Origin of the sequence: Aeromonas popoffii (genome assembly GCF_037818705.1) — a bacterium.
In the GTDB taxonomy this organism is placed as follows: domain Bacteria; phylum Pseudomonadota; class Gammaproteobacteria; order Enterobacterales; family Aeromonadaceae; genus Aeromonas; species Aeromonas popoffii.
Map to the genome: position 1 here is coordinate 480,001 of NZ_CP149129.1, position 57,411 is coordinate 537,411.

Here is a 57,411-nt window from a genome sequence, read left to right on the forward strand (position 1 = left end):
TGAAAGGCCAATCAAACTCGGAGATAGCTGGTTCTCCCCGAAAGCTATTTAGGTAGCGCCTCGGACGAATACTACTGGGGGTAGAGCACTGTTTGGACTAGGGGGTCATCCCGACTTACCAACTCCATGCAAACTCCGAATACCAGTAAGTAATATCCGGGAGACACACGGCGGGTGCTAACGTCCGTCGTGAAGAGGGAAACAACCCAGACCGCCGGCTAAGGTCCCAAAGTTCTGGTTAAGTGGGAAACGATGTGGGAAGGCTCAGACAGCTAGGATGTTGGCTTAGAAGCAGCCATCATTTAAAGAAAGCGTAATAGCTCACTAGTCGAGTCGGCCTGCGCGGAAGATGTAACGGGGCTCAAACCAGGCACCGAAGCCGCGGATTCACACTTATGTGTGAGTGGTAGGGGAGCGTTCTGTAAGTCTGCGAAGGTGTATCGAGAGGTATGCTGGAGATATCAGAAGTGCGAATGCTGACGTAAGTAACGATAAAGGGGGTGAAAAGCCTCCTCGCCGGAAGACCAAGGGTTCCTGTCCAACGTTAATCGGGGCAGGGTGAGTCGACCCCTAAGGTGAGGCCGAAAGGCGTAATCGATGGGAAGCAGGTTAATATTCCTGCACGACTTGTAATTGCGATGGGGGGACGGAGAAGGCTAGGTGGGCCAGGCGACGGTTGTCCTGGTGAAAGTGCGTAGGTGGTGTTTCTAGGCAAATCCGGAGACACAACACTGAGACACGAGACGAAGCCACTACGGTGGTGAAGCCATTGATGCCCTGCTTCCAGGAAAAGCCTCTAAGCTTCAGATTACAAGTCATCGTACCCCAAACCGACACAGGTGGTCGGGTAGAGAATACCAAGGCGCTTGAGAGAACTCGGGTGAAGGAACTAGGCAAAATAGAACCGTAACTTCGGGAGAAGGTTCGCTCCTGACAGTGAAGTCCCTTGCGGATGGAGCAGTTGGGAGTCGCAGTGACCAGATGGCTGGGACTGTTTATCAAAAACACAGCACTCTGCAAACACGAAAGTGGACGTATAGGGTGTGACACCTGCCCGGTGCCGGAAGGTTAATTGATGGGGTTAGCGCAAGCGAAGCTCTTGATCGAAGCCCCGGTAAACGGCGGCCGTAACTATAACGGTCCTAAGGTAGCGAAATTCCTTGTCGGGTAAGTTCCGACCTGCACGAATGGTGTAACCATGGCCATGCTGTCTCCACCCGAGACTCAGTGAAATCGAATTCGCCGTGAAGATGCGGTGTACCCGCGGCTAGACGGAAAGACCCCGTGAACCTTTACTACAGCTTGGCACTGAACATTGAACCTACATGTGTAGGATAGGTGGGAGGCTTTGAAGGCGTGACGCCAGTTGCGCTGGAGCCGTCCTTGAAATACCACCCTTGTATGTTTGATGTTCTAACGCAGGGCCCTGAATCGGGCTCGCGGACAGTGCCTGGTGGGTAGTTTGACTGGGGCGGTCTCCTCCCAAAGAGTAACGGAGGAGCACGAAGGTTGGCTAATCCTGGTCGGACATCAGGAGGTTAGTGCAATGGCATAAGCCAGCTTAACTGCGAGACGGACAGGTCGAGCAGGTACGAAAGTAGGTCATAGTGATCCGGTGGTTCTGAATGGAAGGGCCATCGCTCAACGGATAAAAGGTACTCCGGGGATAACAGGCTGATACCGCCCAAGAGTTCATATCGACGGCGGTGTTTGGCACCTCGATGTCGGCTCATCACATCCTGGGGCTGAAGTCGGTCCCAAGGGTATGGCTGTTCGCCATTTAAAGTGGTACGCGAGCTGGGTTCAGAACGTCGTGAGACAGTTCGGTCCCTATCTGCCGTGGGCGTTGGATGATTGAAGGGAGTTGCTCCTAGTACGAGAGGACCGGAGTGAACGAACCTCTGGTGTTCGGGTTGTCACGCCAGTGGCACTGCCCGGTAGCTAAGTTCGGAATCGATAACCGCTGAAAGCATCTAAGCGGGAAGCGAGCCCTGAGATGAGTCATCCCTGACCCCTTGAGGGTCCTAAAGGGCCGTTGGAGACCACAACGTTGATAGGTGGGGTGTGTAAGCGCAGTGATGTGTTGAGCTAACCCATACTAATTACCCGTGAGGCTTAACCATACAACACCCAAGAAGTGTTTCTGGCCTTGTAGCGAATGAACGAACTACTTACCTAATTCAGTGATAGTGATAAGCCAAGCGCAACATCATTACTCACGTCAGCTTTCTGGATTAAGAATTTGCCTGGCGGCCATAGCGCCGTGGAACCACCTGATCCCATGCCGAACTCAGAAGTGAAACGCGGTAGCGCCGATGGTAGTGTGGCATTCGCCATGCGAGAGTAGGACACTGCCAGGCACCCAATTAAACAGTGATGTGAAGAATCACGTCATTGGCCGAGAGGATGACACCTCTGATAATCGGCAGAAGATTTAGCGAAAAGCTAACCAAATAGCGGAGCGGTAGTTCAGTTGGTTAGAATACCGGCCTGTCACGCCGGGGGTCGCGGGTTCGAGTCCCGTCCGCTCCGCCAATAAATTGAAAGGCCTTCCTGAATGGGAAGGCCTTTTTGCTTTTCCGATGCCTCAAGTTCATCTGCTTCAACCGCCTCCACTTTTCTTTTTGGTATCAACTCAAAATCATTCAAGGTCTAAAGCCTACCCTTTCAGTCTCCTTATCCATCTCAGTAGAACACGCAGAGCCAGACTGTGGTCATGTCGGGGTGAGTCCACTCCACCCTATGTTTCTGGCGGGCGGGAATATTGATGTGATCGCCCGGGCCCAGTTGTACCGATTGTTGTTCCTGGGTCTGCGGATCGATGAATAGCAGGCTGGCCTCTCCTTGCACGACCAGGATCCATTCATGTTCATCCTGATCGTACCACTCTCCCGGCGCCGTCTGATGGCCGTGGGAGAGAATGCGCTCGATTCGCAGGTGGTTGGTACTGACAAGACCCTGAAAGAGTTCGGTAGGCAGTGGCGAGGGAATATCGTTCAGCAGATTGCGCGTGTGCATGGGTCATCTCCCGTCTTGCAGTGCGAATAGTTCTCTGCAGTATAGAGGCGTTCCTCGTGGATGAAGGTGAGGGCTGCAGCAAGCGCGTATGCAAATTTGTGTCCGAACGAGAACAATTTCTGCCATTTTGATGAAAAATTCAGGGAATTCGCTGCAATTTCGACAAATTCTTGCTATTTTGCGCGCCACAAAAGCAAACGATTTCCTTCACACTTTCAGGATAAGTTATGGCAAAGCAAGATATGGCCGCCAACGGAGCAAAAGGCGGCTTTTTGGACTCTTATTTTTCCATTTCTGCGCGCGGCAGTAGCGTGCGCCAGGAGTTGCTGGCCGGTTTGACCACCTTCCTGGCCATGGTCTACAGCATCATAGTGGTGCCGAACATGCTGGGCGCTGCCGGCTTCGAGCAGGGGCCCGTCTTCGTGGCGACCTGTTTGATCGCTGCCTTCGGCTCCCTGCTGATGGGGCTGTGGGCCAAGCTGCCGATGGCCATCGGTTGCGCCATCTCCCTCACCGCCTTTACCGCGTTCAGTCTGGTACTGGGTCAGGGACTGAGCATTCCGGTTGCCCTTGGCGCCATCTTCCTGATGGGGGTGGTGTTTACCCTCATCAGTATCACAGGCGTGCGCCAGTGGATCCTGGACAACCTTCCCTCCGGCATTGCCCACGGCACCGGCATCGGCATCGGTCTGTTCCTGCTGCTGATCGCCACCAACGGTGTCGGTATGGTGATCAAGAACGAAGGGGCCGGTCTGCCGGTTCAACTGGGTGAGGTGACCTCCTTTCCTGTCGTCATGACGGTGCTGGGTCTGGCCGCCATCTTCGGTCTGGAGCGTCGCAAGGTGCCGGGCGGTATCCTGATGGTGATCATCGCCATCTCCATCCTCGGCCTCATCTTCGATCCGAACGTAACCTGGCAGGGCTTCTTCGCCATGCCGAGCCTGACCGGTGAAAAAGGTTCGCTGGTTGGCAGCATGGATCTGCTGGGCGCCCTCAATCCGGTGGTCATCCCCACTGTGCTGGCACTGGTGATGACGGCCGTGTTCGACGCCACCGGCACCATACGTGCCGTGGCGGGTCAGGCGGGGCTCATCAATGAGCGTGGCCACATCATCAGCGGCGGTAAGGCCCTGACTGCCGACTCCGTCAGCAGCATGGTGGCTGGCGTGGTGGGTGGGGCTCCGGCCGCCGTCTACATCGAATCTGCCGCAGGCACAGCAGCCGGTGGCAAGACCGGTCTGACTGCTGCGCTGGTCGGCGTGCTGTTCCTGCTGATGATCTTCCTCTCCCCGCTCAGCTATCTGGTGCCGGCTTATGCCACCGCACCGGCGCTGATGTACGTCGGCCTGCTGATGCTGGGCAACGTCACCAAGCTGGACTTCAACGACTCGGTCGATGCGCTGGCTGGCATGCTGTGCGCCGTCTTCATCGTGCTGACCTGCAACATAGTGACCGGCATCATGCTGGGCTTTGTGGCGCTGGTCGTGGGTCGTCTGTTTGCCGCCGAGTGGAAGAAACTCAACGTCGGCACCGTCATCATCGCCGTAGCTTTGGTGGTCTTCTATGCCGGGGGTTGGGCCATCTAACCCAACCGGTTATAGCGAAGGGCCCTGCGGGGCCCTTTTTCATGGCTGTGAGGCCGCTAGCAGTTTCCCGCCCGTTTGTTCCGCGTTGTTTCAGATTGAAACGCCAACATCCCCTCTGCTGTTTCAAATCCGAACCGAACCGGCCATCATTTTTCTCCCGATTTATCCCGTTAGACTGGCTCCATCAACCATTTGCCCACCCGAGCGGTGGCAAGCCAAGGAGTGAGCCATGAAGAAACTGATCAATGCCGTCGATGCCGTGGTCCGTGAACAACTGATGGGGATGGCTGCCGCCCACCCCGAGCTCAAGGTCCGTATCGAACCCCACTACATCACCCGCGCCGACTCCCCCGTGATGGGCAAGGTGGCACTGGTCTCCGGCGGTGGCAGCGGCCACGAACCGATGCACGGCGGTCTGGTGGGCAAAGGGATGCTGGATGGCGCCTGCCCCGGTGAGATTTTTACCTCCCCGACCCCGGATCAGATGTACGAGTGCGGTCAGGCCGTTGATGGCGGCGCGGGCGTGCTGTTTCTGGTGAAGAACTACACCGGCGACGTGCTCAACTTCGAGACCGCGGTCGAGCTGCTGCACGGCGATGGGGTCAAGGTCGGCTTCTCTCTGATCGATGACGACGTGGCGGTCAAAGACAGCCTCTATACCGCCGGTCGCCGTGGCGTTGCCACCACTGTGCTGTGCGAAAAGCTGGTGGGCGCCGCTGCCGAAGCAGGCTATGACCTGACCCGCTGTGAAGCGCTGGCCCGCCGCATCAACAACCAGAGCCGCACCATTGGCGTTGCCATGCATGCCTGCACCGTGCCTGCCGCTGGCAAGCCCTCCTTCACCCTGGCCGACAACGAGATGGAGTTCGGCGTCGGTATCCACGGCGAACCCGGCATAGCGCGCCGCCCCTTCACCGACCTCAATACTCTGGTGGATGACATGTTCAGCGAGCTGGCGGACAACACCCCCTATGGCCGCACCCTGCGCCACTGGGACAGAGCCTCCGGCAGCTGGCAGGAAGAGCATAGCTTTATCGAGCCGCTGAATGCGGGCGATCGGGTCATCGCGCTGGTCAACAGCCTCGGCGGCACCCCGATTTCAGAGCTGTATGGTGTCTATGGTCGCCTCGCCACCCTGTGCGAAGCGGCAGGCATCCATCTGGTACGGAACCTGATCGGCCCCTACTGCACCGCCCTCGACATGACCGGCATCTCCATCACCCTGCTCAAGGTGGATGATGAGCTGATGACCCTGTGGGATGCCCCCGTTCACACCCCCGCCCTGCGTCGCGGTTGCTAAGGAGCCTTTACTCTCATGCTAAGCAAACATCACATCGTCAACTGGCTGCTGGACTGCGAACACATCTTTACCGAGCAGCGTGACTACCTCACCGCGCTGGATACCGATATCGGCGACGGCGACCACGGCCTCAACATGCAACGCGGCTTTACCAAGGTGGCCGAGAAGCTGCCTGCGGTGGCAGACAAAGACATCGGCCAGGTGCTGAAAACCACCGGCATGACGTTGCTCTCCTCGGTCGGCGGCGCCAGTGGCCCGCTCTACGGCACCTTCTTTATACGGGCCGCGGCCAGCACGGATGCCTGTCAGAGCCTGAGTCTCAGTCAGTTGTGCAAGATGCTGAGCGATGGCGTCGAGGGGATTGTCTCCCGCGGCCGCGCCGAGCCGGGTGACAAGACCATGTGCGACGCCTGGTGGCCCGCACTGGCCGCCCTGCAACAGGCGCAGCAGCAAGCGCTGTCCCTCAATGATGCGCTGGACAAGGCGGTGACCGCTGCCGCAGCCGGCACCGAGGCCACCATCCAGATGCAGGCTCGCAAAGGGCGCGCCAGCTATCTTGGCGAGCGCAGCATAGGCCATCAGGATGCCGGGGCCACCTCGACCCTGCTGTTGCTGACCGCCCTGCGTGACAGAGCGAGGTTGTGACATGATCGGAATCGTAGTTGTCTCTCACAGCGCCATGCTGGCGGCCGGACTGAAAGCGCTGGCCGATCAGCTGGGCAGCCCGGCCCGCCTGCTGCTGGCGGCCGGGGTCGATGACCCCGACCACCCCATAGGCACAGATGCCATCGCGGTGATGAGTGCGATTGAAGAGGCAGATGACGGCAGCGGTGTGCTGGTACTGATGGACTTGGGCAGCGCCCTCTTGAGCGCCGAGACCGCCCTCGAACTGCTGCCCCCCGAGTTAAGCGCCCGGGTGCGGCTCTGCCCCGCCCCGCTGGTCGAGGGCACCCTGGCCGCCGTGGTGGCGGCCGGTTCCGGGATGACGCTGGATGAGGTCGCCGCCGAGGCGCTCGGCGCGCTGGGCCCGAAACAGGCGATGCTGCCTGCCACCACTGTGCAGGCCGCTACTGACACAGCCCCCGTTACCGACGATGGCTGGCTGCGCTGCGAGGTGGTGGTGGATAACCCCCACGGCCTGCATGTGCGCCCCGCCGCCCGACTGGTAGCCGCCCTCAAGCCCTTTGCCGCTGAACTCAAGCTGCAAAAGGGGGATAAAGAGGCCAACCCCCGCAGCCTGACCCGGCTCACCATGCTCAACGTGCGTCAGGGCGACACCCTCGCCCTGCTGGCGCGCGGGGAGGATGCCACCGCCGCATTGGCCTGCTTCCAGCAGCTGGCCGCCGAGCGTTTCGGCGACTGACGCCGCACACCAACCCGTTTCCAAGCGCGGCACCGACCGAATGGGCCAGCTGCCGCGCCACTGTAATGTAAGTAAAGACGAAGGACTCCCCGGCACTGCCGCCCCTTCGCCCCTGTTAGTTTCAAAAGAAGTCTTATGAACTAGAGAGAGGGATAAAAAATGGATCGCATCATCATCAGCCCCAGCAAATACGTGCAAGGCAACGGGGCACTCGCCAATATCGGCAACTACGTCAAGGCGCTCGGCACCAAACCGCTCATTCTGGCCGATGCCTTGGTCACCAAGCTGGTTGGCGACACGGTTGCTACCAGCTTCCACAGTGTGGGCATCAAACCGGAGTTCGACTGCTTCAACGGCGAGTGCTCCCGCCCGGAGATCGACCGCCTGCTGGTCCGCTGCAACCAGACCCCGTTTGACGTCATCATCGGCATCGGCGGCGGCAAGACGCTGGATACCGCCAAGTCGGTCGCCTTCTACCAGAAGGTGCCTGTGGTCATAGTGCCGACCATCGCCTCCACCGATGCCCCCACCAGCGCGCTGGCGGTCATCTACACCCCGGAGGGGCAGTTCAGCGAATACCTGATGATCCCGACCAACCCCAACATGGTCATCATGGATACCGGCGTGGTCTCCCGCGCGCCGGTGCGGCTGCTGGTCTCCGGCATGGGGGATGCGCTCTCCACCTACTTCGAGGCGCGCGCTAACAAGGTCTCCGGTTGCCAAACCATGGCCGGTGGCGCCTCTACGCTGGCGGCGCAAGCCATCGCCGAGCTCTGCTACAAGACCCTGCTGGCCGACGGCTACAAGGCCAAGCTGGCAGTGGAACAGGGGCTCTGCACCAAGGCGGTGGAGAACATCATCGAGGCCAACACCTATTTGAGCGGTATCGGCTTCGAGAGCAGCGGACTGGCCGCCGCCCACGCCATCCACAACGGCCTGACCCAGCTCACCGAGTGTCACCACCTCTACCACGGTGAAAAAGTGGCGTTCGGTACCCTGGTGCAGCTGGTGCTGGAGAACGCCCCGATGGCGGAGATCGAAACCGTGTTGGGTTTCTGCCGCTCGATCGGCCTGCCGACCAACCTGCATATGATGGGGGTCAAGGAGCTGGATATGGCGCGCCTGATGGCGGTGGCCAAAGCCTCTACCGCGGAAGGGGAGACCATCCACAACATGCCGTTCAAGGTTACCGCCGAGGATGTGCTGGCGGCCATCGTCACCGCCCACCAGCTGGGGCTGTAACCGCGCTACCGCTGACCCTGCCATATAACACGGCCCCGCATCTGCGGGGCCGTTTCATTTTCTACGGGCCGGTTCGCAACGACCTTAATAACCATCAGCCGTGATAGTCAGCGGGATCGATCTCGAGCAGCTTGAGCCGCCGCCAGAGGGTGGTGCGGCTGATGCCAAGATGCTGGGCCATCTGGCTCACCTGTCCCTTGCAGGCGTGGGCGCAGCGCAAAATGGCTTGGCGCTCCAGCTCCGTCAGGGTGAGCAGCGGTTGTCCCACCACCTCATCCGCCACCAACTGATAGCCGTGGCGAATGGCAGCGGGCAGCGCCTCCGGCGGGATCAGCCCCTGACCGGCATGAAGCAGGGCATGCTCGACCGCGCTGCGCAGCTCCCCCAGATTGCCGGGCCAGGGATAGGCGAGCAGACAATCGAGGGCCGCCGGACTGAACTGGCGCACCGGCTCGCGCCCCTGCGCCGCCAACTGCTGGCTGATCAGGCCCGGCAGATCCGCCGCGCGCTCGCGCAGCCCCGGCAGCCACAGCTCGCACGCCTGCAGCGCATAGAGCAGCTGGCGGCCAAACAGCCCCTCCTGCACCAGTTGCTCTAGCGGGGCGCTACTGGTAGCGACGATCCGCACCTTGAGCGGCAAGATGCGGGCCGAATCGAAGCGCTGGATGCGGCCGGTCTTGAGCAGTTGCAGCAGCGCCGCCTGCATGGGGGCAGAGAGGCACTCCACCTGCTCCAGCACCAGCGTGCCGCCGTGGGCCAGCTCGAACTTGCCCGCCCGCTCCTGCCCCGCCTCGTCGGATCCCATCAGCTCCAGCGCCATCCGCTCACTCGGCAACGCCTGACAGTTGAGGGTTATGAGCGGCCCGGCGGCCCGTTCACTGCCAAAGTGGATCGCCTCCGCCAGCTGGGCCTTGCCCACCTCCTCCTCGCCGCGCAGCAGGATCGGCCCCTGACTCTGGGCCGCCTGCCGGGCATAGCGCAGCAGCTTGCGCATAGCGCTCGATTCCCCCACCAGCGCCGAGAGCTCGGGCACCGTCTGGCGCAGCTGATGAATGGCCCGCAGCCGATCGACCGGGTGCAGCAGGGCGATAAAGCTGACCCCCTCCGGCCCCGGCAGCGGCTTGAGGCTCACCAGTGCATTGATGAACTCCCCCTCCTGCGCACCGAGCCGCTCCAGCGTCACCTCCACATGACTCAGTGGTGTCTGCCCTTTGATGGCCAGCTGCAACCGCTGGGGCAGCAGCAGGTGCTGATCCAGCGGCTGACCGAGACAGAGCGCAGGATCGAGCCGCAGCCGGTTGGCCGCCAGCGCGTTGAGATAGCGCAGTCTACCCTGCGGATCCCAGGCCAGCACGCCGTCATCCATGCCGTCGAGCAGGGCGTAGAGCTCGCTCAGGTGGTGCTGGGACTCCTGCATCAGGGTCTCCATCTGCAGCAGATGGGCCAGCTCGCGACCGGCGCTGACTGTGAGCGCCAGATCCCCGGCACTCGCCGCCTCTACCTTGCAGATCAGAGCGATGATGGCGACCTGACGGCCATTGCTGTTGTAGACCGGGCTGGCGCAGCTGTGCCAGGGGTGGAGGGTCTGGTTGAAGTGCTGGGGGCCGCTGACGCAGAGCGGTAGCCCCTCCAGCGCCGCCAGATTGATGGCATTGGTGCCGATGCGCCCCTCGCTGAAAAAGGCGCCGGGGCCAAACCCGAGCGCTGCCAGCTCCGCCAGCGTATCGGGGTGGCCGGTGTGGGCCAGCAGACAGCCGCTCTCGTCGGTGAGCAGCAGGGCGCAGGGGCGCCCCTCCATAAATTCGTAGAGATCTTCGAGGGCCATCTCGCCGGTGGTGAGCAAGTCCCGCTTGCGCTGACGCAGGCTCTGCAAGGTCTGCCCCTTGGCGCTGTGGGGTGGGTGCCAGAGGGTGGCGCTGGTCTGGTGGGCGCAGCGCAGCCAGGAGGCCTGCAGATAGTCAGGCCAGGGCTGCAGTGGCTGAAGGTCAGATGGCATGGTCACGGCAGTATCCAGTAAGCACGCAGCCAGAAGGCATCCCCATAGTCAGGAGCGGCTGAAGGTCAGATGGCATGGTCACAGCAATATCCGGCAAAAAGATAAGCCGTCATTTAACCATGCCAGCGCGCCCGATTCAGTGACCTGCCTCAGAGGGTGGCAACCCCGCCCTCAGCACTGTCGGGTTCGCCCCCGGCCAACTGCTGGCACAGCCAATGGCAGAAGGCGCGGCACGCCGGCATTGCCCCGCACGTCTGATATGTCACCTCGCTCACACTCCTGACTTGTTCATGAAGAGGAGGCCGGATGGCGCTTTCCATTGCCGCCCCTTACGTGTATTTTGCTCAGTAGCAAAAAACAGAGCCAAAAGAGGATGGTTGGCGAATGCGTTCAGCACCGTAGGCTGGTCGGTAATGTTGTGATGTAAAATGTATTTTCCGTGGCGGCAATCAGGGCGAACCGGAGTTATATGGAAGGCTTTATTAACGGATTGGAACCACCTTCCATCTAATCACTGTTATGTGCAATAAGAAAAAGGAGATGTCGTGCAAGGCACTGTAAAATGGTTCAGCTCAGAGAAGGGTTACGGCTTCATTACGTCTGAAGCCGGAGAAGATCATTACTTCAATGTTCAGAGCATCAATGGCGCATCGCTGCCATCAAGTGGCGATTCGGTTCAGTTTGAGTCAAAGTCCGGTAATAAAGGCCCGAGAGCAATCAATATCACAATTACTGCGAAAGCATCCTCGCAAAACACTCGGCCTGCTGATGACAGAATCAACTGCCCAAGTTGTGATAAAAAAATTGTTCCTAGACTCATTACCTATGGAGGCAGCCCAAAAAAGTCGGTTTGCCCCTATTGTGCGGCAACAGTAAAAACTTTCAGTAAGTGCTTCATTGCTACTGCTGTTTATGGCGATCCTTCGTGTTACCAAGTAAGAGAGTTGTGCAAATATAGAGATGAAACGTTACTAAGAAGTGTCTTGGGTAGGGCCTTTGTGAAGACCTATTACAAAGTATCTCCAGCAATAGCCGACTGGTTAATAACTAAACCTGCTTTATCAGGCCAAGTACGGGCTATCCTAAATTTTGTAGTAAAGCACATAACAAATACCACTAGCCCGTAGGTTCGATTAGCCGTAAGGCGTAATCGGACGTTCGCGTAAATCAATTCTCCCGCGATAACGGCCACCCGTATTTCCCCTCTGGCAGGCATCGCTAATTCACGGAAACTCAGGGACAGCGGCATCTCGATCGTCCGATTACGCTTCGCTAATCGAACCTACACGGGACGGTAATATGTGGTGGATGCAGGTTGGCGCGGATCAGCCAATCTGACACCATCGCCATCAATCACGATCGTCAAAAACCAAAGAGCCGCCCGATGGGCGGCTCTTGGCATCAGCGATGGATGGCTGACTCGTCTTATTACTGAATCGTCACTCAACCTTGGGCGGTTCAACTACGGTGGCCGCCGGTTGGTCATTTTCCTTGATCCAGGCATCCAGCAGGGTGTAGCCCACCGCCAGCACCACGGGGCCGATAAACAGACCTATGATCCCCATCGCCAGCAGGCCGCCGATAACCCCCACCAGAATAAGGATCAGCGGCAGGTTGGCACCGCGCTTGATCAGGAAGGGGCGCAGGAAGTTGTCCATGGTGCCCGCAATCAGTGACCACACCAGCAGGAAGGTGCCCCAGGTGGTGTCGCCGCTCCAGTAGAGATAACCGACACAGGAGATCAGCACCGGGAAGGGGCCGATCTGGGCGACGATCAGCAGGAACATCACCACCACCAGCACCATGGCATAGGGGATGCCGGCAATCAGCAGGCCGATCCCGGCTACCGAAGATTGCACCAGGGCGGTGACCACCACCCCCATGGCCACGGCGCGGATCGCCTGGGAAGCGAGCACTGTGGCATTGTCACCGCGCTCCCCTGCCAGCCGGTGGGCGAAGCGGCGGATCCCGTCGGCTGCCTTCTCACCCGAGTGGTAGAGCACACCGCAGATACCGACCGTCAGCAGGAAATGGACGAACAGCAGGCCCAGATTGCCGGCCTGAGAGGCGAACCAGCGGGCGGTCTGGCCAAAATAGGGGGCCAGCTTGGCAAACAGCACCTGACCACCACTCGCCAGAATTTGCTGCCAGAACTCATAGAGCTTGTCGCCCACCAGCGGGATCTGTTGCAGCCAGAGCAGCTCCGGCGGCGGTGAGTGACTGATACTGGTGCCCAGCTCGATCAGCATGGGTGCCTTCTCTGTCACATTGGCCAGCGTCATAAAGAGCGGGATGACAAACATCAGCAGCAGCACCAGCGTCATGAACATGGCCGCCAGCGTCCGTTTGCCCCACAGCAGCCGCTGCATCATCAACATCAACGGCCAGGTGGCTATGGTGATCATGGTGGCCCACACCAGTGCGGGCAGGAAGGGGCGCAGCACCAAGAAGCACGAGATGATGAGGATGCTGAGAAACAGCACCCCCAGGGTTATCTTGGCCAAATCCACTTTTTTCATATTCATAACAATCCCTTGTCGGGGCCTGAGCCCTTGGGTAGCGAGTCGGAGTTCATGAGTGAGAGTATCCACCAGAGGCCGGCGCTCAACCAGAGCCCCAGGCAACAATAGAGTAGCCACTGGCCTAGCAGGATGAGCCAGGAGCTGGTCAGCCAGAATGGCAGTGCCCACAGCAAGGCCCCAAGGGGCAGGCTGCCGAGCAGGGTGATCGCCAGGGTGTGCCAGGGTTTTCGCCGCTCTCGCGGCAAGGGTAGTCGCATGCCCAGGGTCAGACCCAGGCTGAACATGGCCAGGCCTGCCAGTGCCGAGGATTGGCTCCACCAGGTGGCCAGTGCGCAGATGAGGGTGAGCCCGCCCCAGATCCATGGCCGGGCAGCCATACCGGACAAACCGGGACTGATCGTCAGCATCAGGGCGCCCAGCACCAATCCCGCCGCCACATCCGACAGGAAGTGGACGCCGAGCCAGACCCGGGCCAACCCGGTCAGGGTTGCCAGCAGCAGGGCCAGCCCGGCGCCGCGCCAGGGGTTGGCGGGCCAGTACCACCTGAGCAGCAGGCCCCAGAACAGTAGCGCCGAGGCGGCGTGACCGCTCGGCATGCCAAAGCCCTGGGCGCTCCCTTGTGTCAGTGCGGGATCGAGATGGAAGGGTCTGGGCCAGCCGAGGCCCTCTTTGGCGACCTGGATCAGCAGGGTAAGGCTCAGCATGGCCAGCAACAGCTGACGCAGACGGGACCAGCCCAGCCACGGCAGCAGCAAAGGTAGCAGGGCAAGCTGAAAGGCGGCTGAACCAAACAGATTGCTGGCATCAAGCCAGGGCGCCCTTGCCCCGATCCACTCCTGCAAGCGTTGTATCAGCGGGAGTTCCGCCCGGTGCAGTGCATTGCCTTCGCCGCTGAAATCTGGCAGCCACAGAACAGGGCTGTCGGGGATGTCAGCCAGTTGGGGGGCCAGCCAGTCGAGCTGCGTCGGAAAGCGGCGCTGCCCATCAGGCAGCCGGGATGGCTCTATCAGCCTGGCGTTGAGGATTTCGCCACCCAGGTTGGGGGCTTGCAGCAGGGAGACGAAGCCCGAGCCTGTCTGCGCCCGGATGGGTTCCAGCGTCTGGCAGGCAAACAGGACGGCGCGCTGCCATGGTCCCAGCTCGGCGATGATCCGGCCTCGCAGACCTGTCTCTTCAAACAATTCGCGCAGCGCCGCCTGCCGGGGCGTCTCCCCTGCATCTATGTAACCGCCGGTCAGGCTGTAGCGGGAAGAGATCCTGTCCTGCACCAGCAGCAGCTGTTGCTGATGTTTGACCACGCAGACGGCAGCCGTGGGAGTGGCCGAGACCGGCAGTGTCAGCAGCAGGGCGCAGAGCAGTAAAAAACAGGAGCGGAGCATGGTGCCTGAGCGTTGGGGGGACTATGAGCGCAAGGGTCACAGAAATCAGATAGTGGGGCAATGGTTTCCTGCGTGGGTCCACCGGATGGCGGGTTGGGCACTGGCCTTGCCTGCGCACAAGGATTGCCCTGTGGTGAGGCAGTCCCTAGTATTGGCAGCTATGTTATTTTCATGCAGCAAACCTTGGGACCTTCCATGAAACAGTTTGGTTTTTTTCTGGGCATCGCCATCGGTGTCATTCTGATACTGTTCGGCAGCATCGTCATCTTCCAGGCCCTGCCCGCAGCCCTGGACGTGCTGGAGATGCCGAGCCGCATCCCGTTCGTGCGCGAGGTCTACACCTGGCTGATGACCAGCGCGAGCGGCCTCACCAGCCAGCTGGAGCAGAATTTCCTGGAGGCGTTCCAGACGGTACTCAAGCTGATACTGCTGATCACCTTCATGTGGGTCTGCGTCAAGCTGGTCAACATGGGTGTGCTGATCATCCGCGCCGGGGTGGATCTCATCCGCACCGCCATAGAGCACAGCGAAGGCGCCCAGACCAAGAAGTCCGATCACGACAGCGACTTCCAGTAAGCAGACGATGTGATGAAGCAGGCCACCCCGGGGTGGCCTGCTTGCATTGTGCCTTTACTCGATCCGCGGCAGGTTATCTGCTGGCAGGGTCTGCACCACATCCTGATAGCGGGCGAGCAGCTGTTTGAACGCCTCCCCCTTTCTGACCTTGTCGAGCGCCTCTTGCAGGCGGGCGACCTGTTGTTTGTCGGCCGCCGGGTTGAAGGCAAAGCAGTTGTCCTGCTCCGCCAGAATCGCGACGGTGACAAAATTTTCGCTGGGAAAACCCATTTCTTTTGCCTGATGGCGCAACATCACCTCGTTGCCCGCCACCAGATCGGTACGGGCCATGATGAGCTGGCGTACCACCTGATCCATCCGCTCCACCGCCATCAGGTTGGCGGGGTTGATACCCCGGTTGAGCAGCAGTTGCTCTCCTACATCTGCTTGCATGACGCCGATCTGCAACTTGGCGAGATCGGCTTTGCTGCTGACGCTGGGCGCATCTGTCTTGCGGCCAACCAGCGCTACCCGCGAGTGGCTGATGGGGCAGACCCAGAGGAAGTGGGGGGCCCGCTCTTTGGTGTGGGCCGTGGTAAACAGCACGGCCTCTTTCTGCTGGGTCAGCAGATACCAGCCACGGGCCCAGGGCAGAAAGTGGATCGGTTGCTCCGGCTCACCCATTTCCAGCCACATCAGGCGCAGCAGCTCGACTGCCAGGCCAGTGGGCTGGCCGTTTTTATCCTGACCATTGATCGGCATGTTCTGCTCCGAATAGTAGATAAGTGCCGGAGCCGGGAGTGCGATAAACAGAACGAGAGAGGCGAGGACAGAGAGCAGATGGCGCATGATGCACTCCTTGTGCAGGTTGGTTACCTAACAGTCTATGTGGCCTTTGTCACAAGTTCATGGCCCGGTGGCGGGATAAAACAACAGGCCACCTTGCGGTGGCCTGTTGTTTTATTTGAGCAGGGCTTCCATCTCGGCTTCTGCCTTGGCCCGGGCTTTGGCTTCCGCCGCTCTGGCCGCATCGGCGATACTTTCGCCTGCCATATGGGATGCCGCGCTGGCGCTGCTGACGGCCTGCTTGGCGGGAGCGGCCTTGGTCGCTTCTTGCGTCACGGTAGTGGCGGCGCTGCTGACGGCCTGTTTGGCGGGAGCGGCAACGGCCTTGGTGACGTCTTGCGTCGCCGTTGTGACAGCGCTGCTGACGGTCTGCTTGGCAGGCGTGGTAACGGCGGCTGTGGCACTCTTGGCTGCGTTGTTGACACCATTGGTCGCGGCCTGAGTGGCCTCCTCGGCAAGCTTGCTGGTGGTGCCACTGATCACTGTGCTCAGGGCGTTGCCAAGGGAGAAGGGGGACGCGCCGTTCTGGTTGGTCGCCGCGCCGGTCAGGGCATTGGCCGTCGGGATGACCTGACTGTCCGGGTTCTGCCAGCCCTGCATGGCCGTTGGCCAAAGCGGGGCTGTGCCCGCCAGGTTTTCGCCAAAGGCCTGGGTGGTGCCATCCCCTTTTTGCAGCAACACAGACAGCTGGTTAGTTTGCGAGTTCCACACCATGCCCGCCTGCTTGGCAACGTCAGGTACGGGGGCGTAGCGGGAGACCACGTAGAACAGCGGGCCCTCCTGCTGCAGCTCGTTGGCTGTCTTGAGCAACTGCATGGTGCTGTCGTAATTGGGGCCCAGAATGCTGGTCATCCGATCCTTGATCAGGGGTTGTTCAAACAGATTGACCTCGTTCGGGTCAAAACCGACCAGCGGCTTGAGCAGGGCCCACATCAGTTGACTGGTAGGGCTCATCATCAAGAGGGGGGCGACGCAGGCGGACAGCGTCAGGCTCAGGCAGGCAGCCTGAAGCAATGGCATGATACGCATTGGGATAATATCCAAATAACGATTTGATAGATAAGGTTATATTTTGTCTGGAAACGACAAATTCACCGGAAGTTTGCGCGTGGCAGCGAGAGCCTGCCCGCAGGCGCTGGCAGGCTACCATATTGGCTCCACAATGCCAGCAGGCAGTATGATGGCCAGTCAAGTAAACCCCGGGAGTGGTCGATCCATCGAGAGTGCCCCACAACAAAACAGGATCTACCCATGAGAAAAATATTGCTCTGCCTGCTGGCCTCCTGCTGGTGGGTGCCGGCTTTGGCCGCCACCCACACCACTATCGCAGGGGAGCGAGCGAGCCCCAAGCTGGTGCTGCCGCTGGGGTCGTTGCCGGAGCGGGTCTGTTGGTATCAGGATCAGAAATATTCCCTGGGTGCCCGGATTAAACAGGGCGATAGCTGGCGAGAGTACAGCCCGCAGAATGCGCAGGAGAGCAACGGGCCGCTGGCCTGGCGGGAACCTGAAAGGGCGTCGAATGTTGCCGATAACGCGGCCAGGAGCAGCACCATTACCGTGGGCCAGTGAGGCTTTTCTTGATCCAGCTAAAGACATGGACGTGACCTCTATCGCATAATGCGGCTCTTTTCCTCTCTTGGCTGGAACCTAAGAAATGGCTCGTCGCTCTTCCAATGCACAACGTCGTCGCAGTAGCTGGTGGTACAAACGCTTGTTGGCAAGGGAGCGGGAAGAGCGCGAAGCACGTTCCGTCCGGGATTGATACTGCATTGAAAAACGGAGCCTCGGGCTCCGTTTCTGCGTTTATTACCCTTAGCTGCATCACAACGGGGGCCGAAAGGCCCCCGTTTTGCTTTTGCAGATGTTGCCTGCTTGCGACTTAGCGTTGCAGGGCGGCCAGTGCCAGCTCGACCCGCTTGGCGTACTCGGGGTCGGCCTGCTCGAAGTGCTTGAGCTGGGCCGCGATGATGGCGTCATCCTCCACATTGATGAGGGAGCGCGCCAGGTTGGCGGCGAGCCGTGAACGCTGCCCCTCGTCCATGATGCGGAACAGCTTGCCCGGCTGGCTGTAATAGTCGCTGTCGTAGTCGCGGAAGTCGTAGTGCAGGGCGGCCCCTTCCAGACTCAGCGCCGGTTCGTGCTGCTCGCTCGGCTGCTGGGTACCGAAGCGGTTCGGCTGATAGTTGGGGCTGGCGCCGCCATTACTGTCCGCCCGCATGGCGCCATCACGGTGGGCGCCGTAATGGAACGGGCAGCGCGGGGCGTTGACCGGCAGCAGACCATGGTTGACGCCGAGGCGATAGCGCTGGGTGTCACCGTAAGAGAAGAGCCGCCCTTGCAGCATGCGATCCGGCGAGAAGCCGATGCCGGGCACCACGTTGGCCGGGGTGAACGCCGCCTGCTCCACGTGGGCGAAGTAGTTGTCCGGGTTCTGGTTAAGCTCCAGCACGCCGACCGGGATCAGCGGGTAGTCGCTGTGCGGCCACACCTTGGTGAGGTCGAACGGGTGGATCTGGTAAGTCTGGGCGTCGGCCTCCGGCATCACCTGCACATAGACCTTCCAGCGCGGGAAGTCGCCCTGCTCGATGGCATTGAACAGATCCGCCTGGCTGGTCTCCCGATCCTGGCCGACGACATTGGCCGCCTCTTCATCGGTGTAGAAGCTGTGGCCCTGCTCGGTCTTGAAGTGGAACTTGACCCAGAAGCGTTCGTTCGCGTCGTTGATAAAGCTGAAGGTGTGGCTGCCGTAGCCGTTCATCTCCCGCAGGCTCTTGGGGATGCCGCGATCGCTGAAGAGGATGGTGACCTGATGCAGGGATTCCGGATGGCGGGACCAGAAGTCCCAGGCGGCGGTGGCGCTGCGCAGGTTGGTGCGCGGATCCCGCTTTTGGGTGTGGATGAAGTCGGGGAATTTCAGCGGATCGCGGATGAAGAAGACCGGGGTGTTGTTGCCCACCAGATCCCAGTTGCCCTGCTCGGTGTAGAACTTGAGGGCGAAGCCGCGCACGTCGCGCTCGGCATCGGCGGCACCCTTCTCACCGGCTACGGTAGAGAAGCGCAGGAAGACCGGGGTCTGCTTGCCGATGGTATTGAACAGGTCGGCCTTGCTGAACTGGCTTATGTCATGGGTCAGGGTAAAGGTGCCATAAGCGCCCGAGCCCTTGGCGTGAACCACCCGCTCCGGGATCCGTTCCCGATCGAAATGAGCCAACTTTTCCATCAACCAGATATCTTGCATCAATACGGGGCCGCGCGGGCCGGCGGTGAGGCTGTTGTTGTTGTCGACGACGGGGGCGCCGTTGGCGCTGTGCAGGGTCTTGTCAGTCATGGCTTCTCTCCTTGTTGATATGGGGCCAGCCTACGGATCTGCGCAGTGATGGGCCAATGGGCTTTTCCTAGCCCTTTGATAGGCAAGACAAATGGGTGCGGGGGATGTGTAACCGCGCCGGATATTGCATGATGGGGGTTTCGAGAAGGAGCCTCATATGCAGATTACTATCCGTCATGCCGAACCCACCGATGCCCCCGCTTTGCGGGATCTTTACGCCATGCCCAATGCTCAGGCGGGCACTCTGCACCTGCCCACGCCTCCCCTTAGCCAGTGGCAGAAGCGGTTGGAGAGCAGTGATGTGGTCGCCTTGGTGGCGGAGGTAGAGGGGCTGCTGGTGGGCCAGATAGCATTGCATGTGGAACCCAATCCCAGACGCAAGCATGTGGCCGGGATCGGCATGGGGGTGCGGGATGACTGGGCGGGCAAGGGGGTTGGCTCCGCACTGATGGCTGCGGCACTGGATCTGGCCGACAACTGGCTCAACCTGCACCGGATTGAGCTGACCGTCTATCCCGATAATGAAGCCGCGCAGGCGCTCTATCGCAAGTTCGGCTTTGTGGAAGAGGGGCGGGCCCGCGATTTCGCTTTCCGGCAGGGGCGCTATGTGGATGCGATCTACATGGCGAGGATCCGCCCGTGATCGACTACCGCCGCCGTCTCATCCCTGTACTGCGGGCGCTGGAGCGGGATCCGGATCTCTCCATCGAGGCGCTGGCGAGCCGCGCCTGCCTCTCCCTCTACCATTTTCACCGGGTGTTTACGGCCGTGGCAGGGGAGACGCCTGGGGAGATGTGCCGGCGGCTGCGCATGCAGCGAGCGGCCTGGCAGCTTTGCTACACAGACGCCAGCGTCACGGCCATTGCGTTGGGGGCGGGCTTTGCCAGCTCACAGGCGTTTGCCAAGGCGTTTCGCCGCCATTACGGTTGCCCCCCTGGCGAGTTTCGTCGCGACAAGCGCAAGAATGGACACCTGGAGAGCAAGGATGGACACGCATGGGAGGGCTCGTCCCCTTATGCTGAAAGTCATTCATCAGCAAGGAGCAATACCATGAAAACTGTCGAGATGGACGCCCGCACCCTGGCTTATATTCGTGTCACCGGCCCCTATGGCGAGGGATATGAACCGGTCTGCGGTCAACTGCATCAGTGGGCCAGTGCCCGAGGAGTGGAAGGGGGCGAGTGGATTTTCATCTATCACGATAACCCCGAGGTGACCCCGCCAGCCCAGTGTCGTACTGACATAGGTGTGACGGTGCCAGCGGGTACGGTGGGGATGGGGGCGGTCGAGATCCAGCTTATTCCCGCTGGTCGTTACGCCCAGTCCCGTTATCTAATTACCGACCGCAGTCAGTATGGCCCGCGTTGGCAGGAACATATCGGCGACATCGTTGCTGCCGGGCTGGAGTTTGGCAATGGCCCCTGTTTCGAGCTTTATCACAGCATGAGCGATGATCCCGTGCAGGACGATGTCAGTTTCTGTTCCTGCGTGCGTTAGCCATGTGGCAACCAGTGGCAATAAAACGAGGCGCCTGTAGGCGCCTCGTTTTATGTGGGATGGGTCACGTTGTCTCGGCAAAGCCGCTCCCGGGAGAGCAAGATGTCTGCTCGCATCAAGGCTGGTTGGGCACCTTGTCTCGCCGCGATTTCCACCACCAGCGCAGGCGGATCTGGGAGATCAACATGCCTGCCAGCATCAGGGCGCAGCCCACTATGGCGCGTTCATCCAGGATTTCGCCGAGCAGCAGCACACCGCCGATGGCGGCGAACACTGTCTCCAGGCTGAGGATGATGGCGGCGTGGGCCGGATGGGCACCGCGCTGCCCCACCACCTGCAGCGTGTAGCCGATACCGACCGACACCAGACCGGCATAGAGCAGCGCCTGCCAGCCCGCCACGGCGCCGCTCATGGTTGGCGTCTCCATGGTGAAGGCAACCCCCAGGCTGAGCAGGCCGCACACCAGGAACTGCACGCCAGCCAGGCGGATCGGCGCGACCCGGCTCGAGTAGTGATCCAGCACCAGCAGGTGAATGGCCCAGAACAGGGCGCCGATCACCTGCAACAGGTCGCCGTAGCCTATGGTGAACTCCTCGGTCACGCTCAGGTAGTAGAGCCCCGCCATGGCGATGAGGGCGCCGACCCAGGTGTTGGCCCCGGTTTTGTGGCGCAGGGCCAGGCCGATGACGGGCACCAGTATGATGTAGAGGCCTGTGATGAAGCCCGCCTTGGCGGCCGTGGTATAGAGCAGTCCCACCTGCTGCAGGGAGGCGGCGCTGAACAGCACGAGACCGGCGAGCAGGCCCCCGGTCAGCAGCAGGCGGCGATCACCGGGCTGACCCACAGGCTGGCGTGACTTGAGCCACCACAGCAACGGCAGCAGGGAGGCGGCACCGAGTAGAAAGCGCAGACCGTTGAAGGTGTAAGGCCCCATGTGATCCATCCCCAGCCGCTGGGCGACGAAGCCCAGCCCCCAGATGGCAGCGGCCATCAGTAACATCATGTTCGAACGCATACGAATTCATCCCTGAAAAGGTGGCGGGCAGGCGCCCGTCCGTAAAGCTCAAGCCACCAAGATAACCGTGTGTGGGGGGATTTGTCTTTAGCGCTCGCGAGTTTGGTCAGCAGCAGCAGGCCGTGCAGAGGGGATTAATCCTTATCGCGGCTGAATAAACGTCGCCTTCAACTGCTGGCGAGTGTGGCCAGCAAGGGGATGAGGGCGAGCAGCAAGAGGTTGCCGCGCAGGATCCAGATCACCCAGAACTGCTGCTGGATGGAAACCATGGGGGCCCGACCCTGACGCAGGGAGCGGCGCCAGCGATAGAAGAGGTGGCTGGGATAGCCAAAGCTGATGACCATCAGGCAAAACAGCAGCAGCTTGGTGCGATAACCGGGGTTGGCGAACAGTACGGCGGGCTGTTCGGAGTGGGCGAGCACCAGCAACACGCCCGTGATGAAGATGAGCAGCAGGGCCAGCGCCGCCAGGCCGTCGGCCAGCAGCAGCTTACGGACCTGTTCAATGGACATGCCGCGCCGGAACAGAAAATACTCGGAGGTGATGGCCCCGGTCAGGATAATCACGGCGCAATAGTGCAGCGCCATCAGCAGGTCCGGGTTCAACATCTGTGTCGCTTACCTCTTGTTGAGCACATAACCCGCTTCCTTTTGGACGCCATCCCGTGGTGCTGATATTCTGACACTACTTCGTGTCTGACGGTAGCAGGAGTCAGGGTTGGATAAGCGTGTTGTCCCCAAGAAAGCCTGGTCCCTGGTTGCCCGGATGCGGCTGGGGTTGTTGCTGTTGTTCATTCCCGTACTGATGCTGGGCGGCATCTACTATCTGCACATGGAACGCAGCCTGCAAAACGAGTTGCAGCAGCGTCTGCTCGCCACCAATCACCAGTTGCGTCACGTCTTCATCGAGCCCTATCTTCAGGAGATGGAACGGCAGTTTACGCTTATCTACGACCAGGTGAAGGTGGAAGATATCAGCGGCCCACACCTGCACAATACCGAGAGTTATCTGAAGACATGGCAGCTCTACAAAGGGATGATGGCCGACCTGCTCTATATCTATGTCGGCACGGCCGAGCGCCAGATGCTGATCTATCCCAAGTGGGAGGCGGATGCCAATTTTGATCCCAGGGCGCGCCCCTGGTATCAGCTGGCCAGCCAGCATTTGGGCAAGATGGTCTGGACCGAGCCCTACTATGACTACATCAATGGCAATCTGGTGATCGCTCTGGCGCGAGCGCTGACCGATGCCAACGGCAAGGTGCAGGGGGTGTTTGCGGTCGATGCCATCCTGGCACCATTCTCGGCCCAGCTGAACCGCCAGGCGGACAACGGTTACCAGATGATCGTCAATCAGTCCGGTAAGGTGCTGGTGCACCCGGATCCCGCTCAGTTGCTCAAGCCCATGGACCATCCCCAGTGGCTCTCCCGCTTCAATCAGGGGGAGGGCATCTTCCTGGACAAGGCTTCCCAGCTGTTTGTGGCCTACAGCAAATTGCCTGATCACGACTGGGTGCTGATCAGCGTGCAACCGGCGGCCAGCGTCCAGGTCGCGATCAACCGGGTCTCCCTTAACGTGCAACTGATGGTGGTGCTGGCCTGTGTACTCTATCTCGTGCTGGCGCTGGTGTGGTCCCGCTACTTCCGGCGCATGCTCGACGAGATCGCTTCCATGATCCGGGCCAGCCGGACTCAACCCGATGATGTGCCCCAGGGCGGGATGCGGGAGCTCAAGCACGTTTACGCCGAGCTTGCCGAGGCGAGCAAGGATTATCACGAGGCCCGCCAGCAGGCCAATCTGGACAAGCTCACTGCGCTCTACAACCGCCGTTTCTTTGACGAACGCCTGACCTGGTTGTTGCTTGAACAGCAGCCCTTCTGCCTGGCCATGGTCGATCTCGATGACTTCAAGCGGGTCAATGACAACTATGGTCACCAGACCGGGGACGTGGTGCTCAAGCGGGTGGCTCAGCTGGCCAGGCTGCTGTTGGGGGATTATGGCTGGGTCTGCCGTTACGGCGGGGAGGAGCTGGTGGTGCTGATGGTCAACCCGGACCCCCACTTCTGCCTGATGTTGCTGGAGCAGTTCCGCAAGGGGGTGGAGTCACTGGACTGGCGCGAGCCTGGCCTCAAAATCACCTTGAGTGGCGGGCTGGTGGCCAGCCATGGGGTGACGCTCGGCAAGACGCTGCTGGAGGTGGCGGATGCCGAGGTCTATCGCGCCAAGCGTGATGGCAAGAACCGCATCTATCTGGGCACCCCGCAGGAACTTGTGGCCGGATAGGGGATCTTGCCAACAGGCTGGCGGTTGAGTAAAGAAGAGGCCCGAGGGCCTCTTCTTCATTTAGCCGTTCAGTTGCCAGTCCAGGGTGGGCCAGTCGTGTTCGGCGGCGATCTGACGCAGGCTGGGAGCCGGGTTGACCGCATGAGGATGGCTCACCGCCCGCAGCAGTGGCAGGTCGTTGTGGGAGTCGCTGTAACCAAAGCTCCCCTGCCAGAGGTTGTCGTCTCCGGCGAAGAGCTGGTCGATGCGGGCCACCTTGCCCTCCCGAAAACTCAGGGTGCCGCGAGTCTGGCCGGTCAGCATCCCCGCCTCCTCATCGAGCAGGATGGCAACGCAGTGATCCATCCCCAGCATCTGCGCCATGGGCGCCACCAGATGTTCGCCGGAGGCCGAGATCAGCACCAGCTCGTCCCCTTGCTTGCGGTGCCACTCGATGCGCGCCAACCCCTCGGGGTAGATCCGCGCCCGCAGCACCTGCTCGGCGAAGCGGTGGCACTGTTGGCTGAGCCACTGACGTGACTTGCCTGCCAGCGGCTGCAGGGTGAAGGCCATGTACTGGTGCATGTCCATCTTGCCCTGATGGTAGAGGGACATCATGGCCTGCTCTTCGGCAATCATGTCCGCCGGGGCCAGCTCCTGGGCCACCATGTACTCCAGCCAGAGGCTGGCGGAATCCCCGGCAATCAGGGTCTCATCCAGATCAAACAGTGCCAGTGCCATGACGGCTCCTTGGGTTGGTGACCGGCATCATGATGCCGGTCGAAAACAGAATGGGATACATGGCTTTATGCTACCTCACACAGCTGATCCCGGGCCACCACCAGGGTCACTGCGCTGCCGGTTGCCAGCAGATCGCCGGCCGAGCGGTTGAGGCAATCCACCGTCAAGAGTCCCGCCTCGCACGCCACCTGATAGCGGATGACGTTGCCGAGCAGCTGTTGCTGACGCACTATGCCGGGCAGGCAAGGCTCGCTGCTGGTCGCCCCTGCGGGCAGCAGGGTGATGGATTCTGGGCGCAACGCCAGCTTGCCCTGAAAATGGGGGCCGAACAGCGACTTGCCCTGCTCTGCGCCGAGCAGGTTGTAGTTGCCGATAAAGCTCGCCACAAACTCACTGGCAGGGCGGGTGTAGATCTGCTCCGGCGTGCCGCTCTGCACGATGGATCCCTTGTTCATCAGGAAGATCCGATCCGACAGGGTGAGCGCCTCCTCCTGATCGTGGGTCACGAAGATGGTGGTGAGCTCAAGGCGCTGCTGGATCTCGCGGATCTGCTGGCGCAGGCTGCGGCGGATGCGGGCATCCAGCGCGGAGAGCGGCTCGTCCAGCAAGAGGATCCTTGGCCGCACCACCAAAGCCCGTGCCAGCGCCACCCGCTGGCGCTGACCGCCGGAGAGCTCACCCGGATAGCGGCGCTCGAAGCCGGTCAGCTCCACCAGCTCCAGTGCTTCCTGCACGCTGGCCGCCAGCTCCCGCCCCGGCTGGGGCTTCATCTTGAGGCCGAAGGCGACGTTGTCCCACACCGTCATGTTGGGGAACAGCGCATAGCTCTGGAACACCATGCCGATGCCCCGTTTCTGGGGCGCCTGCCAGGTAATGTCTTCACCGGCCACCCGCACCTGACCGCCATCCACCTGGGTGAGCCCGGCCAATGCCCGCAGCAGGGTGGACTTGCCGCAGCCGGAGGGGCCGAGCAGGGTCACCAGCTCCCCCTTGCGAATGCCGAATTCGATCCCCTCGAACACCGGGGTATCGCCGTAGGATTTGTGCAGTTGATTGACTTCTAAATGAAACATCTTGGATCACCGATGAAATCTGTTGGCCGCCCAGGTGAGCAGCAGGGTCAGCAGGAAGTAGCTCATCACCAGCGCACTGGTGAAGTGGCCCGAGGTGGCGCGCATGTTGTAGAGGTAGACCTGCAGGGTCTCGTAACGGGTGCCTACCAGCATGTTGGCAAACACGAACTCGCCGAGCAGGAAGGAGAGCGAGAGAAACAGCGCCGCCAGCAATCCCTTGCGCAGGCAAGGGATCACCACCAACAGGAAGGCGCGGCGACTGCTCGCTCCCAGCAGGTGGGCAGCATCCATCAGATCCTTGAGCGGCACCCCTTGCAGGCTGTTGGCCAGCGCCCGGTACATAAAAGGGAGCACCACGGTGAACCAGGTGCCGATCAGGATCCACGGCGTGCCGACGATGGGCAGGGGGCCGTCGGCGTAGATCTGCAGCAGTCCCACCGAGGAGACCACGGGCGGCACCGCAAAGGGGAGCAGGATCAGCAGGTTCATCCAGGGATCCAGCTTGGGGAAGTAGTAGGCCACCACCAACACGGTGGGCACCAGCACCAGGGTCCCCAGCAGCAGAGTGGCGAAGCAGACCAGCAGGCTGCGGCCAAACGCCGCGAGAAAGCGCGGATCGCCCAACAGCTTCAGATACCAGTCGAGGGTGAAGCCATCCGGCAGCATGGTCGCCCCCCAGCGGGTGGAGATGGAATAGAGGAAGGTGGCCAGCAGCGGCAGCAGCAGGGTGGCGACCAGCGCCCCCAGCACCCACTTTGGCCAGCGCGGTGTCAAATCATGCATCTTGTCGTCTCCCGCCAGGATGCAGGCCAGCTGCACCCGGCTTGTTCGATCCAGTACAGGGTGTCAGGTCATGCATGGGACTGCCCCTTGTTCACATAGCTCTTTTTCAGCAACCACTGGTTGGCAGCCGTCACCACCCCCAGCAGCACCATCAGGATCACCGCCAGCGCCGCCGCCATATTGGGCTCGAGGAAGATGTCGCCGGAGACCAGACTGGCCACCCTGATAGTCACCAGATTGAAGTTGCCGGTGGTGAGGGCGTAGGCGGAGGCATAGGCACCCACTGCGTTGGCAAAAAGGATGATCAGGGTGCCGAGCAGGGCGGGTGTGAGCACCGGCAGCGCCACGTGCCACACATACTGACGCTTGCTCGCCCCCAGCAGTGCCGCAGCCTGCGGCCACTCATCCTGCAAGGCATCGAACGCCGGATAGAGCAGCAGCAAGGCGAGCGGGATCTGGAAGTAGGTGTAGATGAGGATGAGGCCCGACCCCGAGTAGAGGTTGAAGCCGTCGATCCAGCCCCAGGATTTCAACAGCAGGGTAACGGCGCCGTTGATACCGAGAATGATGATGAAGGCGAACGCCAGCGGCACCCCGCTGAAGTTGCCTGTCATGGTGACAAACGCCAGCAGCAGCCGTTTGACCCGCTCGCCGCTGTGGCGCAGCGCCGCCGCACCCAGGGTGCCGATGGCAAGCCCCGCCAGACTGGCGATACCGGCGATCCGCAACGAGTTGGCGAAGGATTGCAGATAGAAGGGGGAGCTCAGGATCTCCCGGTAGTAGTCGAGGCCCCAGCCATCGGGGGTCTGAAAGCTGCCCACCAGCACCCACACCATGGGGGCAAGCTGGAACAGGATCATCAGCAGGATAAACGGCAGCAATACCAGCGCGGGTAGCCAGTGACGGCGCACCCGGCGCCGGGTTACCACGGGTTGATCCAGCAGGATCTCGGTGGTGGCGGGCATCATCAGTGCACCTCACGCATAAAGGCCGCCTTGAGCAGCGGGGGAGCAACCGGTTTATCGTGGGGAACGCCCAGCAAGTCGGCCATCAGGGCGCAAAGTTGGGTCTGGGCGATAACAACGCCATCCGGCCAGTGTTCGACGAAGGCATCGCCAAACAGCCAGAGCGGCACGGTGCGCTCCTCGGGCAGGGTGCCGCCGTGGCTTAAGTCGTTGTTCATACCGTGATCCGAGGTGATCACCACCTGATACCCCTCTGCCAGCCACTGGGGCAGCAGATCGGCCAGCAGGCTGTCCATCCGGCGCGCCTGATTGCGGTACTGGCGCGAATCGAGGCCACACTGGTGGCCAGCGTCATCCACCCCCATCGGGTGGATCAGCAGAAAGTCGGGGTCGTACTGGCTGCGCAGCCACTCGCCATCCATCAGCAGATGGCTGTCGGGGTAGGCGTCATCCCAGTAGAAGCAGCCGTGCTGAATTGGCAGTTGCTCGTCATGGGTGTAACGATCTCGCAGCGCCAGCCAGGGGCTGCGGTTGTAGAGTTCGCTCACCCAGTAATAGGCCGCCGCTGCGGTGCGTTTACCCGCGGCGCGGGCCAGATGGAAGATGGCGTCGTGCTGGCTCAGGCGACTCACCCCGTTGTGTGTGATGCCGCTGGTTACTGGCGGTACGCCGGTCAGGATGCACTCGTAGAGCGGTCGGGAGAGGGAGGGCAGGGCACAGCTCAGGGTCGTATACAAGCCGCGCTTCGCCTCCACCATGCCACCGAGGTAGCCCATGGTGTGGGCTACCTCGGCTGCCAGACCATCCACAAGTACCACTATCACCTTGTGTTGCACTGGATTCCCTTACTGCATGTTGATCATGACGGTTTCTTGCCACTGGCGCGGCAGGGCTTTGGAGCTCTGCTCCCAGGCGGCATGGTCGCTGACCGGCTTGGCATTGGCATACTGCTCGGCGGGCAGCAGCTTGGCCTTCACGTCATCCGGCAGGGTCACGTTGCTGCGGATGGGGCGGGCATAGCCACGGGCCAGGTTGATTTGACCGGCATCGGAGAGGATGTATTCCCGCGCCAGCTTGGCGGCGTTGGGGTTCTTGGCCCACTTGTTGATGATGGTGGTGTAACCGGCGATGACGGAGCCGTCGCTCGGGATCACTACCTCAAACTTATTGGGGTCAATCTGGTCGCGGTAGTTGAGGGCGTTGAAGTCCCACAGCACACCCACTTCCACTTCGCCCTTCTCGATATTGGCGATGGTCGGGTCATTCAGCGACAGACGACCCTGCTTGGCCAGCTGGCCGAACAGCTCCAGCGCAGGCTTGAGGTTCTTCTCGCTGCCGCCGGTGGCATAGGCCGCCGCCAGCACGCCGTTGTTGGCCTGGGAGGCGACACCCACATCACCCAGCGTCACCTTGTAGTCGCCACCCAGCAGGGATTGCCAGTTGGTGGGGGCGGCCTTGACCAGATCCTTGTTGATCAGGAAGGCGATGGTGCCGGTATAGGCCAGCATCCAGTGACCGTCCGCATCCTTGGCCCAGTTGGGAATATCGGCCCAGGTGGAGGGCTTGTAGGGCTGAGTGACCCCCTGCTTGACCGCCACCGGACCGAAGGCGCCGCCCACGTCACCGATATCGGCGGTGGCGTTGGCCTTCTCGGCGGCAAACTTGGCGATCTCCTGCGCCGAGCTCATGTCGGTATCCTGATGCTTGATGCCGTAGATGCTGCCTAGCTGTTGCCAGGTATCCTTCCAGTTGGCCCAGCTGTCGGGCATGCCGATACTGCTGAGCTGGCCTTCGCCACGGGCGGCCTTCTCGAGATCCGCGATGTTCTCGGCGGCAAACAGTGGTTGACTGATGGCCACCAGGGCCAGTGCACTTGCGATCACGCTTTTCATTATCCCATCCTTCTGGACTAGGTCAGTTAAGGTTCGAGAGGGATGCTAGAGGGGAAATATGACGGTGGCGGGGCGCTTTGATGGCAGTTTGATGACAATCGCCCTGTCACGCCGCTGTCATCCGGAACGGTTACAACTCAGGGTCGACAGCCGCTGGTCTACTCCAGTCGGGTGCAAACCGGAATGACCAACAGGGATATGAGTGTGACCGAGCCGAGATTGAGCGAGCAGATATTGAACGAACAGAGAATGGCCGATGGCCGCTCCTCCTCCAAGTGCGAACAGATTTGCCAGACCCTGCGCCGCTATATCGGCAGCGGCCAGCTGGTGGCGGGGCAGCAGCTGCCCGCTGAACGGGCGCTGAGCGAGCGTTTCGCCACCACCCGCATCACCATCAAGGAGGCGCTCTCCAGCCTCGAAGCAGACGGCCTCATCTACCGGGCCGAGCGGCGCGGCTGGTTCGTGGCGCCGCCCCGGCTCACCTACGATCCTGCCATCCACACCCACTTTCACCAGTGGATCGGCGAGCAGCAACGCACCGCCGAAACCCGGGTGCTGGCCCACGGCAGCGAGCTTGCCAGCAGCGAACTGTGCCGTTGGATGGGGCTGGATCCCTTCACCCCCCTCTATGAGATCCGCCGCCTGCGGCTGATCGATGGGCGACCTGTGCTCCATGTCAGCCACCACCTGCTGGCCAGCCGCTTTCCCGATATCGCCAGTGCGCCGCTGGCCAGCTCCCTCACCGAGCTCTATCAGCAGCGTTATGGCATAGGCCAGGGCGGGGCGAGTATGGAGATCACCCCCTCGGCAGCGCGGGGCGCCATCGCCCGCGCGCTCAATCTGGCGGAGGGGAGTGCCGTGCTGCGGCTGGTGCGGGTCAACTATGACGAGCGAGGGGGGCTGGTGGATTGTGATATCGAACACTGGCGGCCAGATGCCATCCGCATCTGTCTGGATACGCGAGTATTGCAGCCGCTCGCAGGCAAGCTGCAACAAACCCGGCGCGCCGATTAGGGAATATCCAGAGCACTGTCGAACACAGTGGCCATCCGCATCTGTCTCGATACCCGAGCGTTGCAACCGGCCGCAGGCAGATTGCGGCAAGCTCCTCAACTCACCGGGTAGAGCCCAACCAACACGGCGGATCCCGCAGGATCCGCCGTGATCAGTTGTCGATATTGGGGATCATGTCGTCGAAGCTGTGATAGCCACAATCCGCCAGTTGCAGCGACATGGTGTAGGTCTTGGCGTGCTCCTGCTGACCGATGGCGGGGCGGTTGAGCTTGAGCTCCTGATGCCAGTACTCCTTCATCCGATCGATCAGTGCCATCGCCTCGCTCTCGTTGAGGTGCAGCTGGCAGAGCGCCATGTAATTGTTCGGCTTGTGCATGTTCTCCACCAGATACTCTCCCAGCACCGACATTGCCTGCCGTGCCTGCTGGCGGGCGAAGCGGCTGTGCTGCTCGAAGCTGATGCGCTCGCTGATGAGGAAGTGGTAACTGTTGTCGATGCCGAGCTGCAAAATGTCGAGCTTCTCCAGCTTGCGCAGGTAGAGGTAGCAGGAGGCATCGGTCAGGCTGTACTCCCGCTTGAGATCGATCAGCGTCTTGTCACGCCAGAAGATGTTGGCGAGAAAGGCGTAGAGCCCCGGCTCGTTGTGAAACGCCTCGTCTTGCTCCTGAGTGAAGACGGCACGGCGGCTCTGGGCGTCCTGAGTGCGGTCCAGCAGCTCCTCGAATGACAGCCCCACCAAGTGGCAGATCTCCAGCAGAGTATCGAACGGCAGGGAGGGCTTGTTCATCATCCGTTTCACGGTGGCGATGGAGACGCCCATCGCCTCTGCCAGGGTCTGATAGCGGATCCCCTTGTCGGTCAGGGTCTTCTTCAGGGTGTCGAGAATATTGTTGGCCAGGGTCTGGCTGTAGGTCATGCAACTATTCCTTTATCTGCATCTTTATGTTGTGTCAGAAATTGAGTGATTTTGTCGTTGTGGGCTCAGATATTGACACTTAAAAAAACCAGAGGAAATAAACCCGTCGTAATCGATTGAAATGGCCAGACCAGTCAAGGGTGAAGGTTGCAGATAGTGATACTCTGCGGTGCATATCTTTGAACCATTCAACATTTTTCTGGTGGTGCATAAAACATCGCGCATAATTCAAAACGAATCGGATTCAAGACCTTCCTGGTTGAGAAATCGATTGTTTGCTTCCAATTTAAGGGTTTTTTAAACCGAAAGGTTTTTATTCTTTCCTGGCATTGAGCGGAACTCGCAAGAGGTCCGCTTTTTTCTTTTCCCCGCATGTGCACCCACCGTCAAGCGGAGGCAAACCTCGCCTCCATCATACCGAAGGCTCCCCGGCCTCATTTCCCTTGCCGGGAAACAGCTTGGGGATCTCCCGTACCAGCCAGCTCTTGGCCTTGCCCATGGTATCGCGCCGCCAGGCCAGCACGACCTGGATCTGGTGACGATATTCGGGGCTGATCACCTTGAGGCGGCCCGCCTTGATGTCCTCTTCTATCCAGCTCAGCGGCATGGTGCCGACGCCTATCCCCGCCAGCAGGGCATCGCGCTTCTCCGTCATGGTACTGACGGTGAGGCGTGGTTGCTTGTCGAGCAGGCGATAGGTGAGCACCGGCTTGCGCAGCGCAGAGTCCGCCACTGCGATGGCGCGGTAGCGGCGCAGGGTTTCATCCGCCAGGGGCTCGGGCTCCTGGTGCAGCGGGTGATCCGGGTGGGCGACGTAGAGCATCACCTCTTCTAGCAGCACCTGATGCTTGACGCCTGTCAGCATGATATCGGGGTTGAGGGAGGAGATGAGCAGGTCGGCGCGGCCATCTTCCAGACACTCCCAGCTGCCTGCCAGCACCTCGGCGCGAAACCTCAACCGGGTATCCGTCAGCTCGGCCAACCTTTCGACCAGGGGATAGAGTGTCTGCAGCGGCATCAGGGCATCGACGGCGATGGTGATGTCTGTCTCCCAGCCACGGGCCAGCGCCCGGGTTTCACCCACCAGATGCTCGGCGGCGGCCAGCAGTACCCGGCCTTGCTCCAGCAGCATGCGGCCGGCCGGGGTGAACTTGGTTCTGTGACCGCTGCGATCAAACAGCATGGCGTCCAGCTCGTCTTCCAGCTTCTGTACCGTGTAGCTCAGCGCCGAGGGGACCTTGCCCAGCTCGTCGGCGGCCGCCGCGAAGCTGCCACGGCGATCGATGGCATCCAGTACCCGGATGGCTTCCAGGGTCAGCGCCCGTTCCTTGTTCGATTCCTTGGCCATTTCATACCTTCAATTTTTTTGAACATGTTTACCAGTTTATCTCGCTAACAACTTAGGCCAAGTGTCTTTAATATTCAATCAACGCTTAGGCAGGAAGGCCTGGCGGCCAAATAAACGGTAGTTCCGGGCTGTGATATCATAAAGAGTGATGTCTGATGTCGGTGAAAGAACAACATACTATTTGAATAACCTCTTGCATGGATGCATTGATTCTGGCCGAGCCGGCCTTGGCAATGACATAAAAACCAAGAGAGTGAACGAACATGAAAAATGTAATCAAGATGCTGGCCGTTGCAGGCCTGATGACCGCTGGTTTTGCACAGGCTTCTGTTCCCGCAGATCTCAACGCCGCCCCGGGTGTGCTGTTTGTGAACTGGCATGCGACCGCCACTGTGGATGGCAAGGCCAACCCCATGCTGGAAGTGCGTGACGAGTCTGGCGATGTGCTGGCATCAGTCCACGCCAACCTGACTGGCACCCAGCAGGTGCAGCTTCCGAGCCGCACTCAGGGTACGCTGACTGTCAGCCTCGGGGATCAGAGCAGTGACTACCGCATCCCGTTTGGCATCGGCAGCGGCAAACAGCGTTAATCAACCGTTTCGGAACGTGAGGAGCACACCATGATGACATTGAGAGCCTCAGAAGCGCGCGGCAAGGCCAATTTCGGCTGGCTGGATGCGCGCCACAGTTTCTCCTTCGGGCACTACTATGACCCTGACTGGATGGGACACTCGGTGCTGCGGGTCATCAATCAGGATCTGGTTGCACCGGGTGGCGGATTCGCCACTCACCCTCACGCCAACATGGAGATCCTGACCTGCGTGCTGCAAGGCACCATAGAGCACAAGGACAGCCTCGGCCACGCCGAGCAGATCCCGGCAGGGGATTTCCAGCTGATGAGTGCAGGGTCCGGCATCCGGCACAGCGAGTACAATCCCTCGCAGACCGAGCCGCTCTCCCTGTTGCAAATCTGGATCGAGCCGAATGAACACGGCACGACACCCGGATATCAGCAGAAGAAGATTGAAGCCAGACCCGGTCTGACGCTGGTGGCGTCCCCGGATGGCGAAGCGGGATCCTTCAGGATCCGCCAGCAGGCCCGCATATGGCGGCTGCAGCTTGAACCCGGTGAGAGTCTCGCCTGGGCGCTGGCCGGCCGACACGGTTATCTGCAGATGATTTCAGGGGAGTTGACCGCCAATGGTCTGGCTGCCCGACCCGGCGACGGGGTACTCAGTCGTGATGAACCCAACTGGGATCTGGTGGCAATGAGTGCCAGCCAAGCCCTGTTATTTGACCTACCCTGAAGCAGTCAGCGGTGATTTGACATAAAACGAGGAGTTTGAAATGGACAAGATGAAAGATTTGGCACTGCTGGTGGGTCGTGTACTGCTGGCACTGATGTTCGTAAAAGCTGGCTGGGCCAAGATCGGCAGTTATGCCGGTACCCAGGGTTACATGGAAGCCATGGGTGTGCCCGGATTCATTCTGCCGCTGGTGATCCTGCTGGAGCTGGGTGGTGGCCTTGCCATCATGCTGGGTCTGTTCAGCCGCAGCATCTCGGTGCTGATGGCCGGTTTCACCCTGATGGCCTCCTTTATTTTCCACTATCAGCCTGCGGATCAGATGCAGATGCTGATGTTTATGAAGAACGTCTCCGTGGCCGGTGGTTTCCTGGCCCTGGCGGCGGCCGGTGCAGGGGCCTTCAGTCTGGATGCCCGCCTCGGCAAGAACTGGTAATACCCGGATAGCGGGAGTTTTCCAACGCTTTTTGGCCGGTGCAGCAGCACCGGCTTTTTTATGTCCGCCATTGACCCTCTCCCGCCCCGCATGATGGCGACGTGATCTGCGGCAACAAGCGCCTTTTGCATCTTCCCCCCCGATCCCCGACAATCCCATTTCGTGTGAAGTGACGGGAATAACTCACCTTTTCTCGCACTCACCCCTCTTTTGAATTGGCGGGAGTCGTCCATGTTTACCCTCTACCACTCCAATCAGCTGGATCTGCTCAAGGAGCTGTTGGTGAGCCGCATCCGGCAGGCTCCTCTCTCTCACCCTTTCGATCGGGAGCAGATCCTGGTGCAGAGTCCGGGCATGGCCCAGTGGCTCAAGCTGGAGCTGGCCAAAGCCTTCGGCATCGCCGCCAATATCGACTTTCCGCTGCCCGCCAGCTTCATCTGGGATATGTTCACCCGGGTGTTGGCGGATGTGCCTCGCATAAGCCCCTACAACAAGGGATCCATGAGCTGGCAGCTGATGACCATTCTGCCCGCCTTGCTGGACAGGCCCGCCTTTGCGCCGCTGGCCGCCTATCTGGGCGGTGGGGATGACGCGGATCCCGCCAAGGATCCCGAGCAGGTGCGGCTGTGGCAGCTCTGCCAGAAGGTGGCGGATCTGTTTGACCAGTATCTGGTCTACCGGTCGGACTGGATCGCCCGCTGGGAAGAGGGCGAAGGATTGAGTCAGGAGCTGGCCGACGTGAGCGGTCAGGATTGGCAGCCCGAGCTGTGGCGCGAGCTGGTGGCCCGCACCCTGGCGCTCTCTCCGAGCGGCTACCACCGCGCCAACCTCTACGAGGAGTTTATCCACGAGCTGGAGCGTACTGCCGATCTGCCGGGCAAGCTGCCGCAGCGGGTCTTTGTGTTCGGCATCTCGGCGCTGCCACCGCGCTATGTGGAGGCATTGCTGGCCCTCGGCAGTCGACCAGAGGTGGAGGTGCATCTGTTCGTCACCAACCCCTGCCGCTACTACTGGGGTGACCTGCTCGATCGCAAAAGCCTGGCGCGGCTCGAAAACAAGCTCAAGCCCGGCACCGATATCGAGACGTTGCAGGGCCCCGCCAACCCGCTGCTCGCCTCCATGGGCAAGCTGGGGCGCGATTATCTGCATCAGCTGATGGAGCTGGCGGTGCCGCAAATCGAGGCTTTCGTCGATATCGACGAGGTGGATGCCAAGGGCAATGTCAGTCTGTTGCGCGCCATCCAGAAGGATGTGCTGGAGCTAGGTTCGCGGGGCGAGGGCCAGTTTGATCTCGACAGCAGCCATCACAAGAGCCCGATCGATCCGGCGGATGGATCCTTGCAGATCCACGCCTGCCACGGCCCGATGCGGGAACTTGAAGTGCTGCACGACCGGCTGCTGGCGCTGTTCGAGCAGGACCCGTCCCTCACCCCGAAAGATGTGGTGGTGATGATGCCGGATGTGAACAGCTACGGCCCCTATATTCAGGCCGTGTTTGGTAAAGAAAAGAGTGGGGCACGGGGCCAGATCCCGTTTGCGGTCTCGGATCGGGCGGCGAGTCAGGAGAGCCCGCTGCTGCAAAGCTTCCTCGCCCTGCTCAGGCTGCCCAACGCTCGCTTCGGGGCGGGCGAGCTGCTCGCCATTCTCGAGGTGCCCGCCGTGCTGCGCCGCTTCGAGCTGGATGACGACGAGTTCAACCAGCTGCGGGTCTGGGTGCAGGAGACCGGCATTCGCTGGGGGCTGGATGACGGCTACCCCGTCCGGTTCGATCTGCCACCCATGTCCGGCAACAGCTGGCTGTTCGGCCTGCGCCGCATGCTGCTCGGCTTTGCCATGGGGGATGGCGAGCCGGTGGCGGGCATTTTGCCCTACGCCGATATCGAAGGTCAGCAGGGGCTGGCGCTCGGCAAGCTCGCCTGGTTCGTCGATTCGTTGGCCGAATTCCTGCCCCGCTTGCAACAGGCGCAGCCGCTGACCGAGTGGAACGCCTGCCTGCTGGCGCTGCTGGAGCGCTTCTATCTGGCCGACGAGGATGAAGAGCGTCAGCTCCAGCTCATTCGCAGCCAGCTGGCCGACTGGCAGACCCAGCTCGGCGAGGCCCGCTTCGATCAACCCATCACCGCCAACCTGTTGCAGGATTACCTCGGCAGCGTGCTGGGGGAGTCCCGCTCCAGCCAGCGCTTCCTCGCCGGTCAGGTCAACTTCTGCACCCTGATGCCGATGCGCTCCATCCCCTTCAAGCAGGTCTGTCTGCTCGGCATGAACGATGGCGTCTACCCGCGCACCCTGGCCCCCATGGGGTTCGATCTGATGGCGGTGGCCGGGCGGCGCGGGGATCGCTCCCGTCGTGATGACGACCGCTACCTCTTCCTTGAGGCGCTCTTGAGCGCCCAGCAGGGGCTCTATATCAGCTATCAGGGCTTCAGTGCGCAGGACAACAGCGACAAGGTGCCCTCCGTGCTGCTGGCGGAATTGATCGATTATGTGCGGCAGGGTTTCGTGCTGGCGGGGGATGAAGAGCTCGATGACGAAACCTCCGGCAAACGGCTGCTCAACCACCTGATGGTGGCGCATCCGCTCACCCCCTACAGCCGAAATTACTTCTACCCGGAGGTGGGTTCGCGCCTCTTTACCTATGCCGCCGACTGGCTGCCCGCCCTTAACCCAGAGCGCGGCGCGGCCAACTTCCAGAGCGGCGAGCTGCCTTTACCCCCCGAATGGGGCAAGGAGCAGGGGCTGGAGCTGGCGGAGCTGCTGCGCTTCTATCGGCAGCCCACCAAGTATTTCCTCAACCGTCGCCTCAAGGTGTGGTTTGAGTTGAATGAGGCCAACATCGAGGACAGCGAGCCGTTCGAGCTGGATGGTCTGCAACATTATCAGCTGAAAGACCTGCTGCTCGATGCCCATCTGGCGGAAGGTGACAGTACCGAACGTCGCGAGCGGTTGCAGCTCACCGGCCTGTTGCCACAAGGGTGGTTCGGCAGCCTGCTGCTGGACGATCTGGATGCCGAGATGGGCAAGCTGGCGGATCGGCTGCGGCCCTGGGTGGCGGCCAATGAGGCGGAGAAACATGCGGTGGAGGTCGATATCGCGCTGGCTCAGGGTCAGCTGCAAGGGTGGATCGACACCCAGAAGGGGCGTTTGCTGGTGGTCAAACCCGGCAGCTTCAACGGCAAGGACCTGCTGCTGGGCTGGATCCAGCACCTCTGCCTCTCATTGAGCGGCGCCCCCGGCGAGACCCTGCTGTTCGATGCCAAACAGAGTCTGCGCCTGCCTGTACTCGCTGCCGACGAGGCGCGCGCCAAGCTGGCGGCACTGGTGGCGTGCTGGGCGCAGGGGATGAAGCGGCCGCTGCCGTTCTTCCCCAACACCGCCTGGGACTGGCTCAGGGCGATCGAGAAGGATCCGGACAAGCCGGAGGCGGCCGACAAGGCGGCCCTCACCCGTTTCAACGGCGGCTGGATGATCAATGGGGAAGGGCAGGACGTTTACGTCGCCCGCTGCTTCCCCGAACTCGATGACGAGGTGCTGGGGCAGTTGCAGGCGCTGGCCCGCGAACACCTGACCCCGCTGCTGACCACCATGGAGATGATGTAATCATGGCTAACCCGCTCAATACCCTGCGTTTTCCCCTCCATGGTGAACGACTGATCGAAGCCTCCGCCGGTACCGGCAAGACCTACACCATTGCAGGTCTCTACCTGCGCCTGCTGCTGGGCCACGGCCCGCTGATTGAAGAGGGCGCCGATGTGGGTCAATCCAGCGCCCACGAACGGCCGCTCTCGGTGACCGAAATTCTGGTGGTGACCTTTACCGAAGCGGCCACCGCCGAGCTGCGCGGACGGATCCGCGGTCGCATTCACGAGGCGCGGCTCGCCTTTATGCGCGGTGAGAGCAAGGATGCGTTGCTGGCCCAGTTGCTGGTCGAGGTGGAAGATCATGAACTGGCGGCCCGTCGCCTGCTGGCCGCCGAGCGGCAGATGGACGAGGCGGCGGTCTTTACCATCCACGGCTTCTGCCAGCGGATGCTCAAGCAGAACGCCTTCGAATCGGGCGCCCTCTTTGAAACCGAATTTCTCACCGACGACAGCCAGCTCAGGCTGCAAGCGGTGAGCGACTACTGGCGCGCCGAGTTCTATCCGGTGGATAAGACCCTCGCCAGCTCGGTGCGCGCGCTCTGGCCGAGCCCTGCCGCCCTGTTGCGGGAGATGAGCAGCTGGCTCGACAATAGCGAGCTGGAGATCCACCCCGCGTTGGGGGATGAGACTCTCGCCGCCCGTCATCAGGCGGCCATGAGTCGTATCGCTGCGGTGAAGAGTGAATGGTTGGCGCAGACAGACGAGATCCGCCGCCAGACCGATGGCCAGATCAGCCGCTACACCGGCAAGAACTACGAAGGCTGGCTCGCCAAGATAGCCGACTGGGCACAGGACGAGAGCAGCGGCTACGCCATTCCCAAGGAGCTGGAGCGCTTCGGCCAGACGGTGCTGGAGGAGAACCTCAAGAAGGGGGGCGCAGTGCCGACCCTGCCGCTGTTCAGCAAAATCGACCAGCTGCTGGCGAGCCGCCCCGGTATTCGCGATCTTATCCTGCAACGGGCCGCCAAGGTGGTGCGCAGCCGGATGCAGGCGAGCAAGCGGCAGGCTCATCAGCTCTCGTTCGATGACCTGCTCAAAGATCTCGACGGGGCGCTTGGCTCCAGCCTTGGCGAGCAGCTCTGCGATCGTATTCGCGCCACCTATCGGGTGGCAATGATCGATGAATTTCAGGATACCGACCCCCAGCAGTACCGTATCTTCCATCGTCTTTACGGCGGTCATAGCGACACGGCGCTCTTGATGATCGGTGACCCCAAGCAGGCCATCTACGGCTTTCGCGGCGCCGACATCTTTACCTACATTCAGGCGCGGCGAAATGTGAGCGCCCACTACACCCTGGGGCGCAACTGGCGCTCCAGCAGTGCGCTGGTGGGGGCGGTCAACGGCCTGTTCGAGCGGGCCAAGGATCCCTTTATCTACGAGGCGGATATCCCCTTCCTGCCGGTGGATGCCAAAGGAAAAGATGAATCGCTTCTGATCGATGACCAACCTGCACCTGTGCTCCACTGCTGGCAGCTGACCGGCCAGCCCACCTTCAATCGGGGGGATTACCAGAGCAAGATGGCCCGTGCCACGGCGGCGGAGATCCACCGATTGCTTAGCTTGTCCCAAGAGGGCAAAGCCCGGTTTTTCGGAGAGAAAAAGAAAGAAAATGGCGAAATAGAGATTATCGACGAACCGGTGAAGGCCGGAGATATCGCCGTGCTGGTGCGTACCGGCGCCGAGGGCAAGCTGGTGCAGCAGGAGTTGGCGCGTCTCGCCATCGCCTCCGTCTATCTGTCGAACCGCGAGAGCGTGCTGGAGCAGGTGGAGGCGCGGGAGATCCTGCTGATTTTGCACGCCTGCCAGAACCCGAGCGAAGAGAGGAGCCTGCGGGCGGCGCTCGCCACCGGCCTGTTTGATCTGGATGCCAAGGCGCTCGATGGGCTGGCCTCGGACGAGCGGGCGTGGGAGAGCGCGGTGCAGGAGTTTATGGAGTACCGATCGATCTGGCACCGTCGTGGCGTGCTGGCGATGCTGCGAGCCCTGCTGCACCGGCGCAATCTCGCCTCTTCCCTGCTGGCGAGCCCCTACGGCGAGCGGCGGCTGACCAACTTCCTCCATCTCGGCGAGTTGCTGCAACAGGTGAGCAGCGAGCTGGACGGGGAATATGCCCTGCTGCGCTGGCTGGGGGAGGCGGTGAGCCGTCCCAACGGGCAGGATGCTGAGCAGGTACTGCGGCTCGAATCCGAGCGCAAGCTGGTGCAGATCGTCACCATCCACAAATCCAAGGGGCTGGAGTATCCGCTGGTATTCCTGCCCTTCATCTGCAGTCACAGAACCGCCGAGACCCCGCTCTATCACGAGGCGGATGAGGCGGGCAATCGCACCATTCTCGATCTGACTGGCGCCGAAGGGTCTTTGGCGGAAGCGGACAGGGAGCGCCTTGCCGAAGATTTGCGGCTGCTCTACGTGGCGCTGACCCGGGGCGTTTACGCCACCTGGCTGGGGTTGGCGCCGGTGCGGGCGGGAGCTGGCAAGTCGGAGAAGACCGATCTGCACCACACCGCCATTGGCTACCTGCTGCAAAAGGGCGAAGAGGGGGATGCTGCCACGCTGGCGACTGCCCTGACCGAGCTGTCACAGGCGCTGCCCGGGGTGGCCGTCGGTGAGCCCTCGCTCACCCGTCTGGCCCCGCTGCCGCCTGAAGAGGAGCAGTTGGGCGAGCCGCAGGTGCGCCACTTTACCGGTCGGCTGGAGCGGGACTGGTGGATCAGCTCCTACTCCGGGCTTGCGGCGCAAGGAAATGGTCACAGCAAGGGGGTGCTCGCCAATCCCGGCTTCGATGATGAGGTGGTGACCGAGGCGGCCGCGCTGGCTGCCGAACTGTCTACAGCACAACAGGAGGAGGCGCCCCAGCCTTCCATCTTCACTTTCCCGAAAGGGGCGCGCCCCGGCACCCTGCTGCACAGCCTGTTCGAGACCATCGACTTTCAAAGCGCCGCTGGCGAGTCGCTGGCGCACCATATCGCTGGCCTGCTGGCGCAGGATGGCTTCGACGAGAGTTGGGCCGAGGTGCTGCAACAGCAGGTGGAGGCGGTACTCGATACCGAATTGCCAGTTGAACATGGCGAGCCGGTGCGGCTGCGGGATCTGGCCCCCGAGCGCAAACAGGTGGAGCTGGAGTTCTTCCTGCCCATGGGGCGGGTGACGGCACCGGCGCTGACCGCGCTCTGCCAGCAGCACGACCCGCTGTCGCGGGGCAACAAGCCGCTCAGCTTTGCCACCGTGCAGGGGATGCTCAAGGGCTTTATCGATCTGGTGTTCGAGTGGCAGGGGCGCTGGTATCTGCTCGACTACAAATCGAACCACCTCGGTATGAGCGCCGCCGATTACAGCCGTCCGGCGCTGGAGCGGGCGATGGCGGAGCATCGCTACGACCTGCAATACCAGCTCTACTCGCTGGCGCTGCACCGGCTGCTCACCCTGCGCCTGCCGGGCTACGACTTCGAGCAGCATTTTGGCGGGGTTTTCTATCTGTTCCTGCGTGGCATGCCGCAGGGGGGCATTTTCCATACCCGCCCGAGCCGTGAACTGGTGTTGGGGCTCGACACCTTGTTTAGCGCAGGCAGCGAGTCGCCAGCAGCGGGATCCCACCCATTGAATGAGGTAGAGGCATGAGTGGCACCATGATTAGCTCCGCAACCAGCGCAATGATGGTTGAACGGTTAAAAGCACTGGCACTGGCTGGCCGTATCCGCCAGCTGGATCTGCAATTTGCCAAGCTGGTGGCCGATCTGGGCGGCAGCCCCGAGCTGGTGCTGGGAGCGGCGCTCGCCTGCTTCGAGCTGGGGCGCGGCCATGTTTGCCTGCCCCTTGAGATGCTCGCAGCCGGATCCCTGCGCCCGTTCGGGCTGGATCCCCAGCAGAGCCGGGATCTGCTGCTGGATCTGGCGGATCCTGCCCGCTGGCCCGCCCTGTTTGCGGCAAGCCCGCTCGTTGGTACCGAACAGGATGAGAGGCTCGCCCCGCGCTGGCCGCTGCGGCTGTGGCATGGGCGGCTCTATCTCACCCGCTACCACGACTTTGAACTGGGGGTGGCCCACCATCTGCGCGCTTTGAGTGAAAGAGCCGAATGGCCGGAGATAGCCCCGGCCCTGTCGCGGCTGTTTGCCCGCGACTACGGGCTGGTGTTCGGGGCGCTGCTCAAGGCCCGCCTCGCCCCCGATTTCTCGGCCCGCCACTTTATCGAGAAGTATCTCGATCTGGTGTTCCCGAGCGAAGTGGATTGGCCCGCCATCGAGGTGCTGCTGGCCAGCGCCCAGGCGGCGAGCGATCTTGGCAAGCTGGATACGCTGGTGCCCGAGGCGCTTTGCTGCAACGGCCAGAAGCTGGCGGCGGCCACCGCGGCGGCGCGCCCCTTTGCGGTGATCTCCGGCGGCCCCGGCACCGGCAAGACCACCACGGTCGCCAAACTGCTCGCCATTCTGGTGGAGACCGGCCTGCAAGCAGGCAAGGCCCCGGCGATCCGGCTGGTGGCCCCCACCGGCAAGGCGGCGGCACGCCTCACCGAGAGTATCGGTTCTGCTTTGCAGGCCCTCGATCTGCCCCCCGAGTGGGTCGAAGCGATCCCGACCGAAGCGGGCACCTTGCACCGGTTGCTCGGGGTGATTCCGGGGCGCAGCCAGTTCCGCCACCACGCGGGCAACCCGCTGCACCTCGACTTGCTGGTGGTGGATGAGGCCTCCATGGTCGACCTGCCGATGATGGCGCGCCTGCTCGATGCACTGCCGAGCCACGCCCGCCTGATCCTGCTCGGCGACAAGGATCAGCTTGCCTCGGTGGAGGCGGGGGCCGTGCTCGGCGATATCTGCAGCTTTATCGAGCAGGGCATCAGCCCGGCGCAGGCGGATTGGCTCTCCCGCCAGACCGGCTACCGCTTGCAGGGCACGCCAGCGGGGGCACAGGTGCGCGACAGCCTCTGTTTGCTGGCCAAGAGCTGGCGCTTTGATCAGCATTCCGGCATCGGCCAGTTGGCGCGTGCCTGCAACAGCGGCGATGCCACGGCGGTGGAATCGGTCTGGGGCATGGGCTTTAGCGATATCAGCCTGCACCCCTGGGCGGGGGAGGCTTTTGAGGCCCTGATTGCCCAAGGGGTGGCCGGTTACGGCAGCTATCTGAAGGCGGCCCGCGCGGGGGAAGCGCCCGCCGCCGTGTTCAAGGCATTCAATAGCTTCCAGATCCTCTGCGCCCTGCGGGGCGGCCCGTTCGGGGTTGAGGGGCTTAACGAGCGGCTCGAACTGGCCCTGTCACGGGCCGGGCTGATTGCCCGCGATGGCGACTGGTATGCCGGTCGCCCTGTGATGGTGGTGCGCAACGATCACGGGGTTGGCCTCTACAACGGCGATATGGGGCTCTGCCTGCCCGATGAAACCGGGCGGTTAAAGGTATGGTTTGAGCAGCCGGACGGCACCCTGCGGGCGCTTTTGCCCAGCCGCCTGCCCCCTCACGAGACGGTCTATGCCATGACCATCCACAAATCCCAGGGATCGGAATTTGCCCATACCGTGCTGGTGCTGCCCGACAGCGCCAGCCCCCTGCTGACCCGCGAGCTGGTCTATACCGGCATCACCCGCGCCAAGGCACGGCTCGATCTCTACGGCGATCGCGCCCTGCTGGCACAGGCAGTACGGAAAAAGACCGAGCGTTATTCCGGATTGGCGGAGAGGTTGGGGGAGTGAGCAATTGGACGGCGGTAAAGGGATTTACCGCCACGAGACTTGGAAAATCTAAAATATCGAGTTATCTGGATTTAATAGTAATGGTTAGAGAACATGATGAATAAAATAATGGATATGCTTGACAAAAAACTAACGCACAAAATTGTCTTTTTTATATCAATATATCTTGTTTTTGTCAGCTCAGACGAAACTTTGCCATCAGTTATTTACTATGAGCTGACGGATTTTTTGTTTTTAAACGAAATTAGTGACAACTCTATATTATTCAACGTTTCATCTGGGGTCTTAGTTAGCTATATATTTTATTTTTTAATTGTGTATCTTCCTAGAGTCAGAGATGAAAATAATTTGCGCCCTTTTATTGAAAAAAGAGTTAACCGGATCTCATTAGCAGTAGAGGGGATTTTAAAGGATTTGTCATTGGTAAGTGGTGTTCAACTTGATTACGACGACCTTGATGAAGCTAAACTTAATGATGTGCTCCAAGTTGCACACTCTCATTGTACTCATGTGGAATTTAAAATAAGTAAATTAGTGTTGGATGAAAAAGGGCAATTAGCTAAAAATCATGATGGAACACAAATTTTTGAAGAATATGATGAGCTATTGTCATTGCGCTTATTATGCAAATGGAGGCTTATTAAAAGCTCCAAAATGGATCTAATGTCGATTCACAGCATTCTTCCCACAGATGTGATTAAAAATCTTGATCTTATTGATGATGTCGGATTCGAGTTTATATTTGAATTGAGATCTTTTCCGTCCTGTTATGGCATTGGAAATATAATATCGCTATATCGGCTTGATAAAGCGCTTAAGCAGTGGGTAGTGGGTAGGGTGCAATGAACGAAGTGAATTGCACCGCTAATCTTCCATATCACAAATGGTGCAATGCGCTGCGCTTATTACACCCTACCGAAGAGAGTTGGCGGTAATATCGTCTCATATGTTGGGCTTCGCAGGCTCAGCACCAACCTACCGACTGTGTAGGTTGTGGCTGAGCGTATCTCGTATGTTGGGCTTCGCAGGCTTAGCACCAACCTACCAATTGTGTAGGTTGGTGCTGAGCGTAGTGAAGCCCAACGTTTACCGCGAAATCTCTTTTTCCTTCCCCTCATCCCCGACCCTTCTCCTCCTTTTTTAATAAATGGGAGAAGGGAGCAATGCTGTTACCGCTGTCCGATTACGCTTCGCTAATCGAACCTACGTGGCTGGCGATCATATTTCCGATGCTGCTTTATCCCCTCTCCTTCTGGGAGAGCGCAGGGTGAGGGCGGGTAGGGTGCAAAGAACGAAGTGAATTGCACCGCTGCTATTTATCTGCCAAAAGGTGTAATGCGCTTCGCTTATTACACCCTACCTACACACGACAGGATGTCATTGCTTGAGACTTGAATTTAACACTATCGATCTGGATCGGGATTACGAGCTCTGTGTGCAGGCGCGCAGGGATGCCTATTTTTGCAGCTTTCATACCCATGACGGCTTTGCCGACTTTATCGACGGCTATCGGGAGCGGATCCGCGAAAGGCTGGGGCAGGCGCAATGGCACTACCTGCATGTCTGGGCGGGTGAACAACGTGTGGGCCAGCTGGAGTTTCGCAGTTTTTCCGATGAGCCCGAGACCGGCTATGTGCAGCTGATTTATCTGTTCCCCGAATATCGTGGCAGCGGTCTTGCCGCGCAGTTGCAGGCCTATATCCGCCAGCAGTTGCTGGGGGCGGGCTGCAAATGGGCGCTGCTCTCTGTCAGTCGCACCAATGTGCGGGCCTTGAACCATTACCGGCGATCTGGCTGGGTATTCCTGCGTCCCAATCCGAAACATCAGGAGACGGATTTTTATCGGCTGGCATTGGCAGATTGAGCTCGGCTGTTGAGCCCCGCATCCCGCCCGATGACCCCATCCCCAACTTGCTCAATCGTGAGTGATATCCGGCCAATGAGGCAGACTTTAGCCACATGGGCGGGCACTCTGCGTAGGCCGCGAGCGGCCGATATCCAAAGAAAAAGCAGTGATGTTGTGGGGTTATGGCTGACAGATTTTGGGCAATATGCCAAGGTAGCGTTTCACGACAGAACAGCGATTCCCCGTGGTGGCTCGGGGCAGAAGAACAAGGATAACCGCTATGCTGCAGGACAGTGACACGATCAGGATCTCGGATGTCAGCGAAGCCGTGGTGCACGGCATTCTGGAGGTGATCAGCGATGGCATCTGGGATTGGCATGCCAATACCGGTTTCGTCTATCGCAACACCGGCTGGTACCGGATGCTGGGCTACGAGCCCCATACCCTCGACAATACCGTCTTCACTTGGGAGAGCCTGATCCACCCCGACGATCTGGCGGCTGTGATGGCGAAGTTCGATCTCTGCCTGAGCGACAGCGTCCACGAATATCGCGCCGAGTATCGGTGCCGCACCCGCGATGGCAGTTACCTCTGGATTGAGGATTGCGGCCGCATCATTGAACGTAATCCCGATGGTTCTGTGGCGCGGATGATCGGCGCCCATCGCGATATCCATGCCAGCAAGCTGTTGCTGGCACAGCTGGAGCGGCGCAATCATTCGCTGGAGCAGCAGGTGGCAGAGCGCACCGCCGAGCTGGTGCGGCTCAACGAGGCGCTGCAACAGAAGGCAGAAGAGAATCGCCAGTTGGCAGAGACCGATACCCTGACCGGCGCCGCCAGCCGCTATCGGCTGGAGCGGGTCATCAAGCTGGAGTGCGAGCGGTCCCGGCGCTTTAAGCACGCTTTCTCCGTCATCGCCATGGATGTGGATGACTTCAAGCAGATCAATGACAACCACGGCCACAGCGCCGGGGATCAGACGCTGGTCAAGATAGTGGCGCTGGTGCGGACGCACATTCGCGAGATTGACCTCATCGCGCGCTGGGGTGGCGACGAGTTCATGGTGGTACTGCCCAATACCGGTCTGGCCGATGGCAGGCTGGTTGCCGACAAGCTGCGAGAGCTGATCGTGCGGTCGCGGGTCTGTGAACAGCTCGATATCACCCTGAGTTTCGGGCTGGCCGAATACCAACCTGACGAGCCCATGAGCCAGTTGATGGTGCGGGTGGATCGGGCGCTCTATCAGGCCAAGCTGGCGGGCAAGAACCAGATCTGCGAATAGCTGTCACCACAGGGCCAGCGGGTTGGCCCTGGCTTGCCAGCGGTCGGATTTTTCTCTTTCCCCCCCGAATGAGTATTGACCGTTCGATAGCCTTGACTCCGCCTGAGAGCGCTGGTCTGATGCGCGCTCTTTAATCCCCATGAGATATTAATCAATGAAAAAGAGCATCCTGATTGCCCTGACCGCACTGCCCCTGTTTGCCCACGCGGGCCTGATGGATTCCCTGACCGAGACAGTGACCAGCAGCGTCACCAGCAGCGTCAAAGAGATGGCCGGTAGCGCCATGGACAGCGCCTCAAACGAAGCGATCAAGAAGGCACTGGATATCAAGGAAGGCGGCTCCAGCAAGCAGGCCATCAAAGACAAGCTGGGCACCCCGGCCAGCACCAAGACCGAAGCCGGTCTGGAAGTGTGGACCTATGACCTGAGCGCCCTGAACAAGGTATCTCCCATACTGGCAGAGACCACCAACACCCTGTTCAAGGATGCCGAAGCCGCTCAGAAGAGCGTCGTCATCAAGTTTGAAGGCGACACCGTCAAGACCCTGAACCTGGTCGACAAAGCCAAGGCTTGAGTCTGAAATAGGTGCATGAGAAGGGGCCCTTGGCCCCTTTTTGCTGGTTGGCGTTCCTCATCATGCCTCAGCGCCATGCATCCCGTGAAGAGGGCGGGATAAACGAAAAAGGGTGGCCGAGGCCACCCTGTTGCAGGTCGAGACGCGTTTACTGGTGTGCTTCGGCGAACAGCTTCATCGCCTCGGCGTGCTTGGTCATGCCGTCGGCACGCAGTGTCAGGTTCTTCACAAACTCGGCCTTTTTGATCGGGTCTTCGATCTTGTCGAAGCACTGCTGCAGGTTGGCCTGGATCTGCTCCGGGGTCATGTTCTGCATGCGGGCCATCTTGTCATGGCGGCTACCGTGGTGCTTGCCGCCCATCATGCCGCCGGGGCAGTCGGTCATTGCGCCAGCCTGGGTGGTGGCAACGGTTTCGCTGGCGGCATAGGCGCCGAGCGGCAGGCCAAGGATCAGGGTGGCGGTCAGCAGGGTTTTGGTCAGGGTTTTCATGGTCTATCTCCTCGCGGATTGAGTTCGGGTTCGGCTTGCTCGCCTTGACCCTCAGTAAACACCCGACTGGTGTCTGAACTTTGCCAGTTGAAGCCTATTTTGTAGCAGAGTGTGACACTGTGCGGCGGTGTGACGGGTTGGCTTGTGCCATGCCGATCTGGGCCAATCCGGCCAGTGCGATCAGGGTCAGGTTTTTTTCATCATCATAGTTTCCTGGGGATGGATCGCCGAAGGATGCCTGAATTGTGTGTTATGGTGCCATGTGTGGCCCTATTCGTGCATAGCATCATGGGGAAGCGAAGGGTATCTCGCCGGTCGGTCAGAGGCCGGCTTCATCGTCATCCGGGGGGAAGCTTGCGTCAGGCTGGCGGTCTGTGCGGTGTGGCTAGCGCGCTGGCTGCGGCATCAGTGTGGTGAGGGTGAGCATGGCCTGTCTCCTGCAATGAACGAGTATGGACGAGTCCGGTATGTCCCCAGTAAATCCTCGTCTTGTGTCTCAATTTTACCGAGTGGCCGTATTTTTGTAGCAGAGTGTGGCATCTTGCTGATCCGGCACACTTTGACACAAACCGTCCGGCAGATTTTCGTATACTCGTGCCAGCTCTAACAGGAGAGGCCCTCATGAACCAAAACAGCACCCACATTCTGGTCGTCGACGATCACAGCGAGATCCGCGATCTGCTGAAACGCTTTCTGGAGCAGCATGGCCTGCGGGTCAGCTGTGCCCGGGATGGCAAGGAGATGAAGCGGCTGCTGGAGGAGCGGGAGTTCGATCTGCTGGTGCTGGATCTGATGATGCCGGGTGAAGATGGCTTGACCCTGTGCCGCGAGCTGAGGGCCAAATCCAGCCTGCCCATCATCATGCTCACTGCCATGGGGGAGGAGACCGACCGCATCATAGGGCTGGAGATGGGGGCCGATGATTATCTCGCCAAGCCGTTCAATCCGCGCGAGCTGCTGGCCCGCATCAAGGCGGTGATGCGCCGCTCCCAGGTCGAGCCGCAACCCGCCGCCGAGACCCTGACCCGGGATCTGCGTTTTGATCGCTGGCTGCTCGACATCAATCGCCGTGAACTGGTGGATGAGGATGGTGTGGGGCTGAGTCTCTCCACTGCCGAATTCGACCTGCTGCGGGTGTTTCTGGAGCGCCCCCAGCGGGTGCTGAGCCGGGATCAACTGCTGGATCTGGCCCGGGGCCGCGAGGCGGTAGCGTTCGACCGCGCCATCGACACCCTGGTGAGCCGGTTGCGGCGCAAGCTGGAACGGGATCCCAAGAACCCCCAACTTATCAAGACCATCTGGGGCGGCGGTTATCTGTTCGCCGCCGATGTGACCCAGGTGTAACGCCGTGGTCATGATCAAGCGACTCTGCTCCCGACTGTGGCCCAAGGGGCTGACCGGCCAGATCATCCTGGTGGCGCTGGCGGGGCTGATCCTGATCCAGCTGCTCAGTATCCAGATCTACCGCACGGATCGGGAGGAGGCGCTTGGATTCGTCAACAGCCGCAACGCCATGCAGCGGATTATTGCGGTGGTGCGGCTGCTCTCCCTCTCTCCACCGTCACTCTATGACGAAATTCTCAAGGCGAGCCGCAGTGAAACCCTGCTGCTGCGCCTTTCCGACGAACCGCTGCAACCGGACAACCGCAGCCCCCGCTTCGAGCAGCTGGTACGCTCGCGCCTCAATTATCCTGCCGGCCTCGCCGTCGAGATCAGCGCCGAGCTGAAAGAGGATACCCAGCGCAGCAAGGCGTGGGAGCACCATGCCCGCATGATGAAAGACCGCAAGGGGCCGCCACCGCCACGGGATATGCGGCTCTACGGTTCCATCGAGCTGCCTCAGGGTGGCTGGTTACAGTTCAGCTCGCTGGTCGACAAGGAGGTGGGCAGCTGGTCGTGGCAAACCACGCTCAACCTGATGCTGGTCGCCAGCCTGGTGATCGGGCTGATGGTGCTGCTGTTTCGCCGCGCCACTCGCCCGCTCAAGCAACTGGCAGGCAATGCCGAGCGACTGGGACGTGGCGAAGACATAGAGCCGCTGCGAGAGGTGGGGCCGACCGAGATCCGCGAGTCGATTCAGGCTTTCAACCGCATGCATACCCGGCTCGATCGCTTCGTGCAGGATAGAACCCGGATGCTGGCGGCCATCTCTCACGACCTGCGCACCCCTATCACCAGCCTGCGGCTGCGCACCGAGTTTCTGGCTGATGGCGAGGACAAGGAGCGCATCCAGCAGACTCTGCAGCAGATGGAGCAGATGCTGGCCGCCACCCTCAGCTTTGCCCGGGAGGAAGGTCAGCAGGAGGCGACCCGGGAGCTGGATCTGGTCAGCCTGCTGGTCAGCCTGTGCGATGACTATGCCGACACCGGCCAGCCGGTTACCTGTCTGGCGGAGGGCAAAGAGGTCTACGCCTGCCGGACCAATACCCTGCGCCGGGTGCTGCAGAACCTGATCGGCAACGCCATCAAATATGCCGGCAGTGCCGAGGTATCGCTGGAGCGTACCAAAGAAGAGCTGTTGATCCGGGTTTGTGACAACGGACCGGGCATAGATCCGGCGCGGCTGGAGGATGTCTTCAAGCCCTTCGTGCGGCTCGATGAGGCCCGCAATACCGAATCCGGCAGCGTGGGGCTGGGGCTCTCCATCGCCCGCACCCTGGTGCACCAGCACGGTGGCGAGCTGACCCTGCGCAACCGCGCGCAGGGTGGGTTGGAGGCCAGGATCAGCCTGCCGCTGTGAGCCTGATGAGATCTGTGTGGGGAGGACGCCGACGAGGCGCCCTTCTCATGTTTATGTTGCCGTTATCTGACTGACATCACGCCAATTTCATACTCGGTCATGCTTGTTCTTCCAGCTTGAAGATGGCGATAATAAATGGCCGTGTAGACGGCTAATGGGAAGGTTGGTACAGGAATGGTGGTCTCTTCTGGTTTTGGATGGCGGGTGTGCAGCGGATGCTTCCTCCTGCTTTGTTTGGTGTGGTTGCCCGCCAGGGCTTCGCCAGCCCCGAAACCTTTGATCGTGACCAACTCCAAGGCCTGGCAGCCTTTCTCCTACCTCAATGAGGAGGGGCAGCCGGATGGCCTGCTGATCGATCTCTGGCGCGAGTATGGCCGTGTCACCGGTCGCCCGGTCGAGTTCAAACTGGTGGACTGGCAGACCTCGCTGGACCTGATGCGTACCGGCAAGGCCGATGTCCACGGCGGCCTGCTCTGGTCGCCGGAGCGCAATCTGCTCTATGACTATGGTCAGGGGCTCTCCCGTCTCGATGCCCAGCTGTTCTTTGCCAACTCCCTGCGCGGCTCGGATGTGAACGACTACCTGCTGCACGAGAGTGTGGGGGTGGTGGCGGGGGGGTATGAGGAGTACTACGCCCGCAAGCACTTCCCCACCACGCACCTGCAAACCTTCACGGACAACGATGCCATGATGCGTGCCGCCTTCAGTGGCAAGCTGGGTGCCTTCATCGCCGATCTGCAAGTGGCGAACTTTTATATCTACACCTCGGCGGATCCCAGCCGCTTTATCCCGATGCGTCACCTTTACAGCGACGAGATCCGCTTTGCGGTCGCCAAGGGCAATCAGGCTCTGTTGCAGGAGCTGGAGCTGGGGTTTTCCCGCCTGGGTGCGGCGGATAGGGAGCGGATTATCCACAAGTGGATGCATATCGAGACCGTCTATCCACGTCACCTCTGGCCCTGGTTACTGGCGCTGGGGGGCATGGTGCTGCTGGTCTACATAGTGCAGCTGCGACGGGCGGTGGCGAGCCGCACCGCCGAGTTGATCCAGGCGAATGCGCGGCTTGAGCGCCTTGCTGGCACCGACGCCATGACGGGGATCCGGAACCGGCGCGCCTTTCTACCCGAGTTTGAACAGCGGCTGGCCTGTGGGCAGGCTTCGGCCTTGCTGCTGTTCGACATAGATCGCTTCAAGAGGATCAATGATCACTTCGGTCACGGGGTGGGTGACGAGGTGATCTCGGCTCTGGTCGAACGGGTACGGCTGGTGTTGCCAGCCGGGGCGCTGTTTGCCCGTATCGGGGGGGAGGAGTTCTGCATCAGCCTGCCAATGGCGGATATGGCTGCGTTGCAGGAGTGGGCCAGCCGGATCGGTCGGGCAGTGAGTCTGCGCAAGTTGCAGACCAGTGCCGGGGAGCTGGGGTTTTCTATCAGTACCGGGGCCGTTTGGGTGCCGGATGGCATCAGAGCCGATGGCAGACAGCTGTTGTTGCAGGCAGACAGGTTGATGTATGGCGCCAAGTCGCTGGGGCGCAATACCTGGCAGGTGGCGTGTTATGCCGAGGAAGAGGATTAGACAGCAGAAGCGTAGGCCGCCGCCCCGGGGGGCGGCGGCTCGTCATCAGAAGTTGTAGGTCATCCCCAGGTTGTAACGACGACCATCCAGCACTGTGCCGAAGCTGGTGTAATCCACCGTCTTGTCGAACAGGTTGTAGATGCCGGCTGTCACATTCAGGTTCTTGTTGGCCTTGTAGACCAGACCCGTGTCGAAGAAGGTGTAAGAAGGTGTGCCTTCTGCCATCTTGACCCGGCTCAGGTAATCAGAGGTCTTGCTGCGGAAGTTGACCCGTGACCAGAGGCTGACCGCTTCTGTGGTCTGCCAGTCGACCGTGGTGTTGAACATGTGGCGCGGCATCTGGTTCAGTGCCTTGCCTGCCAGCGGGCCGCTCTTTTGCTCGGACTGGAGGAAGGTATAGCTGGAGCCGACCGACCAATCCTCGCTGATGGTCCAATCCATCATCCCCTCGACCCCGCGCATGTTCGCCTTGTCGATGTTGACGCGGTCACTGATGAAGTCATAGCTGTGACCATTGAGGGTACAGGCCGGATCGCTCTTGCTGGTACAACGACGCACTTCGGAGATCTTGTTCTTGAAGTCGGTATTGAACAGGGTAACCCCGGTGTTAAAGCCTTGATGGCCATTCCACAGCAGGCCGATCTCTTTACTCACGCTGGTTTCAGGTTTCAGATCCGGGTTGCCGACCAGCATGCCATCCAGGCTGCCACCGCCGGTGGCCTGACCCCAGTTGGCCGCAGACATCCGCAAGTCCGGCGAACGATAACCGGTCGAGACGCCCCCTTTCAGGGTCCAGCTCTGGTCCAGATGCCAGACACCGTAGAGACGTGGGCTCCAGTGAGAGCCGTAGTTCTGATCCCGATCCATGCGGGCACCACCGTCAGGGCAAAGCTGTCGGTCAGCGACCACTCATCCTCGACAAACATCGCCCAGCTCCAGCGGGTCAACTGCTCAGCAGGGTTGGCCACTTTCAGGGTATTGCCCTGATCGTGCAGATCCTCATAGCGATACTGACCACCGACACTCAGATAGTGATCCCCCAGCATAAATTGGGTGTGGGTATCGGCGATGGTGTTGGTGAGCTCCATCTTGCGACCGGGGTTGGTATTGGTCTCCTGCTGCAGATAGCTGCTGGAAGAGCCGAAATCATACTGGCCATCATGGGTCAGCGCGAAGTTGGTCCGCTCATAACGATTGAGATTGTCTTTCGCCTTGGCATCCAGCGAATTGCCTGCCGTGCGATCCCGATCCTGCAGGCTGCGGCTGGCCTCCAGATCGAAGCGGTTATGGTCGTCGGGCTGGAAGCTGAGCACAGCCGTGCCACTGCGGGTCTCCTGCTCGGCAAAGCCCTGGGGAAATTGGTCTTCGCCACGATGAGCCAGTTGGCCATTGACGCGCAGCCCCAACACGCCATCTATCAGCGAACCTGCGGTATAGGCGTTGGTCTGGAAGCTGTTACCGGCATCCTTGTTCTCCTGGAAGGTCGAATCAGCGTGAACAGCGCCCTGCCAGTCCAGACTGGTGGTCTTGCGGGTAATCACGTTAATCACGCCGCCCATGGCATCCGATCCATAACGGGATGACATGGGGCCGCGTACAACCTCAATCCGTTCGATGGCCTGCAACGGAGGCAACCAACCCTGCTCGATGCCCGGCCCATCGCTATTGGGACGAGTGCCACGGCTGTCGACCCGTTTGCCATCCACCAGCATCAGTGTGTATTTGGAGCCCATGCCACGAATGCTGATGTCGCTGCTGCTGCCACCCCCGGTGATCACCACGCCCGGTATGTCTTTCAGGGCATCGGTCACGTCGCGATAGGCGCGTTTTTCCAATTGCTCGCGAGTCACCACCGAGATGGAGGCGGCGGTATCCTCGATCTTCTGCTGGAAGCCGGAGGCGGTCACGACCATGACCTCCTGTTCGATGGCATAGGCGTGAGGGGTGAGGGCGGCGAGAACGAACGTGGTCAGCTTGTTGCGGTGCATTTTTATCATGTTGGCCTGAACTCTTTGAGTAAGAAGATGCATTCATCCTTTGTGTCAATCTATGGGGTGGTTTCACTGCATCCTGCGTGAAATCCGGCTCGGGCAGGTTCAGTAGGACAATCCTCCCGTTTGCCGGCAGGCATTGTAATGAACACGAGAGCATATGCAAACGATAATCAATATCATTAAGGTTGTGTGGTCATGCTATCGCCAACCAGGAGATACAGAAGGAGAGAACGGAAGAAAAAGGGGTGAGGTGGAATGGCGAAGGAGAGGTTAAAAGAGTCTGGGGGAGGGGAAATGCTGAATCGCAGGCAACAAAAAACCCGCCTAGGCGGGTTTTTTTAATTCTTGCAGAAGGTCTTCTCAGCAGGCGTTAGCGAGCGTGAAGGCTTTCTTGCTTGAATTACAGACCAACTACGTTGGCAGCAGCCGGGCCTTTCTGGCCTTGCTCGATGGTGAACTCAACGCGCTGACCTTCGTCCAGGGTTTTGAAGCTGGTGGACTGGATAGCGGAGAAGTGTACGAACACGTCTTTGCTGCCGTCAGCCGGGGAGATGAAGCCAAAACCTTTCTCAGCGTTGAAGAACTTAACGGTACCAGTCATTTTGTTAGACATAATAATTTCCTTGAATAGTATTTGAAGTGCCAAAATGGCAATCTATGATTTTTCGTCAGCAATACGTATGGGGAGCACTAAAGAAGGAGAATTATTTAATAAGAACTATCCTTAGATAACTCTTATGCTAATCACTGCTTTACTAAAATGACTGCCTAACATAATCAGGTCTGAACTACCGAACCATCGAGAGAGATTAAAACACGCTCTCTTTTTTAAAGCAAACTTTATCTCAATATTAATTTTCGGTTAGCCAAGTGCTACCTACTCATATTGCCATGTGAACCATCGGGTATGTGGGGCGGGGTTGGGCGTATCTCCTTGCCGGGACAGGTGTTTGGCCTGTCTCAGTCACGTGTTCTTGGTGAACATGATGAGCGTTTGCCGGTCGGGCTTGTACAGATGGTGCCCTCATCAAGTAGAGAGAGCCATAACGATCAACGCCCGCCCACACAGCGCTGTGTGGGCGGGCGTTCATAAAGAGTGAGCGAACTCAGCGCTTGCTGCGGAACTTGTTGCTGACGGAGTCGATCCAGCTGAAGGTTTCTGGCAGCACCTGATTTCTGGCCCGCTCTTTGGCCTTTTCCCGAGCCAGTTTGGAGGCCACCTTGGCTGCCTCTGCACGATCTGCCACGATTTTAAGCCGGCCTTCCTCACGGAGCCTGTTACGTTCTGCGTTGGTCAGCTGATGGTCAGCATTGGCCTGGGCTTTTTGGAGCAACAGGGTTATCTCGGCCTTTTCGGCCTCGGTGAGGTCTTTCATTTCCAACTTTTTCACGGCGCGCTCCTGGCGGCTGGGGGATGGGATACCCTAACACATTTTCGTCGACTATTTCTTACGCAATGTGCTCCACGGCCATAAAAGTGCGGGTTCCACGCTTTTTTTCGTTATTTATCTGCCAGTTCACTACAGATTTATCGCATTTTCCGGTTTGCATCGCACGTCTCTCAACCGTGGCCGCTCGGTTCGACATGGATCAGCACTATGGCATGGGGCAGGTGGTGCATGATGCCCTGCTCTATCTGATCACAGATGGCGTGGGAGAGCTCTATGCTCATCTCCTTGGGCAGGGTCAGGTGGAAATCGATATGACGACGGCGTCCGGCCTGGCGGCTACGCAAGGCGTGAAAGCCACCATGCTCGGGGCAGCATTGCTCGATCACCTGAGTGGTGATGGCCAGCTCCTCCTCGCTCATGCTGTGATCCAGCAGGGGCTGAAAGGCCTGATTGAGCATGGCGATGGCTTCCCGGAGAATGAATATTGCCACGCAGATGGCCACTATGGGGTCGAGCAAATAGAGGTTGTAGCCCAGCCCGTCGGCGATCCAGATACCGAGCAGGCCGCCTGCGACCCCGAGAGAGGTCAGTACGTCTGCCTTGAGGTGCAAGGCATCGGCGGCCAGCGCGATGGACTCTTCCTCTTTCGCCACCCGGTAGAGATAGGTGGAGACACCGCTGTTGACCAGCGCCGAGATCAGCATGACCAGCACGCCAAAGCCCACACTTTCGACCGGTGTGGGTGTGATCAACTTGCCGATGGCTTCGAAGATGATCCAGCCCGCAGCCAGCAGGATTAACAGGGCTTCTATGACGCCGGAGACGTTTTCGATCTTGTCATGACCATAGGGGTGGCGTTGATCGGGTGGAATATCCGACCGACGTACCGCAAACAGCGCGATGAGCGATGCAACCAGGTCCATTGCTGAGTGGATGGCTTCGGAAATAATACTGACGGAGCCACTCAAGGCCCCGGCAAATATCTTCATGATAATCAGGGTGATATTGGAGCAAACTGAGACCAAGGCCGCTCTGCTTTTTCTGATCATGGGATATCCTATTTTTTATATAATATTTTCACAAATAGGGTTGGATAATATCAGCTTGAAAATTAAACGGCTGCGGCAGGTTGTAACGTTTTGTTTCTGGCGAGAGTGAGAATGCTTATCTAAATTATCTCTCCTCATTTAATTAATAGTTTTCTTCTGCTTTTGGTTTTTTATTTCAGTTGGTGATTAAATAAATCGAAAAGGGCCGAATTTTATAAGGAATATCCAGATTTTCCGGCCGTTCATACCCTTGCTCGTCACGCCTTGAGATCGCCCGCTCCTGGCCCAGAATGAAGCCTGACGGATGAGGGTGGATTCTTGCACAAGATTGAGGGTATGCTGGAGTGAGTGCGATCAACAGGTCGTCACTGAAAGCGTACTGAAGTCTACGATTCGGATGGCATGCTGGAACCTGGGTTCCAACTGTCTGGGTAACATTTTTGGAGTTTGATGATGAGTAACAAAGAACATCACAACGGCAAAGATGCCAAGAAAAAGCCGCAGTTGTCACTGAAAGAGAAACGCGAAGCCAAACGTCAGAAAGCAGATCTGAAAAACGGCAGCGCGATCAAGTAACGCTCCTCCACGCTGTCGTTCCTCCGGAGCCAGTATCAAGCCAGCCTGTCACAGGCTGGCTTTTATGTTTCTGGCTTAAAGCGTGGCGCCATAGGTATCGACGATCTTCTGATACCGGCCATCAGCCCGCATGGCGTTCAACTGGCGATCAAATCAGCGCTGGTGTACCGCTTGGCGAAAGGTAAAGTGATACT

The 57,411-nt window shown here is 60.1% G+C and carries 48 protein-coding genes, 1 tRNA gene, 2 rRNA genes and 1 pseudogene (2 of these 52 cut by a window edge); 29 read left to right on the forward strand and 23 right to left on the reverse strand.

Annotated features, from left to right (window positions below):
- From WJM78_RS02315 to WJM78_RS02325, 3 genes are all read left to right on the forward strand, one after another.
- Positions 1–2,123 (forward strand): 23S ribosomal RNA (locus WJM78_RS02315) (it extends 767 nt beyond the left edge of the window).
- A gap of 122 nt (positions 2,124–2,245) precedes the next feature.
- Positions 2,246–2,360 (forward strand): 5S ribosomal RNA (rrf, locus tag WJM78_RS02320).
- Positions 2,361–2,458: 98 nt separating this feature from the next.
- Positions 2,459–2,535: transfer RNA gene (locus WJM78_RS02325), tRNA-Asp, on the forward strand.
- Positions 2,536–2,685: 150 nt separating this feature from the next.
- Here WJM78_RS02325 and WJM78_RS02330 read toward each other — a convergent pair.
- Positions 2,686–3,018, reverse strand: coding sequence for a cupin domain-containing protein (locus tag WJM78_RS02330; protein WP_108536198.1), 333 nt, complete (start codon positions 3,016–3,018; stop codon positions 2,686–2,688).
- 227 nt (positions 3,019–3,245) lie between these two features.
- On the opposite strand from WJM78_RS02330, the gene WJM78_RS02335 reads away from it, so the two are divergent.
- The 5 genes from WJM78_RS02335 (at position 3,246) to WJM78_RS02355 (ending at position 8,509) form a co-directional block, all read left to right on the forward strand.
- Positions 3,246–4,604, forward strand: coding sequence for an NCS2 family permease (locus WJM78_RS02335; protein ID WP_042039244.1), 1,359 nt, complete (start codon positions 3,246–3,248; stop codon positions 4,602–4,604).
- A gap of 229 nt (positions 4,605–4,833) precedes the next feature.
- Positions 4,834–5,904, forward strand: coding sequence for a dihydroxyacetone kinase subunit DhaK (dhaK, locus tag WJM78_RS02340; protein ID WP_339013216.1), 1,071 nt, complete (start codon positions 4,834–4,836; stop codon positions 5,902–5,904).
- 15 nt (positions 5,905–5,919) lie between these two features.
- Positions 5,920–6,549, forward strand: a complete 630-nt coding sequence (gene dhaL / locus WJM78_RS02345; protein WP_287147491.1) for a dihydroxyacetone kinase subunit DhaL — start codon at positions 5,920–5,922, stop codon at positions 6,547–6,549.
- A 1-nt stretch (position 6,550) separates the two neighbouring features.
- A complete protein-coding gene (gene dhaM / locus WJM78_RS02350; RefSeq protein ID WP_339013221.1) occupies positions 6,551–7,267 on the forward strand; it encodes a dihydroxyacetone kinase phosphoryl donor subunit DhaM in 717 nt (238 codons plus the stop codon).
- Positions 7,268–7,426: 159 nt separating this feature from the next.
- A complete protein-coding gene (locus tag WJM78_RS02355; RefSeq protein WP_339013224.1) occupies positions 7,427–8,509 on the forward strand; it encodes a glycerol dehydrogenase in 1,083 nt (360 codons plus the stop codon).
- A gap of 94 nt (positions 8,510–8,603) precedes the next feature.
- Here the strand turns inward: WJM78_RS02355 and dhaR are convergent, their stop codons facing one another.
- A complete protein-coding gene (gene dhaR, locus WJM78_RS02360; protein ID WP_339013227.1) occupies positions 8,604–10,505 on the reverse strand; it encodes a dihydroxyacetone kinase operon transcriptional regulator DhaR in 1,902 nt (633 codons plus the stop codon).
- A 545-nt stretch (positions 10,506–11,050) separates the two neighbouring features.
- On the opposite strand from dhaR, the gene WJM78_RS02365 reads away from it, so the two are divergent.
- On the forward strand, positions 11,051–11,632 hold the full coding sequence (locus tag WJM78_RS02365) for a cold shock domain-containing protein (RefSeq protein WP_339013230.1): 582 nt from the start codon (positions 11,051–11,053) through the stop codon (positions 11,630–11,632).
- Between the two features lie 312 nt (positions 11,633–11,944).
- Here WJM78_RS02365 and ydiK read toward each other — a convergent pair whose 3' ends face one another.
- Entirely contained in the window at positions 11,945–13,030 is a 1,086-nt protein-coding gene (gene ydiK, locus WJM78_RS02370) for an AI-2E family transporter YdiK (RefSeq protein WP_339013233.1), read from the reverse strand.
- Entirely contained in the window at positions 13,027–14,406 is a 1,380-nt protein-coding gene (locus tag WJM78_RS02375; RefSeq protein WP_339013236.1) for a phosphatase PAP2 family protein, read from the reverse strand. Before WJM78_RS02375 ends, ydiK begins: the two co-directional genes overlap by 4 nt.
- A 195-nt stretch (positions 14,407–14,601) precedes the next feature.
- On the opposite strand from WJM78_RS02375, the gene WJM78_RS02380 reads away from it, so the two are divergent.
- Entirely contained in the window at positions 14,602–14,982 is a 381-nt protein-coding gene (locus WJM78_RS02380) for a hypothetical protein (RefSeq protein ID WP_042039252.1), read from the forward strand.
- 54 nt (positions 14,983–15,036) lie between these two features.
- Here WJM78_RS02380 and WJM78_RS02385 read toward each other — a convergent pair whose 3' ends face one another.
- Both WJM78_RS02385 and WJM78_RS02390 read right to left on the reverse strand, forming a co-directional pair.
- The gene (locus WJM78_RS02385; protein ID WP_339013240.1) at positions 15,037–15,810 is read right to left on the reverse strand and encodes a substrate-binding periplasmic protein; all 774 of its coding nucleotides are present in this window, start codon (positions 15,808–15,810) and stop codon (positions 15,037–15,039) included.
- A gap of 111 nt (positions 15,811–15,921) precedes the next feature.
- Entirely contained in the window at positions 15,922–16,836 is a 915-nt protein-coding gene (locus WJM78_RS02390; RefSeq protein ID WP_339013243.1) for a hypothetical protein, read from the reverse strand.
- A gap of 222 nt (positions 16,837–17,058) precedes the next feature.
- On the opposite strand from WJM78_RS02390, the gene WJM78_RS02395 reads away from it, so the two are divergent.
- On the forward strand, positions 17,059–17,376 hold the full coding sequence (locus tag WJM78_RS02395) for a DUF1496 domain-containing protein (protein WP_339013246.1): 318 nt from the start codon (positions 17,059–17,061) through the stop codon (positions 17,374–17,376).
- 310 nt (positions 17,377–17,686) lie between these two features.
- Here WJM78_RS02395 and WJM78_RS02400 read toward each other — a convergent pair whose 3' ends face one another.
- A complete protein-coding gene (locus WJM78_RS02400) occupies positions 17,687–19,135 on the reverse strand; it encodes a catalase (RefSeq protein WP_339013249.1) in 1,449 nt (482 codons plus the stop codon).
- Positions 19,136–19,292: 157 nt separating this feature from the next.
- On the opposite strand from WJM78_RS02400, the gene WJM78_RS02405 reads away from it, so the two are divergent.
- Entirely contained in the window at positions 19,293–19,778 is a 486-nt protein-coding gene (locus WJM78_RS02405) for a GNAT family N-acetyltransferase (protein WP_339013251.1), read from the forward strand.
- Positions 19,775–20,632 carry an AraC family transcriptional regulator gene (locus WJM78_RS02410; protein WP_339013254.1) on the forward strand — a complete coding sequence of 286 codons (858 nt, stop codon included), beginning with the start codon at positions 19,775–19,777 and terminating at the stop codon, positions 20,630–20,632. The genes WJM78_RS02405 and WJM78_RS02410 overlap by 4 nt, the downstream gene beginning before the upstream one ends.
- 115 nt (positions 20,633–20,747) lie before the next feature.
- Here WJM78_RS02410 and WJM78_RS02415 read toward each other — a convergent pair whose 3' ends face one another.
- Positions 20,748–21,647 carry a DMT family transporter gene (locus WJM78_RS02415; protein WP_042039260.1) on the reverse strand — a complete coding sequence of 300 codons (900 nt, stop codon included), beginning with the start codon at positions 21,645–21,647 and terminating at the stop codon, positions 20,748–20,750.
- Between the two features lie 167 nt (positions 21,648–21,814).
- The gene (locus WJM78_RS02420) at positions 21,815–22,255 is read right to left on the reverse strand and encodes a DUF2214 family protein (RefSeq protein ID WP_042039262.1); all 441 of its coding nucleotides are present in this window, start codon (positions 22,253–22,255) and stop codon (positions 21,815–21,817) included.
- Between the two features lie 109 nt (positions 22,256–22,364).
- On the opposite strand from WJM78_RS02420, the gene WJM78_RS02425 reads away from it, so the two are divergent.
- Positions 22,365–23,930 (forward strand): diguanylate cyclase, encoded by a 1,566-nt coding sequence (locus tag WJM78_RS02425; RefSeq protein WP_339013261.1) that lies wholly within the window; start codon positions 22,365–22,367, stop codon positions 23,928–23,930.
- A 60-nt stretch (positions 23,931–23,990) separates the two neighbouring features.
- On the opposite strand, the gene WJM78_RS02430 is transcribed toward WJM78_RS02425, so the two are convergent.
- The 6 genes from WJM78_RS02430 to WJM78_RS02455 form a co-directional block, all read right to left on the reverse strand.
- Positions 23,991–24,650, reverse strand: coding sequence for an HAD family hydrolase (locus WJM78_RS02430; protein WP_339013264.1), 660 nt, complete (start codon positions 24,648–24,650; stop codon positions 23,991–23,993).
- Between the two features lie 65 nt (positions 24,651–24,715).
- A complete protein-coding gene (locus tag WJM78_RS02435; protein WP_108535709.1) occupies positions 24,716–25,723 on the reverse strand; it encodes an ABC transporter ATP-binding protein in 1,008 nt (335 codons plus the stop codon).
- Between the two features lie 6 nt (positions 25,724–25,729).
- Positions 25,730–26,506, reverse strand: coding sequence for an ABC transporter permease (locus tag WJM78_RS02440; protein WP_042039313.1), 777 nt, complete (start codon positions 26,504–26,506; stop codon positions 25,730–25,732).
- A gap of 68 nt (positions 26,507–26,574) precedes the next feature.
- The gene (locus WJM78_RS02445) at positions 26,575–27,474 is read right to left on the reverse strand and encodes an ABC transporter permease (RefSeq protein WP_287146601.1); all 900 of its coding nucleotides are present in this window, start codon (positions 27,472–27,474) and stop codon (positions 26,575–26,577) included.
- Positions 27,474–28,307: an alkaline phosphatase family protein gene (locus WJM78_RS02450; protein ID WP_339013269.1), complete on the reverse strand. Its 834-nt coding sequence runs from the start codon at positions 28,305–28,307 to the stop codon at positions 27,474–27,476. Before WJM78_RS02450 ends, WJM78_RS02445 begins: the two co-directional genes overlap by 1 nt.
- A 9-nt stretch (positions 28,308–28,316) precedes the next feature.
- Positions 28,317–29,363, reverse strand: a complete 1,047-nt coding sequence (locus WJM78_RS02455) for an ABC transporter substrate-binding protein (RefSeq protein WP_339013271.1) — start codon at positions 29,361–29,363, stop codon at positions 28,317–28,319.
- A gap of 183 nt (positions 29,364–29,546) precedes the next feature.
- Here WJM78_RS02455 and WJM78_RS02460 point away from each other — a divergent pair, with 183 nt between their 5' ends.
- Positions 29,547–30,377, forward strand: coding sequence for a UTRA domain-containing protein (locus tag WJM78_RS02460; protein ID WP_287146599.1), 831 nt, complete (start codon positions 29,547–29,549; stop codon positions 30,375–30,377).
- A gap of 151 nt (positions 30,378–30,528) precedes the next feature.
- On the opposite strand, the gene WJM78_RS02465 is transcribed toward WJM78_RS02460, so the two are convergent.
- Positions 30,529–31,293, reverse strand: coding sequence for a helix-turn-helix domain-containing protein (locus WJM78_RS02465; RefSeq protein ID WP_275931249.1), 765 nt, complete (start codon positions 31,291–31,293; stop codon positions 30,529–30,531).
- Positions 31,294–31,705: 412 nt separating this feature from the next.
- Positions 31,706–32,641: a LysR family transcriptional regulator gene (locus tag WJM78_RS02470; RefSeq protein WP_339013276.1), complete on the reverse strand. Its 936-nt coding sequence runs from the start codon at positions 32,639–32,641 to the stop codon at positions 31,706–31,708.
- Between the two features lie 263 nt (positions 32,642–32,904).
- On the opposite strand from WJM78_RS02470, the gene WJM78_RS02475 reads away from it, so the two are divergent.
- The 10 genes from WJM78_RS02475 to WJM78_RS02520 all read left to right on the forward strand — a co-directional run bounded on the left by WJM78_RS02475 (position 32,905) and on the right by WJM78_RS02520 (position 47,402).
- The gene (locus WJM78_RS02475) at positions 32,905–33,231 is read left to right on the forward strand and encodes a hypothetical protein (protein ID WP_042039275.1); all 327 of its coding nucleotides are present in this window, start codon (positions 32,905–32,907) and stop codon (positions 33,229–33,231) included.
- A gap of 30 nt (positions 33,232–33,261) precedes the next feature.
- Positions 33,262–33,948, forward strand: coding sequence for a pirin family protein (locus WJM78_RS02480; protein WP_108537702.1), 687 nt, complete (start codon positions 33,262–33,264; stop codon positions 33,946–33,948).
- Between the two features lie 40 nt (positions 33,949–33,988).
- Positions 33,989–34,381 carry a DoxX family protein gene (locus tag WJM78_RS02485; protein ID WP_339013279.1) on the forward strand — a complete coding sequence of 131 codons (393 nt, stop codon included), beginning with the start codon at positions 33,989–33,991 and terminating at the stop codon, positions 34,379–34,381.
- A gap of 231 nt (positions 34,382–34,612) precedes the next feature.
- Positions 34,613–37,978, forward strand: coding sequence for an exodeoxyribonuclease V subunit gamma (recC, locus tag WJM78_RS02490; RefSeq protein ID WP_339013282.1), 3,366 nt, complete (start codon positions 34,613–34,615; stop codon positions 37,976–37,978).
- Between the two features lie 2 nt (positions 37,979–37,980).
- Positions 37,981–41,640 carry an exodeoxyribonuclease V subunit beta gene (gene recB / locus WJM78_RS02495; RefSeq protein WP_339013283.1) on the forward strand — a complete coding sequence of 1,220 codons (3,660 nt, stop codon included), beginning with the start codon at positions 37,981–37,983 and terminating at the stop codon, positions 41,638–41,640.
- Positions 41,637–43,700, forward strand: a complete 2,064-nt coding sequence (gene recD, locus WJM78_RS02500; protein WP_339013286.1) for an exodeoxyribonuclease V subunit alpha — start codon at positions 41,637–41,639, stop codon at positions 43,698–43,700. Before recB ends, recD begins: the two co-directional genes overlap by 4 nt.
- Before the next feature lie 93 nt (positions 43,701–43,793).
- Complete coding sequence (locus WJM78_RS02505; RefSeq protein WP_339013290.1) at positions 43,794–44,546, forward strand: hypothetical protein; 753 nt, start codon at positions 43,794–43,796, stop codon at positions 44,544–44,546.
- A gap of 538 nt (positions 44,547–45,084) precedes the next feature.
- Positions 45,085–45,564 carry a GNAT family N-acetyltransferase gene (locus WJM78_RS02510; RefSeq protein WP_339013293.1) on the forward strand — a complete coding sequence of 160 codons (480 nt, stop codon included), beginning with the start codon at positions 45,085–45,087 and terminating at the stop codon, positions 45,562–45,564.
- Positions 45,565–45,826: 262 nt separating this feature from the next.
- Positions 45,827–46,828, forward strand: coding sequence for a sensor domain-containing diguanylate cyclase (locus WJM78_RS02515; protein WP_339013296.1), 1,002 nt, complete (start codon positions 45,827–45,829; stop codon positions 46,826–46,828).
- A gap of 154 nt (positions 46,829–46,982) precedes the next feature.
- Positions 46,983–47,402, forward strand: a complete 420-nt coding sequence (locus tag WJM78_RS02520) for a hypothetical protein (RefSeq protein ID WP_339013298.1) — start codon at positions 46,983–46,985, stop codon at positions 47,400–47,402.
- 148 nt (positions 47,403–47,550) lie between these two features.
- On the opposite strand, the gene WJM78_RS02525 is transcribed toward WJM78_RS02520, so the two are convergent.
- Complete coding sequence (locus WJM78_RS02525) at positions 47,551–47,892, reverse strand: hypothetical protein (protein ID WP_339013301.1); 342 nt, start codon at positions 47,890–47,892, stop codon at positions 47,551–47,553.
- A gap of 621 nt (positions 47,893–48,513) precedes the next feature.
- Here WJM78_RS02525 and WJM78_RS02530 point away from each other — a divergent pair.
- The 3 genes from WJM78_RS02530 (at position 48,514) to WJM78_RS02540 (ending at position 52,207) form a co-directional block, all read left to right on the forward strand.
- Positions 48,514–49,236: a response regulator gene (locus WJM78_RS02530; RefSeq protein WP_108537718.1), complete on the forward strand. Its 723-nt coding sequence runs from the start codon at positions 48,514–48,516 to the stop codon at positions 49,234–49,236.
- Between the two features lie 10 nt (positions 49,237–49,246).
- Entirely contained in the window at positions 49,247–50,632 is a 1,386-nt protein-coding gene (locus tag WJM78_RS02535; protein WP_339015721.1) for an ATP-binding protein, read from the forward strand.
- Positions 50,633–50,806: 174 nt separating this feature from the next.
- A complete protein-coding gene (locus WJM78_RS02540; RefSeq protein ID WP_339013304.1) occupies positions 50,807–52,207 on the forward strand; it encodes a sensor domain-containing diguanylate cyclase in 1,401 nt (466 codons plus the stop codon).
- Positions 52,208–52,252: 45 nt separating this feature from the next.
- On the opposite strand, the pseudogene WJM78_RS02545 reads toward WJM78_RS02540, so the two are convergent.
- The 4 genes and pseudogenes from WJM78_RS02545 to WJM78_RS02560 all read right to left on the reverse strand — a co-directional run bounded on the left by WJM78_RS02545 (position 52,253) and on the right by WJM78_RS02560 (position 56,641).
- A pseudogene (locus WJM78_RS02545) lies at positions 52,253–54,195 on the reverse strand (ligand-gated channel protein).
- Positions 54,196–54,601: 406 nt separating this feature from the next.
- The gene (gene cspE, locus WJM78_RS02550; RefSeq protein ID WP_005316548.1) at positions 54,602–54,814 is read right to left on the reverse strand and encodes a transcription antiterminator/RNA stability regulator CspE; all 213 of its coding nucleotides are present in this window, start codon (positions 54,812–54,814) and stop codon (positions 54,602–54,604) included.
- A 493-nt stretch (positions 54,815–55,307) separates the two neighbouring features.
- Complete coding sequence (gene yjbD, locus WJM78_RS02555) at positions 55,308–55,592, reverse strand: DUF3811 domain-containing protein (protein ID WP_339013308.1); 285 nt, start codon at positions 55,590–55,592, stop codon at positions 55,308–55,310.
- 170 nt (positions 55,593–55,762) lie between these two features.
- On the reverse strand, positions 55,763–56,641 hold the full coding sequence (locus tag WJM78_RS02560) for a cation diffusion facilitator family transporter (protein WP_339013310.1): 879 nt from the start codon (positions 56,639–56,641) through the stop codon (positions 55,763–55,765).
- A gap of 450 nt (positions 56,642–57,091) precedes the next feature.
- Here WJM78_RS02560 and WJM78_RS02565 point away from each other — a divergent pair, with 450 nt between their 5' ends.
- The gene (locus WJM78_RS02565; RefSeq protein ID WP_282960514.1) at positions 57,092–57,217 is read left to right on the forward strand and encodes a hypothetical protein; all 126 of its coding nucleotides are present in this window, start codon (positions 57,092–57,094) and stop codon (positions 57,215–57,217) included.
- A gap of 153 nt (positions 57,218–57,370) precedes the next feature.
- On the opposite strand, the gene WJM78_RS02570 is transcribed toward WJM78_RS02565, so the two are convergent.
- Positions 57,371–57,411 carry the 3' portion of a hypothetical protein gene (locus tag WJM78_RS02570; RefSeq protein ID WP_339013313.1) on the reverse strand. The gene runs 100 nt beyond the window's last position, so only the last 41 of its 141 coding nucleotides appear in the window; the start codon falls outside the window, past its right edge — the gene reads right to left on this strand; it ends in the stop codon at positions 57,371–57,373.

Excerpts from the sequence above, each read along its gene's own strand:
- WJM78_RS02330 (WP_108536198.1), bottom strand. The coding sequence starts at position 3,018 with ATGCACACGCGCAATCTGCTGAACGATATTCCCTCGCCACTGCCTACC.
- WJM78_RS02335 (WP_042039244.1), top strand. The coding sequence starts at position 3,246 with ATGGCAAAGCAAGATATGGCCGCCAACGGAGCAAAAGGCGGCTTTTTG.
- dhaK (WP_339013216.1), top strand. The coding sequence starts at position 4,834 with ATGAAGAAACTGATCAATGCCGTCGATGCCGTGGTCCGTGAACAACTG.
- dhaL (WP_287147491.1), top strand. The coding sequence starts at position 5,920 with ATGCTAAGCAAACATCACATCGTCAACTGGCTGCTGGACTGCGAACAC.
- dhaM (WP_339013221.1), top strand. The coding sequence starts at position 6,551 with ATGATCGGAATCGTAGTTGTCTCTCACAGCGCCATGCTGGCGGCCGGA.
- WJM78_RS02355 (WP_339013224.1), top strand. The coding sequence starts at position 7,427 with ATGGATCGCATCATCATCAGCCCCAGCAAATACGTGCAAGGCAACGGG.
- dhaR (WP_339013227.1), bottom strand. The coding sequence starts at position 10,505 with ATGCCATCTGACCTTCAGCCACTGCAGCCCTGGCCTGACTATCTGCAG.
- ydiK (WP_339013233.1), bottom strand. The coding sequence starts at position 13,030 with ATGAATATGAAAAAAGTGGATTTGGCCAAGATAACCCTGGGGGTGCTG.
- WJM78_RS02375 (WP_339013236.1), bottom strand. The coding sequence starts at position 14,406 with ATGCTCCGCTCCTGTTTTTTACTGCTCTGCGCCCTGCTGCTGACACTG.
- WJM78_RS02380 (WP_042039252.1), top strand. The coding sequence starts at position 14,602 with ATGAAACAGTTTGGTTTTTTTCTGGGCATCGCCATCGGTGTCATTCTG.
- WJM78_RS02385 (WP_339013240.1), bottom strand. The coding sequence starts at position 15,810 with ATGCGCCATCTGCTCTCTGTCCTCGCCTCTCTCGTTCTGTTTATCGCA.
- WJM78_RS02390 (WP_339013243.1), bottom strand. The coding sequence starts at position 16,836 with ATGCGTATCATGCCATTGCTTCAGGCTGCCTGCCTGAGCCTGACGCTG.
- WJM78_RS02395 (WP_339013246.1), top strand. The coding sequence starts at position 17,059 with ATGAGAAAAATATTGCTCTGCCTGCTGGCCTCCTGCTGGTGGGTGCCG.
- WJM78_RS02400 (WP_339013249.1), bottom strand. The coding sequence starts at position 19,135 with ATGACTGACAAGACCCTGCACAGCGCCAACGGCGCCCCCGTCGTCGAC.
- WJM78_RS02405 (WP_339013251.1), top strand. The coding sequence starts at position 19,293 with ATGCAGATTACTATCCGTCATGCCGAACCCACCGATGCCCCCGCTTTG.
- WJM78_RS02415 (WP_042039260.1), bottom strand. The coding sequence starts at position 21,647 with ATGCGTTCGAACATGATGTTACTGATGGCCGCTGCCATCTGGGGGCTG.
- WJM78_RS02420 (WP_042039262.1), bottom strand. The coding sequence starts at position 22,255 with ATGTTGAACCCGGACCTGCTGATGGCGCTGCACTATTGCGCCGTGATT.
- WJM78_RS02430 (WP_339013264.1), bottom strand. The coding sequence starts at position 24,650 with ATGGCACTGGCACTGTTTGATCTGGATGAGACCCTGATTGCCGGGGAT.
- WJM78_RS02435 (WP_108535709.1), bottom strand. The coding sequence starts at position 25,723 with ATGTTTCATTTAGAAGTCAATCAACTGCACAAATCCTACGGCGATACC.
- WJM78_RS02440 (WP_042039313.1), bottom strand. The coding sequence starts at position 26,506 with ATGCATGATTTGACACCGCGCTGGCCAAAGTGGGTGCTGGGGGCGCTG.
- WJM78_RS02445 (WP_287146601.1), bottom strand. The coding sequence starts at position 27,474 with ATGATGCCCGCCACCACCGAGATCCTGCTGGATCAACCCGTGGTAACC.
- WJM78_RS02455 (WP_339013271.1), bottom strand. The coding sequence starts at position 29,363 with ATGAAAAGCGTGATCGCAAGTGCACTGGCCCTGGTGGCCATCAGTCAA.
- WJM78_RS02460 (WP_287146599.1), top strand. The coding sequence starts at position 29,547 with ATGACCAACAGGGATATGAGTGTGACCGAGCCGAGATTGAGCGAGCAG.
- WJM78_RS02465 (WP_275931249.1), bottom strand. The coding sequence starts at position 31,293 with ATGACCTACAGCCAGACCCTGGCCAACAATATTCTCGACACCCTGAAG.
- WJM78_RS02470 (WP_339013276.1), bottom strand. The coding sequence starts at position 32,641 with ATGGCCAAGGAATCGAACAAGGAACGGGCGCTGACCCTGGAAGCCATC.
- WJM78_RS02475 (WP_042039275.1), top strand. The coding sequence starts at position 32,905 with ATGAAAAATGTAATCAAGATGCTGGCCGTTGCAGGCCTGATGACCGCT.
- WJM78_RS02480 (WP_108537702.1), top strand. The coding sequence starts at position 33,262 with ATGATGACATTGAGAGCCTCAGAAGCGCGCGGCAAGGCCAATTTCGGC.
- WJM78_RS02485 (WP_339013279.1), top strand. The coding sequence starts at position 33,989 with ATGGACAAGATGAAAGATTTGGCACTGCTGGTGGGTCGTGTACTGCTG.
- recC (WP_339013282.1), top strand. The coding sequence starts at position 34,613 with ATGTTTACCCTCTACCACTCCAATCAGCTGGATCTGCTCAAGGAGCTG.
- recB (WP_339013283.1), top strand. The coding sequence starts at position 37,981 with ATGGCTAACCCGCTCAATACCCTGCGTTTTCCCCTCCATGGTGAACGA.
- recD (WP_339013286.1), top strand. The coding sequence starts at position 41,637 with ATGAGTGGCACCATGATTAGCTCCGCAACCAGCGCAATGATGGTTGAA.
- WJM78_RS02505 (WP_339013290.1), top strand. The coding sequence starts at position 43,794 with ATGATGAATAAAATAATGGATATGCTTGACAAAAAACTAACGCACAAA.
- WJM78_RS02515 (WP_339013296.1), top strand. The coding sequence starts at position 45,827 with ATGCTGCAGGACAGTGACACGATCAGGATCTCGGATGTCAGCGAAGCC.
- WJM78_RS02520 (WP_339013298.1), top strand. The coding sequence starts at position 46,983 with ATGAAAAAGAGCATCCTGATTGCCCTGACCGCACTGCCCCTGTTTGCC.
- WJM78_RS02525 (WP_339013301.1), bottom strand. The coding sequence starts at position 47,892 with ATGAAAACCCTGACCAAAACCCTGCTGACCGCCACCCTGATCCTTGGC.
- WJM78_RS02530 (WP_108537718.1), top strand. The coding sequence starts at position 48,514 with ATGAACCAAAACAGCACCCACATTCTGGTCGTCGACGATCACAGCGAG.
- WJM78_RS02535 (WP_339015721.1), top strand. The coding sequence starts at position 49,247 with ATGATCAAGCGACTCTGCTCCCGACTGTGGCCCAAGGGGCTGACCGGC.
- WJM78_RS02540 (WP_339013304.1), top strand. The coding sequence starts at position 50,807 with ATGGTGGTCTCTTCTGGTTTTGGATGGCGGGTGTGCAGCGGATGCTTC.
- cspE (WP_005316548.1), bottom strand. The coding sequence starts at position 54,814 with ATGTCTAACAAAATGACTGGTACCGTTAAGTTCTTCAACGCTGAGAAA.
- WJM78_RS02560 (WP_339013310.1), bottom strand. The coding sequence starts at position 56,641 with ATGATCAGAAAAAGCAGAGCGGCCTTGGTCTCAGTTTGCTCCAATATC.
- WJM78_RS02565 (WP_282960514.1), top strand. The coding sequence starts at position 57,092 with ATGATGAGTAACAAAGAACATCACAACGGCAAAGATGCCAAGAAAAAG.